Below are 56,174 nucleotides of genomic sequence, written 5' to 3' on the forward strand. Positions count from 1 at the left end.
TCCGCCGCACGCTGTTCGGCTCCGCAGGCTGAGGCCCTCCGACCAGAAAGGCGGCGACCCATGCCGGCAGATCCCCGTGTGAGGGACGTCGACGGGATCCGGACCGAGTTCCTCTTCGACATCGTCGTCGACCTGGACCCGCCCCTGGACTTCGGCCGGGGGCCGGTCGGGCGGCGCGTCCTGTTCGGCTCCGCCGGCGGGACGTTCGAGGGACCGGCGCTGCGCGGCGAGGTCCTGCCGGGCGGCGGCGACTGGGCGCTGTTCCGGCCCGACGGGACCATGCTCCTGGACGTCCGGCTCACCCTGCGCACCGACGACGGCGCCCTGCTGCACATGACCTACGGCGGCCGCTACACCACCCCGCCGGGCCTGCGCGCCGAGATGGCCGACCCCGCCGCCAGGCACCGGGTCGACCCGTCCCGGTACTACTTCCGGACCAACCCGCTGTTCGAGACGGGAGCCGAGCAGTACACCTGGCTCAACGACGTCGTCTGCGTGGGATCGGGCTACCTCGTCCAGGACGGGATCGCCTACAAGGTCTTCCAGGTGCGGTGAAGGTCCTCCGGGCGCCGAGCGGTCAGAGGACGTCCACCGCGAGGTCGCGGACGGTTCGCTCGTCCACCTCGACGCCGAGGCCGGGGGCGTCGGGGACGCGGGCGGTGCCGTCGCGGATCTCGACCGTCGGCCCCGCGTACGGGGAGTCGATGAACTGGCGGCCGTTGAGGTCGACCGGGGTGTCGATGCCGAAGGCCGAGAAGAGGTGCAGGGACGCGGCGAGGCCGAGGTCGGAATCGGTGAGGCCGGAGCCCATCAGCGCGACGCCGCAGTCCTCGGCGAGGGCGCACAGGCGGCGGGACAGGGTCAGGCCGCCGGTGCGCTGGACCTTCGCGATGGCGACGTCGACCGCGTCGAGGCGGACGAAGGTCGCCAGGTCGGACGGGTGGCGCAGGCTCTCGTCGAGGGCGACCGGGATCGGGCATGCGTCGCGGAGGCGGCGCAGGCCCACGATGTCGTTGGCGGGGAGGGGCTGCTCGAACGCGGTCACGCCGAGGTCCTCCAGGCGGCGCGCCAGCGCGAGGGCCGAGCGGACGGTGTAGCCCTGGTTCGCGTCCACCCAGAGCGCCGCGGCGTCACCCGCGTGGAGCCGGACGGCCTCCACGACGTCGGCGTCCTCGGGACCCAGGCCGACCTTGACCTTGAAGGCGCGGTACCCCAGGCCGCGGCCCTCGGCGACGCTGTCGGCCACCTCGGCGGAGGATCGGCCGGAGACGATCCACCCGAGATCGATCGTCTCCCGTCGGCGCCGGCCCCACATGACGCCCAGCGGGACGCCGGCGGCGCGGCCGAGGAGGTCGTGGAGGGCGACGTCCACGGCGGACTTGGCCAGCGGCGCGCCGATGCTGAAGCCCCGGTTGACGGCCCGGTCGAAGGCGGTCGTCACGCCGTCGAGGTCCCAGGCGGGACGGCCGGTGATCGCCGGCGCGAGGTACCGGTCGATGGTGGTGACGATGGACTCGGCGGTCTCGTACGTCCAGGCGGGGATGGGGGTCGCCTCGCCCCAGCCGTGCGCGCCCTCGGCGCTGACCTTGACCAGGACGCGCAGGCTGGGCCGTCCGGCGACGGCGACCGCGCCGCCGGACACCCCGAACGAGCGCCGGGTGGGCAGCGCGACGCAGAACGTCTCGATTTTTTCGATCTTCATTCACGCCTCCGGGAAGCGGGCGCCCGCGGCTCAGCCGGGCGGTGCGGTGCTGGCGCGCAGCACCACCTCGCCCGCGACGCGCTCGATGCGGCTGCGGCGGGTGGCGGGCTCGCGCAGGGCCAGTCCCATGACGCGCTCCCCCATCGCGTTCAGCGGCAGCGCGACGGTGGTGAGCGCCGGGGTCAGGTCGCGGACGATCGAGATGTCGTCGAATCCGGCGAGCGACATCTCCCCCGGCACTAACACGCCGTGGTCGCGCAGCGCGGCGAGCGCGCCGACCGCCATCACGTCCGTGACGGCGAACACGCAGGTCGGACGGTTTTCGCGGCGGAGCAGCTCGGCCGCCGCCCGGTAGCCGCCGTCGCGGGTGAAGGGGGCTTCGACGATGTGCTCGGGCGCGACGCGGACGCCCGCGTCGGCGAGCGCCTCGGTGAACCCGCCGAGGCGGTCGTGGACGGTCGTCAGGGCGCGGGGGCCGGTCAGCACGCCGAAGCGGCGGTGGCCGAGGTCGAGCAGGGCGCGGGCGAGGGCGGCGGCGCCCTCCCGGTTCTGCGGCAGGATGGCGTCGACCTTGAGGCTGCGGTGCCGGCTGAGGACGGCGACGCGGCCGCCGGTGCGCTGGTAGGGGTCGAGCTCGGCGGCCATCGCCCGCTCCCACTCGCGGTCCTCGAAGCCGGAGCCGATGAGCAGGATCGCGCGGGCACGCTGGGCGCGCAGCATCGCCACGTACTCGACCTCGCGCGCCGGGTCGCGGAACGTGCTGGCGAGCATCACCAGCATCCCGTACTCGGCGGCGGTGCGCATGACGCCGCGGGCCACGGCGGCGAAGTAGGGGTCGCTGACGTCGTGGCAGACCACCCCGACGGACTTGCTGGAGGAGCTGGCGAGCGCCTGGGCGTGCGCGTTCGGGGTGTAGCTCAGCTCGGCCGCCGCGGCCAGGACGCGTTCCCGCAGGTCGGCGCGGACCTGCGAGGTCCCGTTCAGGACGCGGGACGCGGTGGCGAGCGAGACGCCGGCCTCCCGCGCGACGTCCTGCAGGGTCACGTACGCTCGGTCGCCGGTGCGCTCCCCCTCGGCCGCTTCCGTCATCCCCGCCCCCTCGGCCGGCACGGGCCCTCGCGGCGGGTTCCTGACGAAGACCCTCTTGACCGCGGTGCGTGCCGGTTCTTACGGTACATCAGAAAGCGCTTTCTGAACGCGCTTTCCGAACCACCCCGTCCGGAGGAACCCATGGTGAGTCAGGGTACGACGGCCGCACCGCCCTCGGCGGACGCGGCGGGCGTCGTGGAACGCGCCAGGCCCGGCGCGGGCGAACGGATCCGCGACGGCCTGGAACGGTCGTGGCGGCCGGTCGCCCTGCTGGTGGCCTGCTTCGCCGCGTGGTGGGCGATCAGCGCCTTCAAGCTGGTCGAGGCCTACCTCGTCCCATCGCCCGGCGCGACGCTGCGGCTGATGGGCGACAAGTGGGGCTACATCTGGCACCACACGTGGGTCACCACGTACGAGACCCTGATCGGCTTCGCGCTCGCGGTGCTCATCGGCGTCGCGTCCGCGGTGCTCATGGTGTACTCGTCCACGGTCGAGCGCACCCTCTACCCGATCCTGCTGTTCGCGCAGGTCGTCCCGAAGATCGCGATCGCCCCGCTGTTCGTGGTGTGGCTCGGCTTCGGCATCGGTCCCAAGATCGTCGTGGCGGTGCTGATCGCCTTCTTCCCGGTGGTGATCTCGATGGTCGCCGGGCTGAAGGCGGTGGATCCGGAGATGCTGCAACTGTCGGCCACGATGGGCGCGAGCCCGATGGCCACGTTCAGCAAGATCCGGCTGCCGGCGTCGCTCCCGCACCTGTTCTCCGGCCTGAAGGTCGCGGTCACCCTGGCCGTCACCGGCGCCGTGGTCGGCGAGTTCGTCGGCGCGAACGAGGGACTCGGCTACGTGATCCTGCAGGCCAACGGCAATCTCGACACCCCGATGCTGTTCGCCGGGCTGCTGGTCATGTCGGCCATCGGCGTCGTGCTGTTCGTCGTCGTCGAGGTCGCGGAGAAGCTGCTGCTGCCGTGGCACGCCAGCCGCCGAGGCGACGCCGTCACCACGACCTACTGACGGCGCCCCACGCGCCCCCCGCCACCCGAACCGCCCGCCCGGAATCCGCCGGACGGGACGTCCCGACAGACCAACGGCCGAGAACAACCCACCCCCTTACGGAGGGCCGCCTCATGAAACTCCGCACCCTCGCCATCGCCGTCATGGCTCCGGCCCTGGCACTCGCCGGCACCGCCTGCGGCGGTGACTCGGGCGAGACCACGAGCGCCTCGGGCAAGAAGCTGACCAAGGTCACGCTGACCCTGAACTGGTACCCCTACGGCGAGCACGCGCCGTTCTACTACGGCAAGAAGAAGGGGATCTTCGAGAAGCACGGCATCGACCTGGAGATCAAGGCGGGCCAGGGCTCGCAGAAGACCGTCCAGGCCACCGGCGCCGGGCAGACCGACTTCGGCTGGGCCGACACGCCCGCGCTGCTCGCCGCCGTCGACAAGGGGATGCCGGTCAAGAGCATCGGCGTGTTCCTGCAGACGACGCCCGCGTCCGTGCAGTCGTTCACCTCGGCCGGGATCAAGAAGCCCGCCGACCTGAAGGGCAAGAAGATCGCGGGGACGGCCGGGGACGCGCTGGCGCGCACCTTCCCGGTGTTCCTGCAGAAGAACGGGATGAGCGCGAGCGACGTCCCCGTCCAGAACACCGACCCGGCCGGGAAGATGGCCGCGGTGCTGGCCGGGAAGACCGCCGGGCTCATGGGCTTCGCGAACGACCAGGGCCCGACGATGGCCGCCAAGTCCGGCAAGCCGGTCTCGTACCTGCGGTACTCCGACTTCGGGCTGAACTTCTTCTCCAACGGCCTGCTGGCCGGCGAGCGGAAGCTGAAGAGCGACGCCAAGCTGGTCAAGGAGATGGTCGCGGCCACGAGCGAGTCGTGGACGGCCGCGGAGTCCGACCAGGCCGGCGCCGTCGCGAGCATGGCGGGCGCGTCCGAGCAGCTGCCGCCCGAGAAGGTGCTCACCGAGCAGTTCAAGACCACGCTGACGCTGCTGCACACCCCCGCGACGCAGGGCAAGGCGCCCGGCGTCAACGCCGAGGACGACTGGAAGCAGACGATCGCCACCTTCCAGCAGGCGGGGGTCATCGGAAAGGCGCAGGCGCCCTCGGAGTACTGGCAGGCGTCGGCCGCGCCGCAGACGTGACGGGACGAGCGATGAGGATCATGAGCGAGAAATCCACCGCGAAGCCGGACACCGGCCGGGAGACGGCCGTCAGCCTCGACGAGGTCGCGGTCCGGTTCCGCACCCGCAAGCGCGACGTCACCGCCCTGCGCGAGGTGTCGCTGGACGTCCCGATGGGCGAGTTCGTCGCGATCGTCGGACCGTCCGGCTGCGGCAAGTCCACGTTGCTGAAGCTGGTCGCGGGGCTGCTGAAGCCCTCGACCGGGGACGTGCGGCTGCGCGGGGACGAGGTCAAGGGACCCCGCCACGACATCGGCTACGTGTTCCAGCGGGCCGCGCTGCTGGAGTGGCGCAGCGCCCGCAAGAACATCCTGCTCCAGGCGGAGATGCGCAAGATGCCGTCCGAGCAGGCGCGCAGGCGGACCGCCGAGCTGATCGAGATGACCGGCCTGAAGGGCTTCGAGGACGCGCTGCCGCACGAGCTGTCCGGCGGCATGCAGCAGCGGGTCGCGCTGTGCCGGGCGCTGCTGCACGAGCCGCGCGTCCTGCTCATGGACGAGCCGTTCGGCGCCCTCGACGCCCTCACCCGCGAGCAGCTCAACATCGAGATGAACCGGATCTGGCGGGAGACGGGCACGACCGTCCTGCTGGTCACGCACTCCATCGCGGAGGCCGCCTACCTGGCGAACCGCGTCGTGGTGATGACCGACAGGCCCGGATCGATCGCCGAGATCATCGACGTCGACCTGCCCGCGGAGCGCGACTACGCGGCCACGATGGCCCGCCCGGAGTTCGCCCGCGTCACCAACCGCGTCCGGGGACTTCTCGGCGCGGGCGGCTCGGCCGACTGACCGGCGCGCCGCAGAGGGCGCGCCGCACAGGACATTCGACAGGCTAGGAAGGAACGGGATGGCACGCAGGTCCATCGGGATCGTCATGAACGGCGTCACCGGCCGCATGGGGTACCGCCAGCATCTACTGCGCTCGATCCTCGCGATCAGGGAGCAGGGCGGGGTCCGCACCGCCGAGGGCACCGTGCTGTGGCCGGAGCCGGTGCTGGTGGGACGCAGCGAGACCAAGCTGCGCGAACTGGCCGAACGGCACGGGCTGACGGCGTGGACGACCGACCTGGCCGAGGCGCTGGCGCGTCCGGGCACCGACATCTACTTCGACGCCCAGGTCACCGGCGCGCGGGTCGACGCGATCCGCGCGGCGGTGGCCGCCGGCAAGCACATCTACACCGAGAAGCCCCTCGCCGAAGACCTCGACGAGGCGCTGGCCCTGGCCCGGCTGGCCGACGAGGCGGGGGTCAAGCACGGCGTGGTGCAGGACAAGCTGTTCCTGCCGGGGCTGCTCAAGCTCAAGCGGCTGGTGGACGGCGGGTTCTTCGGCCGGATCCTGTCGGTGCGCGGCGAGTTCGGGTACTGGGTGTTCGAGGGCGACTGGCAGGAGGCCCAGCGGCCCAGCTGGAACTACCGCGCCGAGGACGGCGGCGGCATCATCCTCGACATGTTCTGCCACTGGCGGTACGTGCTGGACGGGGTGATCGCGCCGGTGCGGTCGGTGCAGGCACTCGGCGCGACGCACATCGGCGAGCGGGTGGACGAGCACGGCAAGCCCTACGAGGCCACCGCCGACGACGCCGCCTACGGGATCTTCGAGCTGGAGGGCGGGATCGTCGCCCAGATCAACTCCTCGTGGGCCACCCGGGTCTTCCGCGACGAGCTGGTGGAGTTCCAGGTCGACGGCACCGAGGGCTCGGCGGTCGCGGGACTGCGGCGGTGCCGCGTCCAGCACCGCACGATGACGCCGAAGCCGGTGTGGAACCCCGACCTGCCCGCCACCGAGGACTTCCGCTCCCAGTGGCAGGAGATCCCCGACAACACCGAGTTCGACAACGGCTTCAAGACCCAGTGGGAGATGTTCCTGCGCCACGTCGCCGACGACGGCCCCTTCCCCTGGGACTTCTACGCCGGAGCGCGCGGCGTCCAGCTCGCCGAGCTGGGCCTCCGCGCGTGGCGGGAGGGCCGCCGCCTCGACGTCCCGGAGCTGACGCCATGAAGATCGATCTGCCCGGGGCGCCCGGCTACGCGATGAGCGAGCCGCGCACCTACAAGCCGCCCGCCGGGCCCGCCACGTCACGCGTCGCGTACGCGGCCGCGCACGTGGTGGCGGGGGACGAGTCACTGGACTGGGACACGACGCTGGCGTTCCGCCGCCACCTGTGGTCCCACGGGCTGGGCGTCGCCGAGGCGATGGACACCGCCCAGCGCGGCATGGGCCTGGACTGGGCGACGACCCGCGAGCTCATCGTGCGGAGCGGTGAGGAAGCGCTTTCAGCAGGGGGCCGGATCGTCTGCGGAGCGGGCACCGACCAGCTCCCCGCCGGACCGGCGTCGCTGGAGGAGATCGCCGCCGCCTACGAGGAGCAGCTCGCCGTCATCGAGTCCGTCGGCGCGGTGCCGGTGCTGATGGCGAGCCGGCACCTGGCCGCCGCGGCGAGCGGCCCGGAGGACTACGCCGCCGTGTACGGGCGGCTGCTGGCCCAGGCCGGGCGTCCGGTCGTGCTGCACTGGCTGGGCCCGATGTTCGACCCGGCGCTGGAGGGCTACTGGGGCTCGTCCGATCTGGACGTGGCGTCCGGCGCGCTGCTCGCCCTGATCGGCGAGCACGCGTCCCGGATCGACGGAGTGAAGATCTCGCTGCTGGACGCGGGGCGGGAGATCGACCTGCGCCGCCGGCTGCCGTCCGGGGTCCGGCTCTACACCGGGGACGACTTCAACTATCCGGAGCTGATCCGGGGCGACTCCGAGGGGCACAGCGACGCGCTGCTCGGGATCTTCGACCCCATCGCGCCCGCCGCCGCGGCCGCCCTGCACGCGCTGGACGACGGCGACACCGCGTCCTACGAGGAGATCTTCGGCCCCACGGTGCCGCTGGCCCGGCACCTCTTCGAGACCCCCACCTACTACTACAAGACGGGTGTGGTGTTCCTGGCCTGGCTGACCGGCCACCAGCGGCACTTCCGGATGGTCGGCGGGCTGGAGACCGCGCGCTCGGTGCCGCACATGACCGGCCTCTTCCGGCTGGCCGACGCCGCCGGCCTCTTCCCCGACCCCGACCTCGCGGCGCACCGGATGCGCGCCTGGCTGACCGTCCAGGGAGCCGCGTGATGAGGTTCAGCCTCAACCAGTGGACGACCAGGCACTGGCCCCTGGCCGAGCTGGCCGCCGGCTGCGCGTCCGCCGGGGTGACGGGCGTCGGGCTGTGGCGCGAGCCCGTCGCCGAGTACGGCCTGGCCCGCACCGGCAAGCTCATGCGCGACCACGGGCTGGCGGTCACGTCCCTGTGCCGGGGCGGCTTCTTCCAGGAGCCGGACGCGCTGGAGAACAACCGCCGCGCCGTCGAGGAGGCGGCCGAGCTGGGCGCGCCCGCCCTGTGCCTGGTCAGCGGCGGCCTGCCGGACGGGTCCCGCGACCTGGACGGGGCGCGCTCGCGCGTCGCCGACGTCCTGGCCGAACTCGCTCCCTACGCGGGCGAGCACGGCGTCCAGCTCGCGATCGAGCCGCTGCACCCGATGTTCTGCTCGGACCGCTGCGTCGTCTCCACCCTCGGGCAGGCGCTCGACCTGGCGGCGCCCTTCCCGTCCTCCCAGGTGGGCGTCATGGTCGACACCTACCACCTGTGGTGGGACCCGGCGGTCTGGGACGGCATCGCCCGCGCCGGCGCCGAGGGGCGGATCTCGCTGTTCCAGGTCGCCGACTGGATCACGCCGCTGCCCGAGGGCGTCCTCACCGGGCGCGGCATGCTCGGCGACGGGTGCGTCGAGCTGCGCCGGTTCCGCGAGGCGGTGGACGCCACCGGCTACACCGGCCCGATCGAGGTGGAGATCTTCAACGACGCGCTGTGGGCCATGCCGGGCCCCGAGGCCCTCGCTCTGACGATGGCCCGCTACGAGGAGCACGTCTTCGAGGGACACGTCTTCGAGGGACACGGGGCGTGACGTCCGCTCCGGCGCGCCCGCGCACGTCCGGATCCGGCGGCGGCCGGACGTGGCGGGCGGCGTCCGGGGCGTGGCTCGGGATCGGGACGGCGCCGGGCGCGCTCGTCCTCGGGGCGCAGATCGGCGGGCGGCACGGCGGCGCGCTGCCCGTCCCGGTCCTGCTGGTCGGCGGCGCCGTCATGGCCGCGCTGCTCGCCGCGCAGGGACGGCTCGGCCTGCGGGAGCCCGCAGGGGAGAACGCCGGCATGGCCGACCTCGCGCCCCGCTACCTGGCCCCGGTCGCCGAGCGCGCCTTCACCGCGCTGCTCGCGGTCGCGATGGTCGGCTGGTTCGGGTTCAATGTCGGCCTCGGCGGAGCGGCCGCCGCGGCGCTCGGCGGCGTCCCGGACGCGGTCGGCGTCGCGGTGCTGGCCGTCCCCACGGTCGCGGTGCTGGTCGCGGGCGGCGGGCGGTGGAACGCGGTCGCGGTAGCCACCACCCTCACCGCGGTCGCGCTGATCGGCATCGTCGCGGTGAAGCTCGCGCCGCCCGCCTCGCCCGTCTCGCTCGCGCGGGACGGGCCGCCCGGCGTCCTCGCCGCGGACCTCGCCGGGTACATCGGGTACGTGTCGGTGTTCGCCGTGCGGGCCCCCGACTTCACCGTCGGCCTGCGCGGCCGCCGCGACCTCGCGGCCTGCGTCGCGCTGCTCGTCGTCCCCGCCCTGGCGGCCTCCGTCGTCGGCGCCGGGGTCGCGGCGGCCAGCGGCTCCACCGACGTGGTCGCCGTCCTCGCCGGCCCGGACGGGCTTCCGGCCGCCAACCTGTTCGTCGCCGCCTCGGTCATAGCCCCGACCCTCGCCGCCGTCCACTCCGGCGCCCTGGCCGCCAACCGCTTCCTCCCCCACCCCCCGCCCGGCACCGCCCCGGCGGACGGCGCCGCCGGGGGGCCGTCCGGAGGGTGTCGGGGGCGGGTGGAGGGGCGGCGGGTCGTGGCGGTGCTGGCGATCGCGGTGCCCGGCGCGGTGCTCGCGGCGCTGCGGGTCGACCGGATGCTGCTCGAATGGCTGACGGTGCTGGCGGCGGCGCTGCCGGCGCTGGTTCCGCCGATGGCGGCCGAGTTCGGGCGGAGGCGGCGCGGGCGCGCGGGACGGCCCGTGGCGACGTGGATCTGGGCGCCCGGTGCCGCGGTGGCCGTGGCCCTGACCCTGGCCGGGCATGCCGCCGCCGCCCCCGTGGGTCTCGTCGTGTCCACAGGCGCGACGCTGGTCCACGCGTGGTTCCGTCGCGAGCGGTCGTGACGGGATGTCCACATCCGGCTGGCCCGAAATTGATCCTTGACGTCGGGCGAGGCCGGTCGTACCTTCTGGAAAGCGCTTCCAGAAAGCGCTTTCCTGCCACCGATCCCCACCCTAGGACGGCTGGAATGCGAAGAAAGCTCAGCTGGTGTCTCCTCACGATCGCGGCGCTGCTGCTGCCGCTGCTCAGCGTCCCCCCCGCGGCGCAGGCCCGGGACGACGCCCCGATCCTCGACCCGATCCCCGACGACCCCGCCCCGTCCGGCCTCGGCCTCGTCCTCCAGGAGGTCGCGCAGCTGCCGAAGTCGACGCCGACCGGCACCCCCACCGACCCGCGGCTGCTGCGGTGGAACCGCATCAACCACGTCGGTGAGGTCCCCGACCACTCGGGCCGCCTGTACGTGCCCGACCTGAACGGCAATCTGTACCTGCTCGACAAGAAGACCCGCACCCCGCACGTCTACCTGGACGTCGCCGCCACGTTCGCGCCCGACTTCTTCTCCCAGGCCGGACTCGGGCAGGGCTTCGGATTCGTCGCGTTCCACCCTGACTTCCGCAAGAACGGGAAGTTCTACACCACGCACGTCGAGGCGGGCGAGGCGCTGAAGACCAAGACGCCCGACCTCACCCCGCAGCCGAAGACCGGCTACCACGGCGTCATCGACGAGTGGACGGCCACGAACCCCGAGGCCGGCACCTTCTCCGGGACGCATCGCGAGATCCTGCGCGTCGGCTTCGCCGGGCGCATCCACAACCTCCAGCAGATCGACTTCAACCCGAACGCCCGTCCGGGCGACGCCGACTACGGCAAGCTCTACGTGTCGGTCGGCGACGGCGGCAACGGCAACGTCGGCGACAACGGCGGCGACCCGCAGAACCTCGGCGTCCCGCAGGGCAAGATCCTGCGGATCGACCCCGCCGGGAACGACAGCGCCAACGGCAGGTACGGCGTCCCCGCCGACAACCCGTTCGCCGGGCAGGCCGGCAAGCTCGGCGAGATCTACGCCTACGGCATGCGCGACCCGCACCGGTTCAGCTGGGACACCGGCGGGAAGCACCGGCTGTTCCTCGCGCACATCGGCGAGCACGAGATCGAGTCGATCCACGAGCTCTACCCGGGCGCGAACATCGGGTGGAGCGAGCGGGAGGGCGCGTTCACGTTCCGCAAGGACGACCGCTGCCACCTGTACCCGCTGCCGGCCGACGACGCCAAGTACGACTACGAGTACCCGCTCGCGGCCTACGACCACGACCCGCCCGCCGACTGGAACTGCAGCAGCGACGTCGGCCACGCCATCTCCGGCGGCTACGTCTACCGGGGCGCGAAGCTGCCCGCGCTGCGCGGCAAGTACCTGTTCACCGACATCGTGGACGGCCGGCTCATGTACACCGAAGAGTCGGAGATGAAGCACGACGCGACCGGCACGAACCGCGCCCAGATCTACGAGATGGCGGCCTACGACACCTCCGGCAAGCCCGTCACGATGCGGGAGCTGGCCGGTGACCAGCGCGTCGACCTGCGGTACGGGTCGGACGGCAAGGGCGAGCCCTACCTGCTCGCCAAGGCCAACGGCAAGATCTGGAAGGTCGTCGGGACCAAGCGGGTCGCGTCCGGAGCGGCGGGCCCCGTCCGCGTCGGGAACGCGATGAACGCCGCGAACTGGACGCCCGTCACGCCGTCCAAGTGGCAGTTCCCGGGCGACCAGGTGATCCTGGCCGAGGCCGGCGAGCAGCGTCCGGGCCCGCGCCGCCCGTTCGAGTACGCGGTGCTGAACAAGGGCCCCGCACTCACCTCGACGCAGATCGACGCGCAGGTGCGGCTGGACACGCCGGTGTCGATCAGCAACCGGGACGTGATCGTCATCTTCGGCTACCAGGACGACACGCACTACTACTACACCCACCTCTCCAGCGACAACACCATCTACCCGCACAACGGGATCTTCCTGGTGAACGGCGCCGACCGGCTGCGCATCGACCAGCAGTGGAACGCCAACCGGTCGCACGGCGCCCCGCCGGCCATCACCGACGAGGCGTGGCACCGCGTCCGGGTCGACCGCCGAGCGGACACCGGCGAGACCGCCGTGTACGTGGACGGGTCCTCCCGGCCGGTCTTCACGGCCCTCGACAAGACCCTCGGCTCCGGCCGGGTGGGCTTCGGCTCGTTCGACAACATCGGCCGGCTCCGCGACCTGACGGTCCGCGGAACCCCGGCGAAGTAACGGCCTCCTCCGGGCGGGCGCCGCGACCCGGCGCCCGCCCGGAGGGCCTCAAGGAGTCGACATGATGATTCGCCGCGGCACCGCCGCACTCACCACCGCGCTGCTGGGCGCCTCCCTCTGCGTCGCCGCAGCCCCGGCCCACGCCTCGACCGGCGGCGTCTTCCCGCCCCTGAAGAAGAACCTCATCTCCTACTACGACTTCGAGCACCCCGTCCCGGGCGACCCGTCCCGCGAGGCCGACCGCGGACGCTCCGGAACCACGATCAACCTGATCAACGGCGGCGCGGCCATGCGGGTCCGGGACGGCGCGCGGCGGCACGCCATCCAGCTCGGGCAGGTCGCCCCGTCCGCGAAGGGCAACGACGACTGGAAGGCGGGGGTCTACTCCGCGCCCGGCGTCCCGTCCCTGCACGCGTTCAGCTCCGCCAAGGGCGCGACCCTCGCGGGCTGGATCAAGATGACCGGCACGAACCCGAGCCCCAACACCGAGACGTCCAACCCGAGCGACGTCTACAACGCGATCGGCCTGTCGGGCCTGCTCACCGGGGACTCCGACGGCCACGCCGTGCGCGCCCTGCTGGAGATCATCGAGGTCTCCGGCACCCTGCACGTCGTCGCGCTGGGCCGCCGGGTGGACGGTTCGAAGTCCCAGACGTTCGCGGCGAGCGAGGACTGGCAGAGCATCCTCCCCCAGAACACCTGGGTGCACCTCGCCGCGACGTTCGACTACGACACCGGTGCGATGGCGCTCTACAAGGACGGCAGGCCGCTGGACGGCTTCTACACCACGGCCGGGGACCCGTGGGCCATCGAAGGCGCCCCCGAGCCCGACGTCACGTCCGCCACGGACCCCCGCGGCATCAAGATCGGCGGCAGCTACCCGCAGAACACCGCGGAGAAGAACCCCTGCAACTGCCGCATGGACGGCCTGATGTTCCTCGACCGCCCCCTCACCCCGAAGGAAGCGGCCATCCAGTACAAGTTCGCGAACCGCTGACCCCCGCCGCCGGCGCCCCTGGGCGCCGGCGGTGCTTCTCTTCACTCGACGTCAGGGCCGGGTTACCACCCGGCCCTTTCACGTGCGCAGGCGGGCGGTGTAGAGGGCGGTGTCCGTGGCGGCCAGGAGGGTGCCGTCGGGGGCCAGGGCCAGGTCGTTGGCCGGGGTCGGCAGCTTGATGCGGTGGGACGGGGTCGGGACGGCGGCGTTCCAGGCGACGAGGGTGTCGGGGGCGTCCCGGAGGGCGGCGGCCACCAGGAGGTGACCGTCGACCAGGCCGCCGGCCACCTGGTCGCAGGGGGCCGGTGTGGACAGGGTCGCGAGGCGGTCGCCGTCCAGGCCCTGCACGCCCAGGCCCTCCGGGGTCGGAGAGAGGAGGACGAGGCCGTCCGGGGACGGGGTGAGGGTCGCGGCGCCGGAGGGGGCTGCGGCGATCTCCTCGCCGCGTTCGAGATCCAGGAGCCTGACCGTGGAGTCGCCGGTCAGGCCGGTGAGGGCGGTGAGGGCGCCCGTCGCGGGCGTCGCGTGCAGGAGCCTGCGGCCGAGGGCGCTGTGGTGGCCGAGCCAGAGGCGGAAGTCGGCGAGGCGGTCGCCCGTGAGGGCGTCCCACACGGCGACCTCGGCGTCGTTCGCGGGGCCGAAGACGGCGACGACCGCGCCGCGGCCGTGGTGGACGGTGAGGCCGAGCAGGTCCGGGTGGGCGTCCAGGGCGAGTTCGTGTCCGGTGCCGAGATCGTGTATGTGGAGGCGGTCGCGGTGCGTCCAGGCGACGGTCGGCGACCCGGCGAGGAGGCCGAACGCCCAGTCGGCACGATCGGCGGGGAAGTCGGGGATCGGCGGGCCCAGCGGCGCGCCGGCCGCCAGGTCCCACGCCTGGCCGGTGTTCACGCCCTGCCCGACCCGGGAGGTGAACGCCAGCGACGGACGCTCGGCGGTGGCGGCGACGCCGTCGAAGGACCCTCGCGCCAACGGGTCCGCCAGCACGCTTTCCGGCATGCGTCGGAGCGTAGGCCACGCGGCGGAGATCGTTCTGGACAGTCGCGAAATCGGTCGGGTCAAGCCCGAGTCAACCGCGGGCGCCGCGCAGGCGCGCGGCGACGTCCTCCGGCGGGACGTCGTTGATCCAGGCGGCCATGCCCGACTCCGAGCCGGCCAGGTACTTGATCTTGTCGGCGGCGCGCCGGACCGAGAAGAGCTCCAGGTGCAGGCGGAGCAGGTCGCGGCCCTCGCCGACCGGCGCCTGGTGCCAGCCCGCGACGTAGGGCAGCGGGGCGCCGTAGAGGGCGTCGCAGCGGCGCAGGAGGTCACGGTAGAGGACGGCGAGCTCGTCGCGCTCCCCAGCGTCGAGAGCGGCCATGTCGGGGACGTGGCGATGCGGCATCAGGTGCACCTCCACCGGCCAGCGGGCTGCCGCGGGGACGTAGGCCGTCCAGTGCTCGCCGGACAGCACGACGCGGCTGCCGGCGCGCTCGGCCTTCAGGACGTCGCCGAACAGGTCCGGGTTCGCGGCGGCCGACGCCAGCATCCGCTCGGTGCGGGGGGTGAGGAACGGGTAGGCGTAGATCTGGCCGTGCGGGTGGTGCAGGGTCACGCCGATCTCGACGCCGCGGTTCTCGAACGCGAAGACCTGCGCGACGCCGGGGACGGCCGACAGTTCGGCGGTGCGGTCGGCCCACGCGTCGACGACCGTCCGGACGCGGGAGACGGGCAGCAGCGCCATCGAGGTGGAGTGGTCGTCGGTGAAGCAGACGACCTCGCAGCGCCCGGCGCCGCGGGACCGTTCCACACCGTCGATCGAGGGCGGTACCGGCGGGGTGCGGACGTCGAAGGAGGGGAAGCGGTTCTCGAACACGGCGACGTCGTAGGACGGGTCCGGGATCTCCGAGGCCGGGCCGCCGGGGCACAGCGGGCACTGGTCGGCGGGCGGCAGGAACGTCCGCGTGTTGCGGTGCCCGGTGATCGTGACGTGGTCGCCGGTCAGCGGGTCGCGGCGGACCTCGCAGACCGGCTCGACCGGCGGCAGGCCGCGCGGGTCGGCGACGGGCGCCCGGCCGGGGGCCTCGTCGTAGTAGACGATCTCGCGGCCGTCCGAGAGCCGCGCGCGTGTCCGGTTCATCTCGACTTCATCTCGACCGGCAGCCTACAGCGCGGAGGCGTCCGCCCGCGTCGCCTCCTCGTGCACCGACAGCAGATACCTGACCAGCGTCGTCAGCACGTCCTTGCCGGACGTGCGCTCCCGGACGTCGCACATCACGACCGGGGTCCCCTCGCTGAGGTCGAGCGCCTCCCGGATCTCCGAGGGCGTGTAGTCGTAGCCGTCGTCGAAGCGGTTCACCGCGATGACGAACGGCAGGCCCCGGTTCTCGAAGTAGTCGACGGCGGGGAAGCTGTCCGAGAGGCGGCGGGTGTCGGCGAGCACGACGGCACCGAGCGCCCCGAAGGACAGCTCGTCCCACATGAACCAGAACCGGTCCTGGCCGGGCGTGCCGAACAGGTAGAGCACGAGGCCTTCGCGGATCGTGATGCGGCCGAAGTCCATCGCGACCGTGGTGGTGGTCTTCTGCTCGACGCCCTCGGTGTCGTCGACGCCGACGCCCCGGTCGGTGAGCAGTTCCTCGGTCTGCAGGGGGCGGATCTCGCTGACGGAGCCGACGAGCGTGGTCTTGCCGACGCCGAAGCCCCCGGCGACGAGGATCTTCACCGCCACCGGCGTCGCCGGGCCGACCCCCTCCCGGGGGGACGGCCCCGCGCTCCCTCCGGCGGCCGCACCGGCGTTCTCAGAGGGCTTGGAGACCATGGAGCACTTCCCTCAGCAGACGTTCCTTGGAGAGCGCGCTCTCCTGTTGGGGACGGGTGGCGGTGATGAGCCGGTGGTGGAGCAGGTCGCCGAGCAGCACCCGCACGACGACGAGCGGCAGCCGCATCCGCGCCGCGACCTCGGCCACCGGCTGCGGTTGCAGGCACATCTCCAGGATGTCGAGGTGCTCGGGACCGATGCCGGGCGAGCCCGACCGCGGCCGCGCCGCGGTCGAGACTATCGTGATCATGTCGAAGGCCTCGCCGGTCGCGGGCCTGGCGCGCCCGCGGGTGAGCGCGTACGACCGCACGATCGGGCCGGCCTCGTCATCGAGCCATTCGCTGCCAGGACCGGTCATGGTCCGTCACGATTCCTCGGTATCGAGGGACTCGGCGCGTCCGCGCCGAGTGCCCCTCTGGATGGACGACATCATCGACCGCAGCTGCTCGGGCGACCGGTCGGCACGGGCGGCGGGCGCGGGACCGGCCGGGGCGGCGTGCTCCTCCCGCAGCTGGGAGGCCATGTTCTCCTGCCGGACCCGCTTCGGCAGCGAGGGACGGTCGCCGCCGGACGACTTGCCCGGGGGACGGCGCCGCACCTCGCGGGGCGAGCGCGGCACGCCCGGCGGGGGCGGCGGCGAGGACGCCGGCTCGGGCTCGGGCGGCGGGTCGCCCCACGGGGACGCGGCCGGCCGGTGTGCCGGCGACTGGCCCTGGATCGGCTCCTCGAACACCGGGATGGGCCCGGTCAGCGCGTCCGGCTCCCCGGACGGAGGCATGGCGGCGGCCGGGGGGATGAACGGGCGGACGGGCTGCGCGGGCGGGGCGAGCGGCTCCTGCTGCGGGGAGGGCGGCGCCGGAGTCTGCGCCGCGTGCCGTCCGGACGGCAGGTGCAGCACGGACCCGCCCTCGTCCAGCACCGGCTGCGGGCCGCTGCGGACGCTGGCGCCGTTCACGACGGTGCCGACGGGGACGAGCGCGTCCTCGGCGCGGCGGGTGGTGAGGGCGGGCGCGTTCCGCACCGGTTCACCCTCGTCGGGGACGACGAGCTCCTCGGGCAGCAGCACGATCGCGGTCATGCCGCCGTAGGGGGACGTCCGCAGGGTGACCTTGATGCCGTGCCGGCGGGCCAGCCGGCCGACGACGAACAGTCCGAGCTGCGCGCTGTCGGACAGGTCGAACTCGGCGGCGGTGGCGAGCCGCTCGTTGGCGGCGGCGAGGCTGGGCTCGTCCATGCTGAGGCCGCGGTCCTCGACCTCCAGCGTGAAGCCGTGCGAGACGGCCTGCCCCTGCACCTGGACGGTCGTGTGCGGCGGCGAGAACGTCGCGGCGTTCTCGATCAGCTCGGCGAGCAGGTGGATGACGTCGGCGACGGCCGGGCCGACGATCGCGGCGCGGGTCATCGGGGCGACGTTGACGCGGGTGTAGTCCTCGACCTCGGACGCGGCGGCGCGGGCGACGTCCACGATCGCGACGGGGCTGCGCCAGCCGCGGCCGGGCGCCTGCCCGGACAGGATGATCAGGCCCTCGGCGTGCCGGCGCATGCGGGTGGCGAGGTGGTCGACCCGGAACAGGTCCTCCAGGTCGTCGGGGGTCTCGATGCGCCGCTCCATCGAGTCCAGCAGCTTGAGCTGGCGGTGCAGCAGCGTCTGGCTGCGGCGGGCGAGGTTGACGAACACGTCGCTGACGTTGTGGCGCAGCGTCGCCTCCTCGACGGCGCTCTGGATCGCGGTGCGGCGGGCGGCGTTGAACGCCTCGCCGACCTGGTCGATCTCGCGCGTCCCGAACGACAGCGGCGGCGCCTCGGCGGCCACGTCGACCTCCTCGCCGCGGCGCAGCCGGCGGATCACGCCGGGCAGCCGGACGTCGGCCAGGTCGATCGCCTCGCGGCGCAGCCGGCGCAACTCGCGGATGACGGACCGGGCGACCCAGATCGCCAGGACGAGGGTGGCGACGACCGCGACCAGCCCGAGCGCGCCCGCGAGGACGACGCGGGTGATGATGCCCTCGGAGATCGGCTGGGCGCGCTTCTCGGCGCCCGCCGACACCGACAGTTCGAGGCCGCGGAGCCGGGTGAGGTTGGAGTCGGCGGTGGTCTTCCACAGCGCGCCGGCGGCGCCGGTGGCGTTGACCAGCCGCGGCGAGGCGACGAAGCGGTCTTCCAGCGTGCGGAGCCGGCCGTACTCGGGCATGCCGACGATGCGCTCGTAGTAGGACTGGTCGGGCGAGCGCAGCTCGGCCGCCGTGTAGGTGTACAGGGTGCGCTGCGTGCCGACGAGCTTGACGTACTGGGCGTGCTCGCCGGGCGTGATCCTGCCGGCGGCGAGCGCGCCCGCCAGCAGCGCGTCCTCCTGCGCGAGGACCTCGCGGGCCCGGGTCAGCGACGCCTCGTTGCGGGCGTCCTTGGCGACCTCGGAGTTGTCCAGCGTGGCGAGCGAGCCCTGCAGCGCGCCGACGTCGCCGAGCAGGGCCGTGTAGTCGGCGAACACGCGGGCCCGGTTCAGGCGGCCGGCGTCGATGGCGCGGCGCCGGTCCGCCAGACCGTCCAGCTCGGTGAGGATCTTGCCGGCGATGCCCCGGGCGTCCTTGGGGGCGGCGTTCTGGACGGACTCGGACCCGGCGAGCCGGCGGAACAGGTCGGCCTGCCGGTCGGTGACCAGGCGGCCGGACTCCATGGCGGCGCGGTCGCCCTCCGCGCGGCCGCCGAGGTACACCATCGACAGCCGCCGCTCGGCCTGCAGCGCGCTGCCGAGCGCGCCCGACGGGTAGCCGTAGTGGTCCTGGACGGTCTTGACATGGCGGAGGTTGAGCCCTTCGCCGAGCGCGATGCTCGCGGCGAACGCCCACAGCACGCCCAGGGAGACCACCGAGACGGTGACCATCAGGACGACCTTGAAGCGGATGGACCGGAAACGGGCGGCCTTGGGAGCCCGCCGGTGTCCGGCGGACGAGTCCGTTGTGCGGCCTCGATTTGGCACTGCGGCTGAACCTTCAACTCGGTCGGACGGCTGACATCGACTGGTCGGACGGCTGGCATCGATTGCGTGCGGAGCGGCTCACGCGGAACGCAGGAGAGCCTAGGACGGTCTGCCACCATGTGTCGACAGTTTCCAGATCATCACGTTTTGTGGCGGCGGTCAGCCCAAAATACCCCTACGATGCCTCAGCGTGATGGCTCGTACCCCAGAAGCGACGACGACCGTGCGCCCACCGGCCCGCGCCCGCCGGACCCTGCTCGCCACGGGGGCGCTGGTCGCGGCGGCGCTGACCGGCGCCTGCAGTGGCGACTCCGGCGGGACCGCGGCGCCGCCCGAAGTCCCGGTGCTGCAGGAACTCGGCACCCCGGAAGGCCGGCTCGACCTCGTCGCCTGGGCCGGATACGCCGAGAACGGCACGAACGACCCGAAGGTCGACTGGGTCACGCCGTTCACGAAGGCGACCGGCTGCAAGGTGTACACGAAGGTCGCCGACACCTCCGACTCGATGGTCGCGCTCATGAAGACCGGGCGGTACGACGGCGTGTCGGCGTCCGGCGACGCGAGCCTGCGGCTCATCTACGGCGGGACGGTCGCGCCCGTCAACACCGGCCTGATCAGCAGTTGGGAGGACATCGCCAAGTACCTGAAGAACCAGCCGTACAACTCCGCCGCCGGGCGGATGTACGGCGTCCCGCACGGCTACGGCGCCAACATGCTGATGTACCGGACGGACAAGATCACCCAGCGTCCGACGTCGTGGAGCGTGGTGTGGGACAAGGAGTCCCCCGCCGCCGGGCACGTCGTCGCCTACGACTCCCCCATCTACATCGCGGACGCGGCGCTCTACCTCAAGACGCACCGCCCCGACCTGAAGATCAACGACGTCTACGAGCTGGACGACGAGCAGTTCGACGCCGCGGTGAACCTGCTCAAGCAGCAGCGACCGAACGTCAACCAGTACTGGGCGAACTACCTGGACGAGCTCCAGTCGTTCAAGAGCGGCTACAACTACGCCGGCACCGCCTGGCAGGTGACCGCGAACCTGGCCATGACGGACAAGGCGCCGGTCGCCACGACGATCCCGGACGAGGGCGCGACCGGCTGGTCCGACACCTGGATGATCTCCTCGAAGGCCCAGCATCCGACCTGCATGTACAAGTGGATGAACTGGATCACCATGCCGAAGGTGCAGGCGGAGGTCGCGCAGTGGTTCGGTGAGGCGCCCGCCAACCCCAAGGCGTGCAGGTACACCGCCAAGGGCTTCTGCTCGACCTATCACGTCGGCGACCCGGAGTTCTACAAGCGCCTGGCGTTCTGGAAAACCCCGGTGAAGGACTGCGGGGACGACCGCGGCAACAAATGCGTGGATTACTCCCGCTGGGCCCAGGCCTGGACGCAGATCAAGGGCTGACGCCGTCTGACCTGCGCCTCAGGCGGTGGACACGGCCACCTCCCCCGGCCAATGCACCGAGCCGTCACCCGCGGGCGACGGTGAAGTCGAACGAATGTGGGCAGATCTCCCGTACCACGGCGTGTAAAGCCGGGGGAAGGAGAACGCCATGAAGGGTCAAGTCCGCGTCAGAATTGGCAAACGCACCGCCGACGACCGGGCCGAACGCCCGGCCCTGGACCTGCGTACCCCGTCCGGTCGTACCCTCCCGTACTGACCACTGGCGGCGTCCCCGGTTCAGGGCCGGCAGCACCACGTTCAGGGCCAGCGGTACTCGGCGCCCTCGGGCGGGACGTGGTGGGGCAGGTAGCACTTCGTCGTGACGTGCTCGTCCTTGCAGTCGAGGCACAGGTAGGTGCGGTGGCCGCGCAGCCCGCGGCCCCGTCTGTCGCAGGGCGGGCAGACGCACGGCGACCAGCCGACGATGACCCGGCCCGGGCCGAGCCGGTGCCCGGCGGGGCACAGGAACGGGACGTGTTCGGGAGCCTGCACGGCTCGACCCTACTCGAACATGTGATCGATCAGGAAGTGGACCTCCCTCGCACGGTGGGGCCGGGTACGGGTGGACGGTCAGTGGTCGCGGTCGGTCATCAGGTGGGCGAGCGCCCGCAGTTCGGCGTCGGCGCACGGGGCGGCGCCGGCGGCGTCGAGGTCGGCGAGCGCGTCGGTGAGGAGTTCGTCGGCGTGGGCGGCGGCCCAGGCGCGGCCGCCCGCCGCGTCGACGAGGCCGGCGGCGAGGATCGCCTCCTCGTCGGTGAGCGGCGCGTCGCGCAGGTAGAGGGCGGCGAGGTCGCCGCCGGCGGCGCTGCCGGAGGTGAGGGCCGCGACGACGGGCAGCGACTTCTTGCGGCGGCGCAGGTCGGCGTGGACGGGCTTGCCGGTGACCGCCGGTTCGCCCCAGATGCCGAGCAGGTCGTCGACGAGCTGGAAGGCCAGGCCGAGGCGCTCGCCGAAGACGCGCAGGCGGGAGACCTGCCCGGCGGTGCCGCCGCCGTACACGGCACCGAGCGCGCACGAGGCGCCGAGCAGCGCGCCGGTCTTGCCCGCTGCCATGGCCAGGCACTCGTCGAGCGTGACGTCGCCGCGCTCCTCGAAGGCCAGGTCGGCGCGCTGGCCCTCGACCAGTTCCAGGACGGCCCGGGCGAGGATGCGCACGCCGCGGGCGACCACCGCGGAGGGCTCCTCGGCGAGGATCTCGTAGGCGGCGGCGAGGAGGGCGTCACCGGACAGGATCGCCGCGTTGGCGCCGAAGACCGCCCACGCGGTGGGGCGGTGCCGGCGGGTGAGGTCGCCGTCCATCACGTCGTCGTGCATGAGGGAGAAGTTGTGCGCGAGCTCGACCGCCACGGCGGCCGGCAGGGCGGCCTGGACCGTCCCGCCGACCGCCTCCGCGGCCAGCAGCGTGAGCGCGGGCCGGATCGCCTTGCCGCCCGCCCCGGCGGCAGGACGGCCGCGCTCGTCGCGCCAGCCGAAGTGGAAGCCCGCGGTGGAGCGCGACGCGTCCGGCATGGCCTCGACCACGTGACGCAGCGCGGGGTCGAGCAGGCGGCGGCTCCAGGTGAGCACCTCCGCCGCCGTCCGGGGGCGGTGCTGCGGCCCCGTCCGGTGGTCGCAGCCGATCACGGCCGGGTCGTCTCTCCAGGCGGGCATGGGGGGTCCCCTCTCGTCAGCGGGCGATCTCGACGTTCTCCAGGACACCGAGGGCGTCGGGGACCAGCACGGCGGCCGAGTGGTAGGCGCTGACCAGGTAGGTCAGCAGGCCCTTGTCGTCGATGCCGGTGAACCGGGCCGTGAGGCCCGGCCGGACCTCGTTCTCCAGCCCGGTGCGGTGCAGGCCGACGACGCCCTGCTCGTCCTCGCCGGTGCGCAGCGCGAGGATCGAGCTGGTCCCGGTCGGGGAGATGGGGATCTTGTCGGACGGGAGGATCGGGACGCCGCGCCAGGCGTGCACGCGGCGTCCCTCGATCTCGACGGGCGCCGGGTACACGCCGCGCCGGGTGCACTCCCGGCCGATCGCCGCGATCGTCTTGGGGTGGGCGAGGAAGAACCGGGTCTTGCGGCGCCGCGCCAGCAGCTCGTCCATGTCGGCGGGGGTCGGGGGGCCGCCGAGGGTCTGGATGCGCTGGCGCAGGTCCGCGTTGTGCAGCAGGCCGAAGTCGGGGTTGTTGACCAGTTCGTGCTCCTGGCGCTCCCTGACCTCCTCGATCGTCAGCCTGAGCTGCTGCTCGACCTGGTCCATCGGCTCGCTGTAGAGGTCGGCGACCCGGGAGTGGACGCGCAGGATCGTCTGGGTGACGGCAAGCTCGTACTCGCGGGGCGAGGCCTCGTAGTCGACGAACGTGCCGGGCAGGACGGGCTCGCCGTCGTGCCCGGACGCCACCTCGATCGCCGCCTCGCCGTGCCTGGTCCGCGGCGGGGCGGGTGCGGCCCGGTACTCCTCCAGGTGCGCGCGCAGCCCCGCGGACCGCTCGGTCAGCTCCTCGATCGCCTCCCGCGGCAGCGACAGGACGATCACGGGGGTGAGCGCGCGGAACGTGTGCGCCCACTCCCCCGGCTCGCCGAGCAGGGCGTCGGCGCCGAAGAACCCGCCCCCGTCGCGGACGCCGACCCGCCCGGCGGTGTCGTAGACGCCGGGGGCGCTCTCCTCGACCTTGCCGTGCGCGATCAGGTGGACCGCGTCGAGGGGCCCGCCCGACTCCGCGATCACCTCGCCGGGCCGGTACTCGCGCTGCTCGAACCGCGAGGCGAGACCGTCCAGGATCGCGGTGTCGGACAGGCCGCGCAGCGGGGGCAGCTCGGCCAGTTCGGGCGGAACGACCCGGATCGCCGCGCCGTCGTTGACGAACGTCACGAGCCCGTCGCCGAGCCGGTAGGTGAGCCTGCGGTTCACCCGGTAGGAGCCGCCGCCGGCCTCCACCCACGGAAGCTGCGACAGCAGCCACCGCGGGGTGGTGCCCTGCGTCTGCGGGACGGTCTTGGTCGTCGAGGCGAGGTTGCTCGCCGCGCGGGTGGAGAGGGCCAGCCGTTCCTCCGTCACGCGCCGGCACCGCCGTGCGCGACCTCGACCGACTCCAGCATGCCGAGCGCGTCGGGCACCAGGACGGCCGCCGAGTAGTACGCGCTGACCAGGTAGTTCAGGAGCGCCTTGTCGTCGATGCCCATGTACCGGACCGACAGCCCCGGCTGGTACTCGTCCGGCAGGCCGACCTGGTGCAGCCCGACGACGCCCTGCGCCGCCTCGCCGGTCCGCATCAGCAGGATCGAGCTGGTCAGCGTCGACGAGACCGGGATCTTGTTGCACGGGAAGAGGGGCACGCCGCGCCAGCCGGGCACCTTGTGGCCGCCGACGTCGACGCTGTCGGGGTAGATGCCGCGGGCGCTGCACTCGCGGCCAAACGCGGCGATCGCCTTCGGGTGCGCGAGGAAGAACGCCGGGTCCTTCCAGACGAGGCTCAGCAGCTCGTCCATGTCGTCGGGCGTGGGCGGGCCCGAGCGGGTGTGGACGCGCTGCGACAGGTCGGTGTTGTGCAGCAGGCCGAAGTCGCGGTTGTTGACGATCTCGTGCTCCTGCCGCTCGCGCAGCGCCTCGATCGTCAGCCTGAGCTGCTGCTCGATCTGGTCCATCGGCTGGTTGTAGAGGTCGGCGACGCGGGTGTGGACGCGCAGCACGGTCTGCGCGACGCTCAGCTCGTACTCCCGGGGAGACGCCTCGTAGTCGACGAACGTGCTCGGCAGGACGGGTTCGCCGTCGTGCCCCGACGCCACATCGATCTCCGCCTCACCGTGCGCGTTGTGCGCGCGCCGCGGGCTCGCCCGGTACTCGTCCAGATGCTGCTGGAGAGAGGAGGACTGGCCGAGCGTCGCCTGGAAGTCGGCCTGGGTCATGCTGAGGATCGTGCAGGTGGTCACCGCCTTGACGGTGTGCTCCCACGTCGGCGGCTCCTCGCCCTCCTCCGTCCGGAGGAGGGACTGCTCGCCGAAGAAGTCACCGTTGGCGAGCGTTCCGAGGACGGCGTCGGAGCCGAACTCGCCGGCGCCGATCTTGCTGAGCTTGCCGTGCGCGACGAGGACGACGCGGTCGACGGGGCGTCCCCGCTCGACGACGACCTCACCGGGCGCGTACTCCTGCTGGGTGAAGCGTCCCGCGATGGCGTCCAGGGTCAGGTCGTCGTCGTAGCCGCGCAGCGGGGCCAGCTCGCCGAGCTCGCGCGGGATCACGCGGATGTCGGCGCCGGTGGTCACGAACGTGACGCGCCCGTCGCCCAGCGTGTAGGTGAGCCGCCGGTTGACCCGGTAGGTGCCGCCGGACGCCTGCACCCAGGGCAGCAGCTTCAGCAACCACCGCGACGTGATGCCCTGCATCTGCGGGACGGACTTGGTCGTGGTCGCCAGGTTCCGCGCGGCGGCGGTACCGAGGCTCAGCTGGTGGTCCTGTTGCTGCTGCTCCTGATGCTGCTGTTCCGTCACGTCCACACCACCGATTCGTCGTGGTCCTGCGGGGAAGAGGCGGCCTTTGGCCACCCGTGACGCTACAGACGGTAATGAGACGGTCGCAAGGAGCCATTCACAGCACCTATGATTTGCCCTCACGCCACACAACTCGCACCCAGGCGCAACATCACCCGTAACATGCCTGCTCATCGACGCGACCGTGGGGCAGATCACCTCGCCGGACGGCGCCGCCGCGGAAAGATCCACTGCATTTCGATGTTGTACCCGGCGTGCACCGGATCGGGCCCGGTTCAGGAAGGGCCCGGCGGAACCCGAGAGGAGGCCCCCAGTGACCGGAGTGTGGACCGCACTGGCGATCGAGACCGGAGCCGCGCTGGTGGTCGCGGGTTCGCTGGCGGGCTGGGCCCGCCGGCACTTCGCCCGCTCCCGCTGACCGCCCGCTCCCGCGCTGTGCCCGGCCCCCCGGGCCTCAGCTCCGCCGCGCCCCGGAACCCACCGGTTCCGGGGCCTTCTCGTCCCCGGCCTGGTCGATCGGCACCCCGGCCGTCTCCGGGATCCTGATGATCGGCAGCAGCGCGACCAGGGCGACGATCATCAGGTAGTAGGCCGGGACGGAGTTGGAACCCGTGGCGTCGATCAGCGAGCCCACGAGCACGGCCGCCGTCCCGCCGAACAGCGACGTCGAGATGTTGTAGCCGATCGCGAAGGCCCCGTACCGCACCTGGGTCGGGAACATCGCCGGGAACGTCGCGCCGATCACCGCCAGCATCAGCACCAGCAGCCCGCCGATGATCGCGTAGCCGACCACGACCCCGACCGCGTCGTGCGTCTGCATCAGCGCGAACGCCGGCCAGGACAGTACGAGGAAGCCGACCGCGGCGGCGATCAGCAGCGGCTTGCGGCCGATCCGGTCCGACAGCGCGCCGAGCGGCAGGATCACCACCATCATCGCCGCCTCCACGCCGATCGTGGTGAGCTGCGATGAGGTGTCGTTCATGTCCAGGAAGTCGACGAGGTAGGACGGCATGAACGTCAGCAGCGTGTAGACGGCGACGTTCAGCAGGATCACGATCCCGATGAGCCTCAGGATGGTGCGCCAGTGGTGCTCCACGGTCTCCTTGAGCGGCGACCGGGCCTTCCTCCCCTCCGCCTCCATGTGCTGGAAGGCCGGGGTGTCCTCGATCCGCGTCCGGACGTAGAGCCCGACGGCGCCGAGCGGCAGCGCGATCAGGAACGGGATGCGCCAGCCCCATCCGTGCATCGCGCTCTCGCTGAGCGAGAGGTCGATCAGCAGGACGAGCCCGGCGCCCATGATGTAGCCGCCGAGGGTGCCGAACTCCAGGAACGCGCCGTAGAACCCGCGCCGGTTCGTGGGCGCGTACTCGGCGATCATCGTGGCGGCGCCGCCGTACTCGCCGCCCGTCGAGAAGCCCTGGACGAGCCGGACGCCGAGCAGCAGCAGCGGCGCGGCGATCCCGATCGTGGCATAGCCGGGCAGGACGCCGATCACGAACGTCGAGCCCGACATCAGGATGATGGTGGCGGCCAGCACCCGCTTGCGGCCGAGCCTGTCCCCCATCGGACCGAAGAACATGCCGCCGAACGGGCGGGCGAGGAACGCGGCCGCGACCAGCGCGAACGAGCGCAGCGTGGCGCTGCCGCCCGCGTCCTCGGGGAAGAACACCGTGCCGATGATCGAGGTCATCACCCCGGCGCTGAACACGCCGAAGTCGAACCACTCGATGCAGTTGCCCATCGCCGAGGCGATCACCGCCTTGCGGACGGTGCCCTCGCCGGGCTCCGCGTCCTTCGGCGGTCCGGCGCCCTCGCCTCCGCGTCCCGGATCCGCTCCCTGCCGCGCGTTCGTCGAGTCGTTCACGGCTTGCCTCTGCCCGATGATCAGCAAAAGTAACGCCGGGTTGGGGCTCCGGTGACCCTGCGGTAGAAGGCCCTGGTCGGGCTCGGTCAGGCCCTGCGGGACCGGCGCGGAGTCCGCGCGGTGTCCTCCTCCTCGCCGGCGTCCGCGCCGCCGAGGAGGTCGTCCGGCAGCGCGGGCAGGACGGTGGTGCGCTGCGGGTCACCGTCCAGGGGGTCGGCGGTGCGCCGCGGGGCCTTGTCCCGTCCGGGAAGCTCATCGGTGGTCTGGGGGTCGCCGGTGATCTGCGGGTCACCGGTGGTCCGGGGCTCGTCCGGCAGCTCGTTGGTGGTCTGCGGGTCGCCGTCCAGCAGCTCGTCGAGGGACGCGGTGGTCTGCGGGTCGTCCGGCGCGCCCCGCAGGTCGTCCTCGGGGATGGCGACGAGCGCCTGCGTCTCCTGCGCCTCCCGCGTGATCACGCCGCTGGCGAGGACGGTGTTGCGGTGCCGCAGCGCGCCGTTCTCGCGGAGCAGGTTGTCGATGTCGGAGCGGGCGCGGGCGACGCGGCGGCTCATCCGGACGTGCACGAGGAGGCCTCCGGCGGCGGCGCCGAGGACGAACCCGGCGACCGGGAGGCCGACGGCCGGCGGTGCGAGCGTGGCGACCAGTGCGACCACGACCAGCGCGAAGACGACCGCGAGCGCGAGCAGGTGCTGTTCCACCCAGTCCAGGACGGTGTTGACGCGCTTGGGGATCCTCACTCGTCTTCTCCTCCAGTCGGCTCGGAACGGGGACAACGACCGGGCCGGGGCGCGATGTTCCAGCGCCGTGGCACCGCCGTTCCAGGGGACGCCGCCGGGCTCCGCGGCCGGGACGGCACCGGGCTCGCGCCCTTGCGCGCCGCCCTGTCAGTCGACGGGCTCCCACGGATCGTGACCAGAGGGAGACCTTGCCGAAACCCTAACAGGATGTGACCGCCGCATCCGACCCGGCGCCCCGCGCGTCGCCCGCGGACCGTCCCGGGCGCCCCCCGCACACGTCCCGCACACGTTCCGCACACCGCCACAAACTCCCCCGGAACGCCGCGCCGTACACGCGCTCCGGGGGCCCTGTCATCTTTCGAGGCCGGCGCGGAGCGGGACGGCTGCGAGGGCGGCGCCGGCCAGGAGGACGGCGGCGGGCCAGAAGGCGTGCTGGACGGCGGCGGCGGGTGCGGCGTGGCGGGCGACGTTCTGGTAGACGCTGCCGATGACGGCGACGCCGAGGGTGCCGCCGAACTGCTGGACGGCATTGAGAAGGCCGGCGGCGGAGCCGGTCTCGTGGGCCTTCACCGGCTTCAGCGCGGTCGTGAAGAAGGGCGTGGTGAACAGGCCCACGCCGAGCCCGGCCAGGGCGAGGGCGGCCGGCAGCGGCGGGGGGTAGCCGTCGTGGGCGTGGAACGCCCAGATCGCGGCGAGGACTCCGGCCAGCATGACCGCGAGCCCGGCGTGCATGACCCGTGCGCCGAACCGTGGCACCAGGTGGGCGCCGGTGATCCACGATGCCGCCCCCATCGCCGCCGACCAGGGCAGCAGGGTGAGCGCCGAGGTGATCGTGTCCCGGCCCAGGCCGAGTTGGACGTACAGCACCACGGCCAGCATCAGCCCGTTCATGGCCGCGAAGAACAGGACGGAGGTGGCCAGCGCGGCCGGGAACCCGCGCCCGGTGAACAGGCTCGGCTCGACCAGCGGCCGCCGTCCGGCCCGGGCGCTGCGGCGCTGGTGCAGGCCGAACAGCGCCAGCACGACGAGGCCCGCCGCGATCAGGGAGGCGTCCCAGGTGCCCTGGACCAGGGGGTAGACGACGAGCCCGCTCCCCGTCAGCGCCAGCGCGGTCCCGAGGGGGTCGAGCCGGGGGCGGGACGGAGCGCGGTCCTCCGGCAGGAGCGGCGCGACGGCCAGCACGGCCAGCGTGAGCGGGACGTTCACCAGGAACACCCACCGCCACGAGGCCGCCTGGGTGAGCACCCCGCCGAGCACCGGGCCGCACACCGCGGCCAGGCCCATCACCGGCCCGATGCAGCCCAGCGCCTTCGGCAGCTCGGAGCCGGAGAACATCGCGCGGATCAGGCCGAACGTCTGCGGGATGACGGCGGCGGCGAAGGCCCCCTGCACCGCGCGCAGGCCGATCAGCACGCCCGCGGACGGCGCCAGCGCGCAGGCCAGCGAGGCCAGCCCGAACCCGGCCACCCCGAGGCGGAAGATCCGCCGTCGTCCGTGGCGGTCCCCCAGCCGCCCCCCGCCGATCAGCAGGAGCGCGAACACCAGCGTGTACGCGGCGGTGAACCACTGGATGGCGGCCACCCGCCCGCCCAGGTCGGTGTGGACAGCCGGACCCGCGACCTGAACGATCGTGGTGTCCAGCAGGTTCATCGCCTCGGCGGTGAGCAGCGCCGCCAGCCCGGCCCACCGCCACCGGTGGACGGCGGCGCCCGTGGTCTGCAACGTGTCCTCTGACATGGCACGAGCATGGAAGGGCCTGGAGGCCGGATTCCATGATTGCCCGGAAGATCGCCGATATCTGCCACTTATCGGGGCTATATTCGCAATCATGTCCACACTGGACCATCTCGACCGGGCTATCGTCCATGCGCTCCAGCTCGACGGCCGGGCCCCGTTCACCCTGATCGCCGAGGTGGTCGGCAGCTCGACGCAGACCGTCGTCCGCCGGTACCGGCGGCTGTCCGCCGAGGCGGGGCTGCGCGTGGTCGGGCTGGCCGACCCGCGGGCCGCGGGCCACAGGCAGTGGCTCGTCCGGCTGACCGCGACCGCCCATGCCGCGCAGGACACCGCCCAGGCCCTGGCGCGACGCCCCGACACCTCCTGGGTGAGGCTCACCTCCGGCGGGACCGAGATCGTCGCGATCATCCACACCGGCGTCGGCGACCGCGACTCGCACGCGCTGCTGCTCCGCGACATCCCCCGGACCGCCAGCATCACCGCGGTCTCCGCGCACTACATGCTCCACACCTACGTCGGCGGCCCCGCGGCCTGGCCCGGCAGAGTGAACAGCCTCACCGGCGACCAGCAGCGCCGGCTGCGCAGGGAGGTCGACGACAGCGATCCTCCCAGGCTGACCCCGGAGGACGAGAGGCTGGTCGCCGCACTGCGCAAGGACGGCAGGGCGAGCTACGCCGACCTCGCCGGGGCCACCGGGCAGACGGCGGCGACCGTCACCAGGCGGCTGCACGACCTGCGCGCCCGGGGCGCGATCTTCTTCGACGTCGACCTGGACCCCGGTGTGGTCGACATCACGGCCTCGGCCGTCCTGTGGATGGCCGTCGCCCCGGCGCACCTGGAACGCGTCGCCACCGAGCTGGCCACCCACCGCGAGCTCGCGGTCGTCGCCGCCACCACCGGCCGCACCAACCTCATGGCCCACGCGCTGTGCACCGACACCGAGGACCTGCACCACTACCTGACCCGGCGCCTGGCGATCGACGCGATCACCGCCCTCGAGACCGCCCCCGTACTGCGCACCCTGAAGACCGCGGCGACTCTCCGACCGTGAGCGGCCCCGGACGGCGTGCCGAGGACCACGAGGATCCGTGCCGGCGACTTCGCATCCCGGCGGTGCCCGCCGGGATGCGAGCACATGGTCGCGGCGAATATCGTCCTTGGATATGAGCGAACACTTTGACGTCGTGGTCCTGGGCTCGGGCCCGGGTGGATATGTCGCCGCGATCCGGTCGGCACAGCTCGGGCTGAAGACGGCGATCATCGAGGAGAGGTACTGGGGCGGGGTGTGCCTCAACGTCGGCTGCATCCCCTCGAAGGCGCTGCTGCGCAACGCCGAGCTGGCGCACATCTTCACCCAGGAGCAGAAGACGTTCGGGATCAACGTCGAGGGCAGCGTGTCCTTCGACTACGGCGTCGCCTACCAGCGCAGCCGCCAGGTGTCGGACAAGCTCGTCAAGGGCGTCCAGTTCCTGATGAAGAAGAACAAGATCACGTCCTACGACGGGCGCGGCACGTTCACCGACCCGAACACCCTCCAGGTGGCCGGGCGGGACGGGTCCAGCGAGACGGTCACCTTCGACAACTGCATCATCGCGGCCGGCGCGCACACCAAGCTGCTGCCGGGCACGTCGCTGTCGGAGCGCGTCGTCACCTACGAGGAGCAGATCCTCAGCTCCGAGCTTCCGGGCAGCATCGTCATCGCGGGCGCCGGCGCGATCGGCGTCGAGTTCGCCTACGTGCTGCACAACTACGGGGTGAAGGTCACGATCGTCGAGTTCCTCGACCGGATGGTCCCGAACGAGGACGCCGACGTGTCCAAGGAGCTGGCGAAGCGGTACCGCAAGCTCGGCGTGGACGTCCTCACCTCGACCCGGGTGGACGCGATCGACGACTCGGGCGAGAAGGTCAAGGTCACCGTCACCGGCAAGGACGGCGCGCAGCAGGTGCTGGAGGCCGACAAGGTGCTCCAGGCGATCGGCTTCCAGCCGAACGTCGAGGGCTACGGGCTGGAGAAGACCGGCGTCGCGCTGACCGAGCGCGGCGCGATCGACGTGGACGGCCGCTGCCGCACCTCCGTCCCCCACATCTACGCCATCGGCGACGTCACCGCGAAGCTGATGCTCGCGCACGCCGCCGAGGCCATGGGCATCGTCGCGGCCGAGACCATCGGCGACGCCGAGACGATGGAGCTCGACTACGTGATGATCCCGCGCGCCACCTACTGCCAGCCGCAGGTCGCCTCGTTCGGCTGGACGGAGGCGCAGGCGAAGGAGCAGGGCTTCGACGTCAAGACCGCCAAGTTCCCGTTCAGCGCCAACGGCAAGGCGCTCGGCCTCGGCGAGGGCGACGGCTTCGTGAAGGTGATCAGCGACGCCAAGTACGGGGAGATCCTCGGCGCGCACATGATCGGCCCCGAGGTGACCGAGCTGCTGCCCGAGCTGACCCTGGCCCAGCAGTGGGACCTCACCGTCAACGAGGTCGCGCGCAACGTGCACGCCCACCCGTCCCTGGGCGAGGCCATGAAGGAGGCCGTGCACGGCCTGGCCGGGCACATGATCAACCTCTGACGAGCGGAACGGCGCGAGGCCGCCGCCACGGTTCGCCCGTGGCGGCGGCCTCGCCGTTTCTCCGCTGGTCAGGACGTCGGCCAGCGCTCCAATGCCGTGTAGGCGGGCTGCCACTGCGTGGCGAACGCGGTCCGGGCCGGCTCGGGCAGGACGGACAGCGTGGAGGTCGCCGTCGCGTCGTCCACCCCGTCGAGGAGCCAGGGCAGCACGCGCGGCGCGTTGGGGCCGACGTGGCGTCCGTGGGCCTGGCCGAAGTTCTGGAACTGCTCCAGCGTCAGGGTGGCGTCGATCAGGGGCAGCGCCTCCTTCTCCTCGTGCGCGAGGTGCGCGGTCAGAGCGGTGGCGAGGGCGTCGACGAGCTCGCCCACGGGTTCGGCGCCCGTGTCGATGGCCTCGATGAGGGGGTCGACCGCGGCGTGCTCGGCCTCCATCGCGTCCAGAAGGGCCAGGTCGTCGGAGCGGCCGTCGAGGGTCTCCCGCACCACCGGCCAGAGGGCCTCGTCCTCGGCGGTGTGGTGGGCGTGCAGGGACAGTTTGAACAACTCCCAGCCCGCGGCCGCGGCCAGGAGGCGCCGGGGGTCGTCGTCCTCGCGCGCCGTCACCTTGGCGAGATGCTCCAGCTCCCTCCTCAGCGCGTCGTGCATGACGTACATCAGTGTCCAGTCGTATTCGCTCATCGCTCCTCCTTCTTCACCGCATTGACGGAGCGAGCGGAGGAAAGGTGACGGCTCAGGACGTGTGCGTCGGCGCGGGCCGGTTGAGGCGGCTGAGGAGGCGCTGGCCCTGGCGGGAGCTGACGTCCAGGCGGCGGGCCAGCTCGGCGCCGGTGATGCCGGGCTCGGCGTCGAGGATGGCGAGGGCGCGGGCCTCGTTGTCGGTGGCGACTCCGCGCGGGGCCTTCTCGGACGGGGCCTTCGGGGACGAGGTCTTCTGGGACGGGGCCTTCTGGAGCGGAGCCGGCGCGGCCGGTCTCCTCGACGCGGGCTTCTTCGCGGGCGGAGTCTCGTCCACGGGGTCCGGCGTCGGCGCGGTCAGCTCGGTGACGCGGGCGAGGGCCTGGTCGAGCATGACGCCGTCGGTGAGCATCCAGACGACGTCGGCGGGGGCCCTGGTCCTCCACCTGCGGCCGTAGTGGGCGTCCAGGAGGGCCAGGGCGTGGCGGCGGCGCTGCTCGGCGGTCAGGGCGTGCGGGTAGGAGGTGATCTGCCACAGCACCATGCGGCGCCACAGCCGGAACGTCGAGAACGGGGCCAGCAGCCAGCGGGCGAGGGGGATGCCTTCGCGGACGGTCCCGGCGGCGATCCCGGCACGGCGGCGGATGGCGTGCCGGACGGCCTCGATGAACGTGATGAACAGCACCGGCATGGCAGCGTGCATCACCATGCCGGTCGCGTCGCCGTGCGCGGCCGAGACGTTCAGCCAGACGGTCGCGGCGGTGAACGCGAACGCCATCCAGCGCAGCGCCGGCATCGGCATCGCCAGCCACTCCAGCAGCAGCGCGACCGACACCAGCGCGAGGATGCCGAGGTCGACGCCCGCCGGGACGATCCACGCCTGGCCGCCGAACCAGGGCTCGGCCACGTCCCGGACGGAGGCGAACGACCCGTAGCCGCCGAGCCCGGCGAGGCCGGCGAAGAACACCCCACCGACTCCGGCCAGGACCCGCTGGGCCCGGGTCAGCGGCACGACGGCCGCGCGCTGCTCGTCCATCGGCGTTCCTCCGTCACGGGGTCCGGATCACCCGGAGACGGTAGCGTGCCGGCGCCGCCCGTCCGGACGAAAGCGCCATAACCACCCAGAAGCCGCAGGTCGTCAGCGAAGCGGGTCGAACGGGTCCAGCTCACCGGGACGGCGCCCGGTGGCGATCATCTCGGCGAGGAGGCTCCCGGTGGCCGGACCGAGGGTGATGCCCCACATGCCGTGGCCGCCCGCGGCGAAGACCCGCGGCGACCGGGTGGCGCCGATCAGCGGGAGGCCGTCGCGGGTGCAGGGGCGCGACCCGACCCACTCGTCCTGCCGGGCGCCGAGGTCGGCGCCGCGCAGCAGCGGGCGGGCGGCCTCGACGATCGCCCTGATCCGGCGCGGGTCGAGCGGCGCCTCGGGACGGCGGAACTCCATCATCCCGGCGACGCGGAGCCGGTCTCCGAGCGGCGTGCACGCGACCCGCTGCGCGGGGAAGTACACCGGCCCGTCCGGGACGCGCTCCATCGGCACGCTGAAGCTGTACCCGCGGCCCGCCTGGACGAGCGCGCCGACGCCGAACCGCCGGGCGAGGTCGCCGAGCCACGCGCCGCTCGCGAGGACCACCGCGTCGAACGTCTCGAACTCGCTGCCGCCCGTGCGGACGGCCACGCCGCCCGGCTCGTCCCGCACGTCCGCCACGTCCGCACCCGCGCGGATCTTGCCGCCGCGGTCGCGGACGGAGTCGGCGAGGGCGTGCACGAACACGCCGGGGTCGATGAAGCGCTGGCCGCGCAGCAGGATCGCCGCGCCGATCTCCTCGGACAGGGCGGGCTCCACCCGGCGCGCCTCGTCGCCGGTCAGGACCTCGTACTCCAGCTCCTGGCCGGCCGCGCGGATGTGCTCGATCTCCTCCAGCAGGACGCGCCGCTCCTCCTCCGTCCGGTACGCGGCGAGGAAGGAGCCGGCCTCGTTCGTCTGCGCGCGGACGCCGCCGTCCAGCAGTGCGTCGAAGCTCGGCAGCGCACGGCCGTTGATCGGGACCAGCGCCTCCATCGCGCGCCGCCACCTGGCCGCGGTGCTGTTGCGGGCGAACCCCGCGAGGAACCGCAGCAGGCGCGGGTTCGCGCTCGGCGGGACGTAGACCGGCGACGACGGGCTGAGCACCGCGCGCACGCCGTAGGAGAGGACGGCCGGTTCGGGCAGCGGGGTCGCCAGGCCGGGGGTGAGCCACCCGGCGTTGCCCCAGGAGGCGCCGGCCGCGACGTCGCGCCGGTCGAACACGGTGACGTCGTCGCCGTGCTCCTGCAGGAACCATGCGGTGGACAGACCGACCATCCCGGCCCCCACAACGGCGACTCGGCGCGCCATGTCCTCTCCTCTCCTCGTGAAATGGGTCACTTCCATGGTGATACGTCCGCGAGCGGACACCCCTGTCGTGTCCGGCCAATCCGGACGGCCATCATGATGCGAAGCGCACAATGAAGGAGGGAGGGGGAGCCAATGATCAGCGTGACCGGCCTGGTCGACGCGCTGGGCCCGGGGCTGCTGCGGCTGGTCGCGCCCGGCCGGGACGCGCAGGTGCACGACGTGGTCCTGGCCGAACCCGGCGAGGCGGCCGGGCAGCCGGGAGAGATCGTCCTCGGCGCCGGCGTGACGAACCCGGCGGGCGCCGTCGCGCTCCTGGAACGCGCCGACGCGGCGGGGGCGAGCGGCGTGGTGTTCAAGGCGCCCCTCGCCGGGGCCGCCGAGGTGACCACCGCCGCGCGCGGCCTGGAGCCGGCGCTCGTCGAACTCCAGCGGGACGCGTCCTGGACGCACGTCATCTGGCTGGTGCGCGGCGCCGTCGACCGCGCCCACGCACCGCTCCCCGGACCGTCCGGCCCGCAGGACGACCTGTTCGCCCTGGCCGACACGGCCGCGGAGATCGCCGACGCCCCGGTGACGCTGGAGGACGCGCGCTCCCGCGTTCTCGCCTACTCGGGCCGCCAGGACAGCACCGACCCGGCCCGTGTCTCCACGATCGTCGGCCGCCGCGTCCCGCCGCAGGTCATCGCCCATCTGCGGGCCTCCGGGGTGTTCCGCAAGCTGGCCCGGTCGAGCGACCCGGTCCTCGTCCCCGCCGGCCCGGACGGCATGCTGCCCCGCCTCGTCATCCCGGTCCGCGCCGGCGGCGAGTGGCTCGGCTCGATCTGGGTGGTGGCGCGCACGGCGATCTCCCCCGACCGCGTCCGGCGCCTGGCCGACCTGGCGTCCGTCCTGGCCCTGCACCTGCTCCGCCTCCGGGCCGAGGCCGGCGTCGCACGCCGCGTCACGGCGGACCAGGTGCGCGCCGCACTCCAGGACGGCTCGCAGCCCGTCCCGACACCACCGCCCTGGCGCGTGGTCGCGCTCGGCGACCAGGCCGGGACCGAGGACCTCCGCGGGCGCCTCGACCTCTGGGACGCGATCACCCGCCGCTACGGCTGGCACCGCCCCCTCCTCACCGACCTCGCCGGCACGATCTTCGCGGTCCTGGCAGAGCCTGGACGCGACACCGCCGAGTCCGGAACGATGCCCTGGCTGCGCCACGTGCTCACCCGCGTCCGCGCCCACGACCGCACCCTGTACGCGGCGGCGGGCGGCCTCGCCCACTCCCCCGCCGACCTCCCCCGCTCCCGCGCCGAAGCCGCCGAACTCCACGCCCTCCCGGCCGACCTCAAGCCGCCCTCCGGAACGGTCCTGCTGGAGGACGCCTGGGACGCCGTCACCATCGACCGCGCCAGAAGGGCGGTCGGCACCGACCCACCGGGCGGCCCCCTCCCCGCCCTCCGCGCCCACGACGAGAAGCACGGAACGTCCTACCTCCCGACCCTCGCCGCCTGGCTGGACCACTACGGCGACCCCAAGGGAACGGCCCAGGCCCTGGCCGTCCACCCCAACACCCTCCGCCACCGCCTCCGCCGCATGACCGAGGTGACCCCGGTCGACCTGTCGACATCCCGGACACGCCTGGCCCTCCGCCTCCAACTGGCCGCCCTGGAGCCCCGGCCATGACCCGCGCGCCGGCCCCGTGTCCCCGTCGCCCCCTCGCCGGCGGCGTGACGGCTCGTCTTCGATGAGTCAGGACGGTCGCCACGGAAGGAGTCGGAGTGTGCAGGGCAGCTGTCGAAGATCACCCCGGCCGGCGCGGGTGCCGCAACGAACGGTTTCGAGGATCCGCACGAGTTTCGCCCGGCTCGCCGAAGGTCAGCGGGCGAGGTGTTCTCTCAGGCCGGGCGGCCATGCCTCGATGTCCCGGTTCACCAGCAGTTCGGCGTGCTCGGCGGACCCTTCGACCCGGAACAGCACGATCCGCCCCTCCGGCTCCGGAGCGACCACGGTTCGGTGCGCGATCTTCGCTGCGTCGAACGGGAAGTCCCAGTGGACCAGCCGGCCGTACACCCGGCCGTCGGCCACCAGTTCGGATCGCCGCACCCACCGGCTCCGCGGGCTGCGCACCACCGCACGGAGCAGGAAGCTCCCCTCGTGCGGCCAGCCCGGATCGGACTCGTCCACGACCACGGCCGATCCCGTCCGCAGCCGCAGCGGCTGCGTGGTGGCCTCGCTCAGGGCCTCCAGCAGATCCTCGTCCGCGACCGTGATCCGATCGACCAGCGCTGACGCGGCCACGGCGTCCACCTGGCCGTACAGGTCGTAGAACGAACCCGTGAGCCCCCTGGCGAGCGCGGGATGCAGCGCCGGGACCGCGGCCGCCTCCTGGAACACGTGGTGCTTGGCCTCCCAGGGCACCGGGCCGGCACCGCTGATCAGACGGCCCCGGTGGGACCGCGGCATCTGGAGGGCCAGCGCGGTGAAGACCTGCGATGCCTCGGGCGATTCGAAGTAGTCGACCCAGAGCCCGTACTCGGCCGACTCGGCCACCGGGTCCGGACCGTGCGTCAGCATCGCGGCGAACTGGCGCACGATCCAGTCCTGAAGTACGTGGTCACCGCTCGACCAGCACATCCGCAGGTACATCAAGACCCCATAGGACGGGAACCTCTGGTGCAGCAGGACCCAGACTGCGGCGCTCTCGGCATCTGACCCAAGATCCAGCGCGTGCGGGTCGAAGGCGTCGTGACCGACCGCGGCCTCCACCACGTGATCCACACTGGCGTCGACGCTGGGCCGGTCGAGCCCGATGCCCGCGAGTTCCCGATCCCACCCGGGAGTCCCGATTCGCGGAGGGGGCGATGTCGGTTCTGACATCCGGCAAACCCTAGTGCGCCGCCATCGGACGTTCCTGGTCGTCATCGTGTGCCCCGACCGCCGCCCGGGCCAGGCCGGGAGTGGGGCCGGCACCCGGGGGCGGGCGGCGGCAAGACGGTGGGGTGGGCGCAGGTCCTGGCGGGCCGGGGATCGGTGGTCCCAGCCGGGGGCAGGCCCGCGGAAGCACGCAACGAATAGGGCGCGAAGGCCAGAAAGACGCAACGAATGACCAGGTCAGAGCAAGATTGGCGCATTGGATTGCGCGTCGTTCGTTCTTAGGCTTTCGCTGAGTCGTTCGCCCTTCGGATGTTCCTGGAGCCACCTATGACCGTCATACCGGCGATGGAGCCGACCGCCGTCCGGACCGCGCTGCGGAAGCACTACCTGATGTGCCGTCCGGACCACTTCGCCGTCACCTACGCGATCAACCCGTGGATGGACCCGGTGGCGGGCGCCGAGGCCGCGAAGGCCGTGGCGCAGTGGGAGGAGTTGCGGGCGGCGTACCTCGCGCTCGGGCACGAGGTGAGCCTCATCGACCCCATCGAGGGACTGCCCGACATGGTGTTCGCGGCCAACGGGGCGCTGGTGGTCGGCGGACGGGTGTACGGGGCGAAGTTCACGCATCCGGAGCGGTACGCCGAAGGGCCCGCGTACGCCAAGTGGATGCTGGAGAACGGGTTCTCCGAGCTGCTGGAGGCCGAGCACACCAACGAGGGCGAGGGCGACTTCCTCACGCTCGACCACGTCATCCTGGCCGGGACGGGCTTCCGGACGGAGATCGCCGCGCACCAGGAGGCGCAGGAGTTCCTCGGACGCCCGGTGGTGACGCTGCGGCTCGTCGACCCGCGCTTCTACCACCTGGACACGGCGCTGTTCCCCCTCGGCGGCGACAACGTGGCCTACTTCCCCGGCGCGTTCTCCCCCGGCAGCCGGGCGGTGCTGGAGCGGCTGTTCCCGGACGCGGTACTCGCGAACGAGGCGGACGCGGCGGTGCTCGGGCTGAACGCCGTGTGCGACGGGCGCAACGTCGTCATCAACGCCGAGGCGGTCGGGCTGATCGACACGCTGCGGGGGCACGGGTACGAGCCGCTGCCGGTCGACCTGTCCGAGCTGCGCAAGGCGGGCGGCGGGCCGAAGTGCTGCACCCTGGAACTGCGTTCCTGACGGGTGGGGCGCTCCGCTCCTAGTCGGCGAGGGCGAGGTGGCGGCGGGCCAGGGTGCGAGTGCGCAGGACGCCCGCCACACCGATCACCCAGATGCCGATCTGGACGGTCCAGGCCGCCCGGAACGCTCCAGGCGTGAACTCGCCCCCGGGTGACAGGGCGTCCAGGACGATCCCGATCAGCAGGATCGTGACGAGGGAGGCGACGAAGCCTCCGACGTTGACGATGCCGGTCGCGGTGCCCTGCCGTCCGGGCGGGTTGAACGTCCGGGCGTAGTCGAAGCCGATCATCGAGCCGGGGCCGCCGGGCGCGACGCACAGCACGAGCAGGACCAGCAGCCAGGACGGCGCGGGCGGCGGCACGGCGAGGACGGCCGCCCACGCCGTCGCGTTGAGGGCGACGATGCCGAGGACGAGCCAGGAGCGGCGCAGCGGGTAGCGGGCGACGAGACGTCCGATGAACGGTCCCGACACGACGTTGACCAGCACGAACAGCGTCAGCAGCGTCGAGGCGGTCGCGGGCCGCATGCCCTGTCCGGACACCAGGTACGGGTAGCCCCACATCAGCGCGAAGGTGTTGGACGAGAACTGCGTGACGAAGTGCGACCAGAGGCCGAGGCGCGTGCCGGGGTGGCGGAACGCCTCGGCCAGGTTGGTGCCCGTCTCGCGCAGCGACGGGACGCTCGCGCGGCCAGGGCCGTTGCGCAGGACGGCGACCGCGAGCACGGCCATGAGCGCGCCGAGCGCGGCGGCGGAGCCGAACGCGGTGCCCCAGCCGGGGCCGTGCAGGAGGGCGACCAGAGGGATCGCGCTGAGCACCTGGCCGAGCTGCCCGAGCTGCCCGGTGAGCTGCGTCACGACCGGGACGTAGCGTCCGGGGAACCAGGTCGCGACGATGCCGAGGACGCTGATGAACGTCATGGCGTCGCCGGCGCCGACCATGACGCGGGCGGCGACGGCCGTCCCGACGCCGGTGGAGACGGCCATGAGCGCCTGGCCGCCGGCCATGAGCAGCGCGCCGCCGGCGACCATCCAGCGCGGGCCGACGCGGTCGAGCAGGAGTCCGACGGGGATCTGCAGGCCCGCGTACACGAGCAGTTGCAGGACGGTGAAGGACGCGAGGATCCCGGCGGACGCGTCGAACCGGTGCACCGCGTCCAGGCCGACGACGCCGAAGGACGTCCGGTGCAGTACCGCCACGGCGTAGGCGAGGACGCCGACGCTCCACAGCACCCACGCCATGGGGGCGGGCTTCTTACGGGCAGGGGCTTTCTGGGGAATTTGGGCGGTCTGCACGTTTACCCAATTTATGTCACCCCTGCCGGGGCTTCGCGCGCAGGTGCATCCGCTCCCCCTGCGGACCGAACAGGCTGAGCACCTCGACCGGCCCGCCGTCGCCGCCGAACCAGTGCGGGAGCCGGGTGTCGAACTCGGCCGCCTCCCCCGGTTCCAGCACCATCTCGCGGCCGGCGAGGTGCAGGCGCAGGCGCCCGTTCAGCACGTACAGCCAGTCGTAGCCCTCGTGGGTCCGCGGCTCGGGCGCCGGGATCCGTTCGGGCACGACCATCTTGAACGCCTGGACCCCGCCGGGACGCCTGGTCAGCGGCAGCACGACCATGTCGTGCATCCGCAGCGGCCGCGGCCTGATCCGCGGGTCCCCGACGGCCGGGGCGCCGACCAGCTCGTCCAGCGGGACCTGGTGGGCCTGGGCGAGCGGGAGCAGCAGTTCCAGGCTCGGCCGCCGCTTGCCCGACTCCAGCCGCGACAGCGTGCTCACCGAGATGCCGGTGGCCTCCGCGAGCGCCGACAGCGTGACGCTCCGCTCCTGCCGCAGCCGCCTGAGCCTCGGCCCGACCCCGGCCAGGACCTCCTCGGTCGTCTCCATGGCCTTATTGCAGGATCGGCAAAGGAGTTTGTCAAATCCGGAAGGCGTCGCGCACGCTCGGGTCATGACCGAACGAGACGTACTGATCATCGGAGGCGGGCCCGCCGGGCTGAGCGGCGCCCTCGTCCTCGCCCGCGCCCGCCGCTCCGTCACCGTCGTCGACGCGGGCGAGCCGCGCAACGCCGGGGTCGACCACATGCACGGCTTCCTCACCCGGGACGGGACGCCGCCCGGCCGCCTGCTGGAGACCGGCCGCACCGAGGTGCGCGGCTACGGCGGCGAGATCGTCGAGGGGACGGTCGCCCGCGCCGAGGAGGGCTTCGTCCTCACCCTCGGCGACGGCACCCGGTTGCGGGGCCGCCGCCTGCTGGTCACCACGGGCGTGACCGACGTCCTGCCGGACGTTCCCGGCCTGCGGGAGCGGTGGGGCCGCGAGGCGCAGATGTGCCCCTACTGCCATGGCTGGGAGGTCCGCGACCAGAGGATCGCCGTGCTGGGGACGTCCCCGAACTCCGTCCATCAGGCGCTGCTGCTGCGCCAGTGGTCGCCGGACGTGACGTTCGTCGCGGACACGCCCCCGGTGGGCGAGGACGCGGCGCGCCTGGCCGCGCGCGGCATCCGCGTCGCGTCGGCCGGGGTGCGGCGCGTCGTCGTCGAGGACGACCAACTGACCGGGCTGGAACTGTCGGACGGCTCGGCGCTCGGCTGCGACGCCGTGTTCCTCGCGCCGACATGGGTCCCCAAGGCCGGGCCGCTGACCGACCTCGGCTGCGAGACCGGCGAGGACGGCTTCGTGAAGACCGATCCGACCGGGCGGACCAGCGTGCCCGGCGTGTGGGCGGCGGGCAACGTCGTCGTCCCCGCGGGCCAGGTCGTCATGGCGGCCGCGGCCGGGGCGATGGCGGCCGCGATGATCAACGCCGATCTGGTCGAGGAGGAGGTCGCGCGGGGGCTCTCCGCGCTGCCGAGCACGCCCTAGGCTCGGCGTGTGGCGGACGCGGGGACGTGGCGGCGGGAGCGGGCGGCGCTGAACGCCGCCCGCGGCCGGTGGGGCGAGGTCGCGGACGGGCTGTACCCGGGCGTGCCGCGCGTCGCGGGAACGCCGCTGCTCTGCCGGGACGCCTGGATCCCCGAAGCGCCGGTCCCGCTGGAGGAGATCCGGCTGGAGTGGGAGGCCCGCCCCGTCCCGCCCGCGATCGCCGACCCTGCCGACGGGCTCCCGGACGGGTACCGGACGTACGCGGAGGCGGTCGCGGCCCTCGCCCCGCCGAAGCTGTTCGAGGACCGTCCGAGCCACCGGCTGCTCGCGGCCGATCCGCCGGTGCTCCGGCTCGGCCCCGCCCGCTACTTCGACGCCGTCAACGTGGGCGAGTCCGCGGCGCACGAACTGGCCGCCGGGGTGGACGGGCTGCCGCTGCGCGACCGGATCGGCGACCCGTGCGACCTGTCACGCAGGCCCGCGCTGCCCGCCGTCACCACGGTCACCGTGACGACGTCCGGGCGGTACGTCCTGCATCGGCGCGACGCCGCGAAGGTGGCGCACGCCGGCGGGCTCTACCAGGTGATGCCGGTCGGGGTGTTCCAGCCGCTCGGCGACGAGCCGCCTGATCTGTGGCATTGCATGGTCCGCGAGTACGCCGAGGAGTTTCTCGGCGCGGGCGAGGACTACGGCGACGACTTCGTCCAGGATGACTGGCCTTTTCACCAGGCGATGACCGCCGCCCGCGACGAGGGACGCATCCGGGCGCACTTCCTGGGGCTCGGCGTGGACCCGCTGACGCTGGCGCTCGACCTGCTGACCGTCGTCATCATCGACGACGCGCTGTTCGGCCGGCTCTTCGGCGGCCTCGTCGCGGTCAACGACGAGGGCGAGGTGTCGATGGCGCCGTTCGGCGGGCCCCTCCCCCGGCCGATGCAGCCGGCGGGGGCCGCCGCGCTGGGCCTGGCGCGGCGGCACCGGGCGGCCCTCGGGCTGTAGCGGCCTCACGCGCGGCTGAGCGAACGCAGCTCGTCCAGCGCGTCCACGAGGTGGTCGATGATCTCCGACGGGTCGGGGATGAGCTCGCGGCAGGCGACGATGCCGACGTCCACCTTCCCGTCGTAGGAGAACACGGTGATGTTCAGGCCGCCGCTGACGTCGGTGATGACGGAGATCGGGTAGTAGCCGAGCACCTTCGCGCCGCACAGGTACAGCGGGAACTGCGGGCCCGGCACGTTGGAGATGACCAGGTTGACCGGGCGCAGCGACACCGCCGGCGCCGCCTGCAGCGCGAGCCGCGTGACCGCCGCGGCGAAGGGCGGCGGGAGCAGCCCGCTCATCTCCCGCACCCAGCTGCCCGACGACCCCGTGAACCGCCGCTTCGCCACGTCCATGTCGCGCTGGACGGCGGCGTACCGGTCGGCGGGGTCGGGGAGGTGCGTGGCCAGCGGGGTGGTCATGATCGAGACCTGGTTGCCCGGCTCCGCGGCCGCGCCCGCACCGCGCCGCAGCGACACCGGTACGGCCGCAACCAGCGGGCGCTCGGGCAGCTCGCCGCGCTTGTCGAGCCACTGCCGCAGCGCCGTCGCGCACAGCGCCATGACCACGTCGTTGACGCTGCCGCCGAGGGCCCGCCGGATCTCCTTGATGTCGGCCAGCGGCAGCTCCCCGCACGCGACCGCGCGGCGTCGCCCGATCGGATGGTTGAACGGCGTCGGGGGCGCGCTGATCCGCGGCGCCTTCGGAAGCTCCGGGCGGCGCAGCGCACCCTGCATCCAGGACGACATGAGCCCGACGCCCGGAACGGCCGACAGGCCCGGGACCTCGTCGAGGTAGGGGGCGGCGCGCACCGCCGACATCGCCGACCGCACCGGGTGCAGCGCGGTCCGCAGCAGTCCGGTGCCGAGCATGCTCGCCGTGCCGGGGGCGCGGGCCGGGACGGACTCGTCGGCGGGCAGGTCGCGGGGCTCGGGCGTCAGGTCGAGCAGGGCGGCGAGCGTCTCGGCGGCCATCACGCCGTCGATGGCGGCGTGGTGCACCTTCACGTAGACGGCCGTCCGGCCCCCGGCGAGGCCCTGGATGAGGACCATCTCCCACAGCGGACGGGACCGGTCGAGCGGTTGCTCGTGCAGCATCGCGACCAGGTTGGCGAGCTGCCGGTCGCTGCCGGGCTCCGGCAGCCCGAACTCGGAGATGTGCCGCTCGGGCTCGAAGTCGGGGTCGTCCTCCCAGTACGGGTGGTCCAGGCCGAGCGGCACCTGGACGAGCCGCTGCCGCAGCGGCCGGGCCGCGAGGTGCGCGCGGGCGCGGATCAGTTCGGCGACGTGCGGGACGGTGAGCCGGCCGCCGGGGCACGTCCCGGGGTCGACGATGCCGAGCCCGGCGATGTGGGCATGGGTCTTCGCGTTCTCGGCATGGAGGAAGGTGGCGTCCACGGTGGTCAGCTGGGTCATGCTCTCGTCCGTCCGCTCGTCCTGCGCCGTCCTTACTCTCTAGGAGTTATGCGCTGGAAGTCCGCAGGTCAATGACGACCGCCAGGAAGTAACAGCGACTTAACGGGGCGTTTCACCCAGTTCATCCGGCACTTTCCGAAGCACTGGAGAACATTTGCCCGCGCCCCGACCTGATGCGGTCGGGAAACGTCGCAACGCCGATAAGGCAGGCAATCCTCCGCCGACGCCAAGATCATCACACTAGGCTGGTGCGCCATGACGGCACGACCACTCTCGGAGATCGTCGAAGCGGGATGGGCGACCGCGCTGGCCCCCGTCGCCGGGACGATCGCCGCCGCGGGCGACTGGCTGCGCGCCGAGGTCGCGGCCGGGCGCCGCTACCTGCCCGCCGGGAACCACGTCCTGCGCGCCTTCACCCAGCCGTTCGACGACGTGCGCGTCCTCATCATGGGGCAGGACCCCTATCCGACGCCCGGCCACCCGGTCGGCCTCAGCTTCTCGGTCGCCCCGGACGTCCGGCCGCTGCCCGGCAGCCTCGTCAACATCTTCCGCGAGTACTGCGACGACCTCGGCCACCCGCAGCCGTCCAACGGCGACCTCTTCCCCTGGACGCAGCAGGGCGTCTGCCTGCTCAACAGGTCGCTGACCGTCATGCCGGGCAAGCCGGGCTCGCACCGCAACAAGGGCTGGGAAGAGGTCACCGAGCAGGCCATCCGCGCCCTCGCCTCCCGGGACCGCCCCCTCGTCGCCATCCTCTGGGGCCGCGACGCCCGCAACCTCAAGCCGCTGCTCGGCGACGTCCCCTGCATCGAGTCCCCCCACCCGAGCCCCATGTCGGCCGACCGCGGCTTCTTCGGCTCCCGCCCCTTCTCCCGCGCCAACCACCTCCTGGAACAGCAAGGCGCCCCACCGGTCGACTGGAAGCTGCCTTAACCCCAGGGGGCGACCCCCTGGGGTTGACTCACTCCTGGGGGAGTTTGCGGAGGAAGAGGGCGAATTCGCCGGCGCCTTCGGCTGCCGCGTCCGGGGAGAGGGGGGTGAGGCGGCGCTCGCCGTGGCTCCAGTAGACGCCGGGGGCGCAGGGGTCCTCGGCGTTGGCGTGCATCTCCCGGACGACGTCGGCGAAGACGGGCAGGACCTCGCGGACGGCCGTGGAGGTGATCGGGTACAGCAGCAGCGTGCTGTGGCAGGGGACCCCGACCAGGGCGCCGTGCTCGTTCGGCCACGGCACGAACTGGTGGACCTCGCTGAGCAGCGCCGACACGTAGCGGCTGCCCGGCTTGCCGACGACGCGGACGTTGCGGCCCGGCAGGAGCGGCTGGTCGTGCACGGACACGTCGGCCAGCTCGCGGTCGTGGGTGTTCGTCATCACGTAGCCGAGCTTGTGGAGGCCGAGCAGGCCCGCGCGGGCCTTGGTGAGGGGGCCGCCGTAGCGGGGGTGCTCGATCATCACCATGGCGTCGAAGTGGTCGCCGGCGGGGACGACGACGAGGCCCTCGCGGTCGCGGGGGTCGAGCTTCGGCACGATGCGCAGGCGGAGCAGCTCCCGGACGTCGCCGAACAGCTCCATCTCACCGACGGCCAGGAACGCGCGGTCGCCGACCTCGCGGACCCACTCGTCCACCACCTTCGGCCACGCCGAGCGCGGCTCGCGGGCGCAGCGCTCCAGTACCGTCCAACTGGAGGCGCGGGCCTCTGACCGGCCCACGGGCAGCACCACCTCGGAGGTACCGTGGTCGAACCAGGCGCTGGGCGCCAGGGCGGGCAGCACGTCGCGGATGAGCGCGTGCACGTCCGCCGCCGCGTCCAACGGTTCCATGGGGCTCATCCTCCCTCAGCCTTCGGCGGATCAGTTGCACACACCACCTTCTCAGAGTTGGGCCCGGTTGTGCGATGCATCGCGATCCCCGCCTCGCACTCGCTGATCAGGAGTTGCTCAAGTACGGTGCCTACATGCGCGAACTCGTGTACCCACCGGTGATCAAGACGGCTCTCGGCGTGTTCAAGGCCCTGAACATCAGAATCCGTCTGGAGGGGACCGACCAGATCCCCAGCACCGGGGGTGCGGTGCTCGTCAGCAACCACGTCAGCTACCTCGACTTCATCTTCGCGGGCCTCGCCGCGCACCCGGCGGGCCGGCTGGTGCGGTTCATGGCGAAGAAGGAGATCTTCGACAGCCGGATCGGCGGGCCGCTGATGCGCGGCATGCACCACATCCCGGTGGACCGCGACGCGGGCGCCTCCTCCTACGCGGCGGCGCTCAAGGCGCTGAAGAGCGGGGAGATCGTCGGGGTGTTCGCCGAGGCGACGATCAGCCGCTCGTTCACGGTGAAGGAGATCAAGAGCGGCGCGGTGCGGATGGCGGTGGCGTCCAAGACGCCGCTCATCCCGGTCGCGCTCTGGGGCCCCCAGCGGATGTGGACCAAGGGCCGCAAGCGCCGGCTCCTCCAGCGCAACGTGCCGGTGACGATCATCGTCGGCGAGCCCATGTACCCCAAGCGCGGCGACGACTACGAGCAGGTCACCCGGGATCTGCACGCCCGGATGGCGGAACTGCTGGAGAAGGCGCAGCGCGAGTACTCCGACGTCCCGCGCTCGGACGAGACGTGGTGGCAGCCCGCCTACCTCGGTGGCACGGCGCCGACGCCGGAGGAGGCCGAGAAGCTCGACCTGGAGGAGGCCGAGGCGCGCAAGGCCGCCCACGCGGAGCGCGAGGCCGGGGAGGGCGGCGGCTCCTGACACGGCCCCGGCCCGCGGCGCGTCCGGCTAATTCGGTGGACGCGGCGCGCCGCCGGGCGTGATCATCAGTGTCATGACCATGTCGCAGGAGAGGCCGCAGGAGGTCCTGCATCTGATCGAGCCCCGGCAAGGCGCCGACGCGCCGGAGCCCGCGCTCCCCGTGGTCTTCAACCTGTCCGACAACAACTCCCCCGCCGACGTGATGGACGTGCTGTCGCTGCGACCGTTCGCGTCCGGGGAGCAGCCCTGGTCGCGGTCGACGCGGCTGGAGAACGTCCGGACGGAGGCGCCGCTGCGCCCGGGCGACGCCAGGCTCGTGCGGGTCGCGCACGAGAAGGGCAAGGAGTCGGTGCTGGCCGAGGGCGACGGCTGGACGCTGCTGAGCAACCGGTGGAAGAGCGGCATCGCCTACGTCGCGGTGTCCGCCGTGACCGACGAGCTGGCCGAGACCGTCCTCGCCGCGTCGGTGAAGGACGCGACCGAGCCGCCGAAGGTGGACGAGGCCAGCGTCGAGATGGGCTTCTGGCACATGGGGGCGCACGGCCCCGTCCGCAGCGAGCGCGCCATCACGGCCGACTCGTGGGAGGACATCCGGCGCAACTACACCGCGCCGGTCGCCGAGGCGCTCGACGCGGTGATGAAGCTCACCCGCGACGAGGTCTCCGGACGGCTGCTGCTCCTGCACGGTCCGCCCGGCACCGGCAAGACCACCGCGCTGCGCGCCCTCGCCCGCTCCTGGAACGACTGGTGCCAGTCCGACTGCGTCCTGGACCCCGAGGCGCTGTTCGGCACGCCCAGCTACCTGATGGAGGTCGCGGTCGGCGACGACGAGGACGAGAACCGCCGCTGGCGGCTGCTCATCCTGGAGGACTGCGACGAGCTGATCCGCGGCGAGGCCAAGCAGTCGACGGGCCAGGGCCTGTCGCGGCTGCTGAACCTCACCGACGGGATGCTCGGCCAGGGCCGGGACGTGCTGGTGGCCATCACCACCAACGAGGACCTCGCCATGCTGCACCCGGCGGTGGTCCGCCCCGGCCGCTGCCTCGCCCAGATCGAGGTGGGCCGGCTCACCCGCGCGGAGTCGCTCTCGTGGCTGGACGGCACGGACGTCCCCGGCGCGGAGATCGGCGCCGACGGCGCGACGCTCGCCGAGCTGGCCGCGCTGCGCAAGGGCGAGAAGCGTCCCGAGGGTCAGGACGCTCCCAGCACCGCCACCGGCTTCTACCTCTAGGACGCCTTCCGCAGGGCCTGCTCGATGTCGGCCCAGAGGTCGTCCGGGTGTTCGAGGCCGACGGCGAGGCGCACCGTTCCCTCGCCGATGCCGGCGGCGGCGAGGGACGCGGCGTCCAACTGCCGGTGGGACGTGCTGGCCGGGTGCATGACCAGGGTCGCGATGTCGCCGAGCGACGGGCCCAGCGAGACCAGCTCGACGGCCTCGGAGAAGGTCCGGCCCGCGTCCCGGCCGCCGGCCAGCTCGAACGCGAGGACCCCGCCGGCGCCGTCCGGCAGCAGCCGCCGGGCGAGCTCGTGCTGCGGGTGGTCCTCCAGCCCCGGGTAGTGGACGCGGGTGACCGACGGGTGGCCGGCCAGGCGGCGGGCGATGTCGAGGGCGGACTCGCTCTGCCTGGCCACGCGCAGCGGCATCGTGGCGAGACCCCGGACGGTCAGCCACGAGGCGAACGGGTCGGGGGTGGAGCCCAGCTCGACGGCGTGCTCCCAGACGCGCCGGTGGACGGACGCGTCGGCGAAGACGGCGGCCCCGCCGATGGTGTCGCCGTGCCCGCCGAGGTACTTCGTCGTGGAGTGGACGACGATGTCGGCCCCGTGCTCGATGGGCCTGCACAGGAGCGGGACGAAGGTGTTGTCGACGACGGTCAGCACGCCCGTCCCGCGGACGGCCCCGGTGAACGCGGGCAGGTCCGTCACGTGGGTGGTGGGGTTGGCGACCGTCTCCAGGTAGAGGATCTTCGTCGTGTCGCGGAGCGCGTCCCGTACCTCGGCGGGGTCGTCGCCGGAGACGAACGTGACCTCGACGCCCCACCGTGCGGCGAGGTCCTGGAGCAGCGCGTGGGTTCCGCCGTAGAGGGCGGCCTGCGCGATGACGTGGTCGCCGCTGCGGAGCAGACCCATCAGCACCGCGTTGACCGCGCCCATGCCGGATCCCGTGGCGAGCGTGCCGGAGCCGCCTTCGAGATCGGTGAGCGACTGCTCCAGGGCGCGGACGGTCGGGTTGGCCATCCGGGCGTAGAAGAACGCCTCGTCGGGGCCCTGGAACGCGGCGGCCAGCGCGTCGGAGGCGTCGAAGGAGAAAAGGTGGCCCTGGTAGATCGGGACGCCGAGCGGACGGCTGCCCTCGGGGACGATCACGGGCGGGTGGACGGCTCGCGTCTGCGGGTGATGTGCGGTCATGCTCCCAGCGTGCGGCGGGAACGGCGCGGCGGGAACGGCCAATCGCGACCAGTGGCCCGGTGCGCCCCCGGCTCGTGCTCGTGCTCGCACCGCGCCGGACCACCGGCCCGGCCGAAGGCGCCGCGTCCCTGGCCGGCCGGTACCGTCTCGCCGCCGGCCCGCCCACCCCGCAGGGGCGAACCGGCGGTCGAGGCCGTCCGGTCGGGGAGTGAGAACGGCGTCCTCGACCGGAGACACGATCATCGCCCGCGGAGGGGCCCGCCCACCATCCGGGGGATCACTGGCATCCGGGGAGGGCTTGTACGTGTCCCCGCCCTCCGTACTACGGGGTCGCCCGGGCGAACAGCCTCCGGTACACGTGCCGCAGACCGTGGAGATCACTGACGGGCTCGGCGAACGGGATCCGCACGTCGAACGACGACGGCGCGTCCGGCGGCGGCGCGAAGCAGCGCAGCCACATGCCGTACCGGTCGAGCCCGAGCGGCCGGACCGGTCCGGGCGGGACCGACTCCGGCAGCAGGTGCGTCAGCTCGGCGCGGTGGGCGGAGTCCAGGTGCGTCAGTATGCCCGCCTCGACGGCGACGAACGGGTCGGGTGCGGCGTCCGCGTACTCCTCGGGCTCCAGGATGGCACTCCCCCAGGCGTCGTCGACCTCGACCTGGGCGGCTTCGAGGGCGAGGATCGTCCATTCGCGCCGGCCGTCCCGCTCGGCGCCGAGGTCGAGCAGTTCGGGACGCGGGTGCGCGTGCGAGAGGCGCAGCGCGGCGGCGCGCAGTTCGCCCTCGGGAATCTCGCTCAGCCAGCCGTGCAGCCAGGCCCGGCCCCGGACGCGGTCCGGCAGCGGCACCGGCGCGACGTCGAAGATCCGCAGCGTGGCGGGCACGTCGTCCTCGCCGGCCAGGGCCGCCGCGACCGGCGCGTCCGCCCGGACGAGCAGCAGCGGCCTGCCGTCCCGGTCGGTCGTGTGCGCCGGGACGGGGGCGTAGGGGACGCCCGGCGCGACGAGCACGCCGTCCGCGACACCATAGGTGAGAGTTCGCGCGCGTTCCGCCGCCGTGGGGCCCTGCTTGACCGGCGGGGTCTGCGCGCTCTGCGTGGTCTCCGCTCGCGGCACCGTGCCTCCTTGACGTTTCAGGTTAGGCTTACCTAACTTAGGATTACCTAACCATCAAGGAGCGTGATGAACAACCCCCGTCCCAAGGTGCGGCTCTCGCGAGCCCTGGGCATCCCCCTGACGCCGAAGAGCGTGAAGTACTTCGAGGCCCGCCCCTACCCGCCCGGCGTCCACGGCCGTGCCCGCAAGCAGGAGAGCGACTACAAGGTCCGGCTCCGCGAGAAGCAGCGGCTCCGGGCGCAGTACAACATCCGCGAGGCGCAGCTCCGCAACGCCTTCGACAAGGCCGCCCGGACGGGAGGCAAGACCGGCGAGGCCCTGCTCGTCGACCTCGAACGCCGGCTGGACGCCCTCGTCCTGCGCGCCGGGTTCGCCCGGACGATCTACCAGGCCCGCCAGTTCGTCGTGCACCGCCACGTGCTGGTGAACGGCGGCCGCGTGGACCGCCCGTCCTACCGGCTGCGGCCCGGAGACGTCATCACGGTCGCCGAGCGGAGCCGCGCGATGGTCCCGTTCCAGGTCGCGGCCGCCGGCGGGCACGCCGCCGAGGTCCCGCCCTACCTGGAGGTCCGGCACGACGCACTCGCCGCCCGGCTCGCGCGACTGCCCGAGCGCGCCGAGATCCCCATCGTCTGCGACGAGCAGCTCGTCGTCGAGCACTACTCCCGCTAGGCGCCCGCGTGCGGCTAGCGCAGGTCGCCGAGTTCCTCGCGGGCGGTGGTGCGCAGGGTGCGCAGGGCGTCCACGAGGACGCGGCGCTGCTCCTCGGTGAGGGGGCCCGCGAAGTGCGCGCGGAGCGTCTCGGCGTGCACGCGCAGGGCCTCGTCCAGCTTCGCCCGCCCGGCCGGGGTCAGCGCCACGTTCTGGCGGCGCCGGTCGCCCGGGGCGGGTTCGCGGCGGACGAGCCCGGCCTCCTGCATCCGGTCGATGATGCGGGTCATGCCGCCGCTGGTCAGGATCAGGTCGCCGGCCAGCCCGCCCATCGACACCGCGCACTCGCCGCCCGCGCCGGACAGCCTCAGCAGCACCTCGAAGACCGCGTGCCGGATGCCGCAGCGGCGCTCCAGCTCGCGGCCCGCGATCCGCTCCAGGCCCGAAGCCGCGCCCAGCAGCGCGCCGAACTCGTGCACCAGCGCGTCCGGGACGGCCGTGCCCTGCCCGTCCGGCTCCGCCACGATCGACATGATGCCCCCGCCTCCGTCCCTCGGCCCCCGTCATCGGCATAACGCGCGAGCGCCCCGCACGGCTTCCGTGCGGGGCGCCTGCGCCGTGCTGCGCGGGCTCAGTTCTTGGGCTTGCCGCTGTTCTCCGCCGCGGGCGACTTCGACGCGCCGCCGCTCGGAACGGTCGGCAGCTGGTTCTGCTGGTTCTGGTTCTGGTCGTTGGTGCCCGACGCGTACTGCTTGGTGACCTTCCACTTCCCGTCGACCTTGGCGAGGGCGAGGCGGAGCAGCGTCGCGGGGGCCGAGGTCGCGCCGTCCTTGGTCCGGACGTCGATGTCGACCATGACGACGGCGGTGGCGAACCTGCCGTCCACGCTGCCCACGAAGACCTGGTTCGTCTTGGACGTCAGCGACAGCTCGGGGTTGCTCTTGAACGTCTCGCCGAGGCTGGGGAGCGTGGTGCTCTTGAAGCTCTCCAGCAGGTCGCCGCCCATGAGCTTCTGGGCCTTGTCCATCTGCGTCTGGTAGTTCTGCGCGTTGTAGTTGAGCGCGACGTCGCCGTAGGCGGACGCGACCTTGCTCACGGCGTCCCGGTCGTCCTGCTCGGACGACAGGGAGCTCGCGCTCGTCCACTGCCAGATCGCCAGGCTCGCCAGCAGCGCGACCAGGACGACCACCACGACCGCCTGCACCATGCCGAGACCGAAGATCCCCGGCCGGGCCTCCGCGGACGCCGCGGGGCTCGGCCGGGCCGGGGCCTTCTTCGGCGCCTCGGCCTCGTCCTCCTCGGCCTCGTCCTCCGGCGGTTCGAGACGGGTCGGGCGCGGCCTCGGCTTGGCGGCCGGCTTGGCGGGCGCCTTGGCGGCGGGCTTCGCCGCCGGCTTGGCCGGCCGGGCCGGAGCCTCGTCCGGGGCCTCCTCGTCCTCGGCGTCGAGCGCCTCCAGGACCTCGTCGAGGTCCTCGTCGTCGATGACCTCGATGACCCGCACCCGGCGCTTGCGCTTGGCGGCGGGCCTGGCGGGCCGCTCCACGGCCTCCTCGGCGGACTCGGTCTCGATCGCCTCGGTCTGCTCGGGCGCCTCCTCGGCCGGGACCGCCTCGACCTGGTCGGACCCGCCCTTGGTGGTCTTGGCTGTCACTTCGGATACTCCTCGGGGTTGGGGTCAGTCCTTGCCCCGACGCAGTCGGGAAAGGCGGGACACCACGGGCACCGAGCCCATCATGACCCTGATCAGCACCAGAAGGGCGATGATCGGGGGAACGTACACCAGCCAGATCGGCGGCCCGCCGGAAGAGTCGCTCTCGTTCGCGGCCTTCCTGGCCTGCACGTTCCGCTGGAGGGCGGGATCGTGGGTGGGGATCGTCTCGCCCGGGTTCTTCGCCTTGTAGGGCTTCTGCTTGGTCACCGCCGGGGTGCGGCCGCCGGGGCAGGTCGGGACCCGGTTCACCGCGGGCTGCGCGCGCGGGTACTTGTACTCCAGCGTCGCGAGCCTCTTCAGCGTGACCTGGAAGACGACGTTCAGCACTGGCTGGCCCTGGTCCCGTCCGATCACGTTGTCCAGGACGACCTTGAGCTGCGGCGCCACCGCGAGCGTCTTGCGGAGGTCGTTGAGGTAGTTGGGGTCGTAGCTCCCGATGCCCAGGTTGCCGAGCATGTCCACGGTGCAGCCGAAGTCGGGACCGGTCTTGTCGAGCAGGTCGTTCACCGTGGCGAGCAGGCCGGGGCCGCGGTCGCGCAGTTCGGCGATCTGCCCGCGGACCTGGCTGAGCGCGGCGGTGAGGGCGGCGAGGTTGTCGATCCCCGCGCCGAGGGAGCCGCGGTTCTGGTTCAGCACGTGGGTGATGCGGCCGAGGTCGTTGGTCAGCCCGTCCAGCAGCTCGGTGTTCTGCGCGAACGTCTGGGTGAGGTCGTCGCCGCCGTTGACGATCTGGCGGAGGGAGTCCTCGCGTCCGGCCCATCCGGCGGCCAGCTCCTGGGTGAGCACCTTGGCGTCGTCCGGGTCGATCGCCTTCAGGGTGTCGATGACGGCGCCGAAGAGGTCGCCGTACTTCGGCGGGACCTTCGTCTGCGACACCGGGATCACGGTGCCGGGCTTCATCGGCGGGGCGCCGGACCTGCCGGGCCCCGGCGTCAGCTCGACCACCGGCTCGCCCACCGCGGACTTGCGGGCCGCGGCGGCGGTGACCCCCTGCGGGATCTTGACGCCGCGCTGCATGTCCAGCCGGACGACGACCTTGTCCTTCTCCAGCCGCACCGAGTCGATCTTGCCGACCCGCAGGCCGAGGTAGTCGACCTCGAAGTTCGGGTGCAGGCCCGGCGAGGACTCGAACTCCACGGTGATGTGGTAGGGCCGGTCGATGAAGTCGAAGCGGACGACGTTGTTGAACGCCCACACGACCATCAACGCGGCGAGCACGCCGAACGCCGCCAGGTTGATCGTCAGCCGTCTGTTCATCCGCGCGGCTCCAGGATCTTGTCGAGGTCCGGCAGGGCGCCCTGGAGCTGCTTGGGGATCTCCGGCGATCCGGCCTTCTTCTTCTTGGGGCTCTGGCTGAGGCCCGGGAAGATCGGCGTTCCGTCCGGCCAGACGATCCGCAGGAGCGGGTACAGCAGCAGCTGGCCGTCATAGGTGGCCCGCGGCAGCTTGTCGGTGAACTCGACCAGGCCGTCCACCAGCGCCGTGAGCCGCTTGCGGTTGTCGCCGAGCTGCTGCAGGACGGGGTCGAGGTCGCGCAGCAGCGCGCGGAAGCGCTGGATGCGTCCCTCCAGCACCTTGTCGTTCAGCTCGCGCGCCGTCGTGGTGAGCTTGTCGACCATCTTGATGATCTTGTACTTGTCCTGGTCGAGCAGCCGGGTGGTGCGTTCGAGCTGCTCGGGCGTCTCGTTCAGGGCGTCGCTGCCCTTGGCGAGGGACCGGCCGAGCCGGGCGAACCGGTCGACCGACTCGCCCAGCTCGCGGCGCTGCTCGGCGAACAGCTTCAGCAGCGCGCCCGCCTGCGCGATCGTCTTGTTGAGCTTCTGCCCGTTGCCGTCCAGGGCGGTGGCGCCCGCGTTGACGACCGTCGCGACGTCGTCCCCGGCCAGGGCCTGGATCAGCGGCCCGGCCTGCCCGACGACCTGCTCGAACGCCGGCTGGACGCTGGTGTCGGTGATCGCCGTGCCGGTGGCCAGGTACGGGCCGCGGTTCATGCTCGCGCCGGGCGGCATCTGCAGGTCCACGTAGTTCTCGCCGAGCAGCGAGGTCACCTTGATCTCGGCCCGGGTGCCCTGCGGGATCTTGATGCCGTCCTTGATGGCCAGCGTCGCCTTCGACCGGTAGCCGGCGAGCTCGACCTTCGTGACGGTGCCGATCGTGATGTCGGACATCTTCACGCTGTGCCCCGCGACGAGACCCTGCGCGTCGTCGAACGTGGCGGTCAGCTTCAGGCCGCCCTTCGGCGCGCCCGCCGTCTTGTAGGAGCAGCCGGAGACGGCGAGGGCCGCGGCCGCGACGAGCACCAGCAGCAGCCGGCCGCCGGCCGCCGCGCGGCGCCGTCCCGTGATGACGAGCCTGCCCATCAGTTGCCTCCGTTCTGCCAGGGACAGTTGGAGTTGGGTGCGGGCAGCGGGCAGTCGACGTCGTCGGAGTTCATCAGGCCCTTGAGCCAGGTCCGCAGGAACGCGTCCGTGGCGAAGCGGATCTGCAGCGACTTGTTCTTCGGGTTGTAGCCGCCGATGAGCGCGTCGCTGATGCCGGGCAGCACCCGGATGAGCTGCGCCAGCTCCCTGGCGTTGCCCTTGAGGATCAGGGCCGTCCGGGTGAGGACCGCCAGGTCGTAGGGCAGGTTCCCCTTGTACTTCTGCAGCAGCTTGTCGCCGTTCTTCGCCAGCTCCAGGATGCCGCTGATCAGCTGCTGCAGCTCGCCGCGCTCGGAGCTCAGCACCTGGCTCGCGGTGCCGAAGTCGCGGATCATCGTGCCGAGGATCTGCTCGCGCCCGCGCACCACCCCCGCCAGCCGGCTGAGGTTCTGCGCGACCTCGATGAGCTCCTTGTCCTGCCCGGCGACGTTCTCGACGAGGCGGGCGCTCTGCTCCAGGGTCGCGTTGAACTCCCTGCCGTTGCCCTTCACCGTGTCGGCGGCCGTGCCGAGCGCGTTCTGCATCTTGGTCGGGTCGAGCGCGTTGGCCAGGTTGGTGAACGAGCTGAGCGCGTCGTCCACCTCGACGGGCACGTGGGTGCGCTCGATCGGGATGACGTCCGCGGTCTCCTTGGCCTCCCCCGGCCTCCACGCCGGGTGCAGGACGAGGTTGCGCTCGCCGATCAGGTTCAGCGGGACGATCGAGGCCTGCACGCCCTTCGGCAGCGGGACG

At 72.7% G+C, this 56,174-nt stretch carries 51 protein-coding genes (2 of these 51 cut by a window edge); 22 read left to right on the plus strand and 29 right to left on the minus strand.

Features of this window, described 5'->3' with window-relative positions; genetic code table 11:
* Together AB0H37_RS03125 and AB0H37_RS03130 are read left to right on the plus strand one after the other, a co-directional pair.
* On the plus strand, positions 1–32 hold the 3' end of the coding sequence (locus tag AB0H37_RS03125) for a nuclear transport factor 2 family protein (RefSeq protein ID WP_329086503.1). Its footprint begins 418 nt before the window's first position; only the last 32 of its 450 coding nucleotides appear in the window; its start codon lies beyond the left edge, outside the window; it ends in the stop codon at positions 30–32.
* 28 nt (positions 33–60) lie between these two features.
* Positions 61–555 (plus strand): DUF3237 domain-containing protein, encoded by a 495-nt coding sequence (locus AB0H37_RS03130; RefSeq protein WP_360611015.1) that lies wholly within the window; start codon positions 61–63, stop codon positions 553–555.
* Positions 556–577: 22 nt separating this feature from the next.
* Here the strand turns inward: AB0H37_RS03130 and AB0H37_RS03135 are convergent, their stop codons facing one another.
* Both AB0H37_RS03135 and AB0H37_RS03140 read right to left on the minus strand, forming a co-directional pair.
* The gene (locus AB0H37_RS03135; protein ID WP_179837097.1) at positions 578–1,702 is read right to left on the minus strand and encodes an enolase C-terminal domain-like protein; all 1,125 of its coding nucleotides are present in this window, start codon (positions 1,700–1,702) and stop codon (positions 578–580) included.
* A gap of 30 nt (positions 1,703–1,732) precedes the next feature.
* A complete protein-coding gene (locus tag AB0H37_RS03140) occupies positions 1,733–2,791 on the minus strand; it encodes a LacI family DNA-binding transcriptional regulator (RefSeq protein ID WP_329086497.1) in 1,059 nt (352 codons plus the stop codon).
* A 141-nt stretch (positions 2,792–2,932) separates the two neighbouring features.
* Here AB0H37_RS03140 and AB0H37_RS03145 point away from each other — a divergent pair, with 141 nt between their 5' ends.
* The 9 genes from AB0H37_RS03145 (at position 2,933) to AB0H37_RS03185 (ending at position 13,413) form a co-directional block, all read left to right on the plus strand.
* Positions 2,933–3,802 (plus strand): ABC transporter permease, encoded by an 870-nt coding sequence (locus AB0H37_RS03145; RefSeq protein ID WP_179837099.1) that lies wholly within the window; start codon positions 2,933–2,935, stop codon positions 3,800–3,802.
* 113 nt (positions 3,803–3,915) lie between these two features.
* A complete protein-coding gene (locus tag AB0H37_RS03150) occupies positions 3,916–4,938 on the plus strand; it encodes an ABC transporter substrate-binding protein (protein WP_329086494.1) in 1,023 nt (340 codons plus the stop codon).
* 20 nt (positions 4,939–4,958) lie between these two features.
* Entirely contained in the window at positions 4,959–5,768 is an 810-nt protein-coding gene (locus AB0H37_RS03155) for an ABC transporter ATP-binding protein (protein WP_329086492.1), read from the plus strand.
* Positions 5,769–5,826: 58 nt separating this feature from the next.
* On the plus strand, positions 5,827–6,978 hold the full coding sequence (locus AB0H37_RS03160) for a Gfo/Idh/MocA family oxidoreductase (RefSeq protein ID WP_360611018.1): 1,152 nt from the start codon (positions 5,827–5,829) through the stop codon (positions 6,976–6,978).
* Positions 6,979–7,010: 32 nt separating this feature from the next.
* Positions 7,011–8,090, plus strand: a complete 1,080-nt coding sequence (locus AB0H37_RS03165) for a dihydrodipicolinate synthase family protein (protein WP_229810009.1) — start codon at positions 7,011–7,013, stop codon at positions 8,088–8,090.
* Positions 8,090–8,920 (plus strand): sugar phosphate isomerase/epimerase family protein, encoded by an 831-nt coding sequence (locus AB0H37_RS03170; protein WP_360611020.1) that lies wholly within the window; start codon positions 8,090–8,092, stop codon positions 8,918–8,920. Before AB0H37_RS03165 ends, AB0H37_RS03170 begins: the two co-directional genes overlap by 1 nt.
* Positions 8,917–10,197, plus strand: a complete 1,281-nt coding sequence (locus AB0H37_RS03175) for a hypothetical protein (RefSeq protein ID WP_360611022.1) — start codon at positions 8,917–8,919, stop codon at positions 10,195–10,197. Before AB0H37_RS03170 ends, AB0H37_RS03175 begins: the two co-directional genes overlap by 4 nt.
* Before the next feature lie 125 nt (positions 10,198–10,322).
* Positions 10,323–12,416 (plus strand): PQQ-dependent sugar dehydrogenase, encoded by a 2,094-nt coding sequence (locus AB0H37_RS03180; RefSeq protein ID WP_360611024.1) that lies wholly within the window; start codon positions 10,323–10,325, stop codon positions 12,414–12,416.
* Between the two features lie 61 nt (positions 12,417–12,477).
* A complete protein-coding gene (locus tag AB0H37_RS03185) occupies positions 12,478–13,413 on the plus strand; it encodes a LamG-like jellyroll fold domain-containing protein (RefSeq protein ID WP_360611026.1) in 936 nt (311 codons plus the stop codon).
* 78 nt (positions 13,414–13,491) lie between these two features.
* Here AB0H37_RS03185 and AB0H37_RS03190 read toward each other — a convergent pair whose 3' ends face one another.
* From AB0H37_RS03190 to AB0H37_RS03210, 5 genes are all read right to left on the minus strand, one after another.
* Positions 13,492–14,409: a hypothetical protein gene (locus AB0H37_RS03190; RefSeq protein ID WP_360611028.1), complete on the minus strand. Its 918-nt coding sequence runs from the start codon at positions 14,407–14,409 to the stop codon at positions 13,492–13,494.
* 70 nt (positions 14,410–14,479) lie between these two features.
* The gene (gene galT / locus AB0H37_RS03195) at positions 14,480–15,529 is read right to left on the minus strand and encodes a galactose-1-phosphate uridylyltransferase (protein ID WP_360611030.1); all 1,050 of its coding nucleotides are present in this window, start codon (positions 15,527–15,529) and stop codon (positions 14,480–14,482) included.
* A gap of 24 nt (positions 15,530–15,553) precedes the next feature.
* Positions 15,554–16,210, minus strand: a complete 657-nt coding sequence (locus AB0H37_RS03200) for an ATP/GTP-binding protein (protein ID WP_179837110.1) — start codon at positions 16,208–16,210, stop codon at positions 15,554–15,556.
* Entirely contained in the window at positions 16,191–16,568 is a 378-nt protein-coding gene (locus AB0H37_RS03205; protein WP_179837111.1) for a DUF742 domain-containing protein, read from the minus strand. The genes AB0H37_RS03200 and AB0H37_RS03205 overlap by 20 nt, the downstream gene beginning before the upstream one ends.
* A gap of 6 nt (positions 16,569–16,574) precedes the next feature.
* A complete protein-coding gene (locus AB0H37_RS03210) occupies positions 16,575–19,091 on the minus strand; it encodes a nitrate- and nitrite sensing domain-containing protein (protein ID WP_360611033.1) in 2,517 nt (838 codons plus the stop codon).
* A gap of 289 nt (positions 19,092–19,380) precedes the next feature.
* On the opposite strand from AB0H37_RS03210, the gene AB0H37_RS03215 reads away from it, so the two are divergent.
* The gene (locus AB0H37_RS03215; protein WP_179839004.1) at positions 19,381–20,598 is read left to right on the plus strand and encodes an ABC transporter substrate-binding protein; all 1,218 of its coding nucleotides are present in this window, start codon (positions 19,381–19,383) and stop codon (positions 20,596–20,598) included.
* 297 nt (positions 20,599–20,895) lie between these two features.
* Here AB0H37_RS03215 and AB0H37_RS03220 read toward each other — a convergent pair whose 3' ends face one another.
* From AB0H37_RS03220 to AB0H37_RS03250, 7 genes are all read right to left on the minus strand, one after another.
* On the minus strand, positions 20,896–21,129 hold the full coding sequence (locus AB0H37_RS03220) for a hypothetical protein (protein ID WP_179837113.1): 234 nt from the start codon (positions 21,127–21,129) through the stop codon (positions 20,896–20,898).
* A gap of 78 nt (positions 21,130–21,207) precedes the next feature.
* A complete protein-coding gene (locus AB0H37_RS03225) occupies positions 21,208–22,287 on the minus strand; it encodes a family 2 encapsulin nanocompartment cargo protein polyprenyl transferase (RefSeq protein WP_179837114.1) in 1,080 nt (359 codons plus the stop codon).
* 16 nt (positions 22,288–22,303) lie between these two features.
* Positions 22,304–23,674, minus strand: coding sequence for a family 2B encapsulin nanocompartment shell protein (locus AB0H37_RS03230; protein WP_360611036.1), 1,371 nt, complete (start codon positions 23,672–23,674; stop codon positions 22,304–22,306).
* Positions 23,671–25,104 carry a family 2B encapsulin nanocompartment shell protein gene (locus AB0H37_RS03235; protein WP_360611038.1) on the minus strand — a complete coding sequence of 478 codons (1,434 nt, stop codon included), beginning with the start codon at positions 25,102–25,104 and terminating at the stop codon, positions 23,671–23,673. The genes AB0H37_RS03230 and AB0H37_RS03235 overlap by 4 nt, the downstream gene beginning before the upstream one ends.
* Before the next feature lie 454 nt (positions 25,105–25,558).
* Positions 25,559–26,968: an MFS transporter gene (locus AB0H37_RS03240; protein WP_360611040.1), complete on the minus strand. Its 1,410-nt coding sequence runs from the start codon at positions 26,966–26,968 to the stop codon at positions 25,559–25,561.
* Between the two features lie 86 nt (positions 26,969–27,054).
* The gene (locus tag AB0H37_RS03245) at positions 27,055–27,705 is read right to left on the minus strand and encodes a hypothetical protein (RefSeq protein WP_360611042.1); all 651 of its coding nucleotides are present in this window, start codon (positions 27,703–27,705) and stop codon (positions 27,055–27,057) included.
* A 351-nt stretch (positions 27,706–28,056) separates the two neighbouring features.
* Positions 28,057–29,442, minus strand: coding sequence for an MFS transporter (locus AB0H37_RS03250; RefSeq protein ID WP_360611044.1), 1,386 nt, complete (start codon positions 29,440–29,442; stop codon positions 28,057–28,059).
* 91 nt (positions 29,443–29,533) lie between these two features.
* On the opposite strand from AB0H37_RS03250, the gene AB0H37_RS03255 reads away from it, so the two are divergent.
* Positions 29,534–30,493, plus strand: a complete 960-nt coding sequence (locus AB0H37_RS03255) for an Lrp/AsnC family transcriptional regulator (protein ID WP_329086461.1) — start codon at positions 29,534–29,536, stop codon at positions 30,491–30,493.
* A gap of 112 nt (positions 30,494–30,605) precedes the next feature.
* Positions 30,606–32,009 carry a dihydrolipoyl dehydrogenase gene (gene lpdA / locus AB0H37_RS03260; protein WP_329086459.1) on the plus strand — a complete coding sequence of 468 codons (1,404 nt, stop codon included), beginning with the start codon at positions 30,606–30,608 and terminating at the stop codon, positions 32,007–32,009.
* A gap of 68 nt (positions 32,010–32,077) precedes the next feature.
* On the opposite strand, the gene AB0H37_RS03265 is transcribed toward lpdA, so the two are convergent.
* From AB0H37_RS03265 to AB0H37_RS03275, 3 genes are all read right to left on the minus strand, one after another.
* The gene (locus AB0H37_RS03265; protein ID WP_329086456.1) at positions 32,078–32,686 is read right to left on the minus strand and encodes a hemerythrin domain-containing protein; all 609 of its coding nucleotides are present in this window, start codon (positions 32,684–32,686) and stop codon (positions 32,078–32,080) included.
* Between the two features lie 52 nt (positions 32,687–32,738).
* Positions 32,739–33,719: a DUF2637 domain-containing protein gene (locus AB0H37_RS03270; RefSeq protein ID WP_360611047.1), complete on the minus strand. Its 981-nt coding sequence runs from the start codon at positions 33,717–33,719 to the stop codon at positions 32,739–32,741.
* A gap of 102 nt (positions 33,720–33,821) precedes the next feature.
* On the minus strand, positions 33,822–35,060 hold the full coding sequence (locus AB0H37_RS03275) for an FAD-dependent oxidoreductase (protein ID WP_360611049.1): 1,239 nt from the start codon (positions 35,058–35,060) through the stop codon (positions 33,822–33,824).
* 132 nt (positions 35,061–35,192) lie between these two features.
* Here AB0H37_RS03275 and AB0H37_RS03280 point away from each other — a divergent pair, with 132 nt between their 5' ends.
* Positions 35,193–36,725, plus strand: a complete 1,533-nt coding sequence (locus tag AB0H37_RS03280) for a helix-turn-helix domain-containing protein (protein ID WP_360611051.1) — start codon at positions 35,193–35,195, stop codon at positions 36,723–36,725.
* A 192-nt stretch (positions 36,726–36,917) separates the two neighbouring features.
* On the opposite strand, the gene AB0H37_RS03285 is transcribed toward AB0H37_RS03280, so the two are convergent.
* On the minus strand, positions 36,918–37,919 hold the full coding sequence (locus AB0H37_RS03285) for a hypothetical protein (RefSeq protein ID WP_360611053.1): 1,002 nt from the start codon (positions 37,917–37,919) through the stop codon (positions 36,918–36,920).
* A gap of 324 nt (positions 37,920–38,243) precedes the next feature.
* On the opposite strand from AB0H37_RS03285, the gene ddaH reads away from it, so the two are divergent.
* A complete protein-coding gene (gene ddaH, locus AB0H37_RS03290) occupies positions 38,244–39,083 on the plus strand; it encodes a dimethylargininase (protein WP_329086446.1) in 840 nt (279 codons plus the stop codon).
* Between the two features lie 19 nt (positions 39,084–39,102).
* Here ddaH and AB0H37_RS03295 read toward each other — a convergent pair whose 3' ends face one another.
* Together AB0H37_RS03295 and AB0H37_RS03300 are read right to left on the minus strand one after the other, a co-directional pair.
* Positions 39,103–40,323, minus strand: coding sequence for an MFS transporter (locus AB0H37_RS03295; protein WP_179837126.1), 1,221 nt, complete (start codon positions 40,321–40,323; stop codon positions 39,103–39,105).
* 70 nt (positions 40,324–40,393) lie between these two features.
* Complete coding sequence (locus tag AB0H37_RS03300; RefSeq protein ID WP_329086441.1) at positions 40,394–40,966, minus strand: XRE family transcriptional regulator; 573 nt, start codon at positions 40,964–40,966, stop codon at positions 40,394–40,396.
* Positions 40,967–41,030: 64 nt separating this feature from the next.
* Here AB0H37_RS03300 and AB0H37_RS03305 point away from each other — a divergent pair, with 64 nt between their 5' ends.
* Complete coding sequence (locus AB0H37_RS03305; protein WP_329086439.1) at positions 41,031–41,945, plus strand: NAD(P)/FAD-dependent oxidoreductase; 915 nt, start codon at positions 41,031–41,033, stop codon at positions 41,943–41,945.
* Positions 41,946–41,954: 9 nt separating this feature from the next.
* Positions 41,955–42,944: a hypothetical protein gene (locus AB0H37_RS03310; protein WP_329086437.1), complete on the plus strand. Its 990-nt coding sequence runs from the start codon at positions 41,955–41,957 to the stop codon at positions 42,942–42,944.
* Positions 42,945–42,949: 5 nt separating this feature from the next.
* Here the strand turns inward: AB0H37_RS03310 and AB0H37_RS03315 are convergent, their stop codons facing one another.
* Complete coding sequence (locus tag AB0H37_RS03315) at positions 42,950–44,398, minus strand: wax ester/triacylglycerol synthase family O-acyltransferase (protein ID WP_329086435.1); 1,449 nt, start codon at positions 44,396–44,398, stop codon at positions 42,950–42,952.
* A gap of 255 nt (positions 44,399–44,653) precedes the next feature.
* On the opposite strand from AB0H37_RS03315, the gene AB0H37_RS03320 reads away from it, so the two are divergent.
* The gene (locus tag AB0H37_RS03320) at positions 44,654–45,331 is read left to right on the plus strand and encodes a uracil-DNA glycosylase (protein ID WP_360611057.1); all 678 of its coding nucleotides are present in this window, start codon (positions 44,654–44,656) and stop codon (positions 45,329–45,331) included.
* Positions 45,332–45,359: 28 nt separating this feature from the next.
* Here AB0H37_RS03320 and AB0H37_RS03325 read toward each other — a convergent pair whose 3' ends face one another.
* Positions 45,360–46,217: a hypothetical protein gene (locus tag AB0H37_RS03325; RefSeq protein WP_179837132.1), complete on the minus strand. Its 858-nt coding sequence runs from the start codon at positions 46,215–46,217 to the stop codon at positions 45,360–45,362.
* A gap of 134 nt (positions 46,218–46,351) precedes the next feature.
* Between AB0H37_RS03325 and AB0H37_RS03330 the strand changes: the two genes are divergently transcribed.
* Together AB0H37_RS03330 and AB0H37_RS03335 are read left to right on the plus strand one after the other, a co-directional pair.
* Entirely contained in the window at positions 46,352–47,137 is a 786-nt protein-coding gene (locus AB0H37_RS03330) for a lysophospholipid acyltransferase family protein (protein WP_329086431.1), read from the plus strand.
* A 73-nt stretch (positions 47,138–47,210) separates the two neighbouring features.
* Entirely contained in the window at positions 47,211–48,368 is a 1,158-nt protein-coding gene (locus AB0H37_RS03335; RefSeq protein ID WP_308427168.1) for a DUF5925 domain-containing protein, read from the plus strand.
* Here AB0H37_RS03335 and AB0H37_RS03340 read toward each other — a convergent pair.
* Together AB0H37_RS03340 and AB0H37_RS03345 are read right to left on the minus strand one after the other, a co-directional pair.
* Positions 48,365–49,546, minus strand: coding sequence for an aminotransferase class I/II-fold pyridoxal phosphate-dependent enzyme (locus AB0H37_RS03340; protein ID WP_360611060.1), 1,182 nt, complete (start codon positions 49,544–49,546; stop codon positions 48,365–48,367). The genes AB0H37_RS03335 and AB0H37_RS03340 overlap by 4 nt on opposite strands.
* 322 nt (positions 49,547–49,868) lie before the next feature.
* Positions 49,869–50,660, minus strand: coding sequence for a DUF2470 domain-containing protein (locus AB0H37_RS03345; RefSeq protein WP_360611062.1), 792 nt, complete (start codon positions 50,658–50,660; stop codon positions 49,869–49,871).
* 66 nt (positions 50,661–50,726) lie between these two features.
* On the opposite strand from AB0H37_RS03345, the gene rpsD reads away from it, so the two are divergent.
* On the plus strand, positions 50,727–51,332 hold the full coding sequence (rpsD, locus tag AB0H37_RS03350) for a 30S ribosomal protein S4 (protein WP_179837136.1): 606 nt from the start codon (positions 50,727–50,729) through the stop codon (positions 51,330–51,332).
* Positions 51,333–51,346: 14 nt separating this feature from the next.
* On the opposite strand, the gene AB0H37_RS03355 is transcribed toward rpsD, so the two are convergent.
* The 5 genes from AB0H37_RS03355 to AB0H37_RS03375 form a co-directional block, all read right to left on the minus strand.
* On the minus strand, positions 51,347–51,844 hold the full coding sequence (locus AB0H37_RS03355) for a MarR family winged helix-turn-helix transcriptional regulator (protein WP_179837137.1): 498 nt from the start codon (positions 51,842–51,844) through the stop codon (positions 51,347–51,349).
* Positions 51,845–51,942: 98 nt separating this feature from the next.
* Positions 51,943–52,962, minus strand: coding sequence for a hypothetical protein (locus AB0H37_RS03360; protein WP_360611064.1), 1,020 nt, complete (start codon positions 52,960–52,962; stop codon positions 51,943–51,945).
* A 24-nt stretch (positions 52,963–52,986) separates the two neighbouring features.
* Positions 52,987–54,279 carry an MCE family protein gene (locus AB0H37_RS03365; RefSeq protein WP_329086419.1) on the minus strand — a complete coding sequence of 431 codons (1,293 nt, stop codon included), beginning with the start codon at positions 54,277–54,279 and terminating at the stop codon, positions 52,987–52,989.
* On the minus strand, positions 54,276–55,382 hold the full coding sequence (locus AB0H37_RS03370; RefSeq protein WP_360611066.1) for an MlaD family protein: 1,107 nt from the start codon (positions 55,380–55,382) through the stop codon (positions 54,276–54,278). The genes AB0H37_RS03365 and AB0H37_RS03370 overlap by 4 nt, the downstream gene beginning before the upstream one ends.
* Positions 55,382–56,174 carry the 3' portion of an MCE family protein gene (locus AB0H37_RS03375; protein WP_329086414.1) on the minus strand. It continues 281 nt past the right edge of the window, so only the last 793 of its 1,074 coding nucleotides appear in the window; its start codon lies beyond the right edge, outside the window; its stop codon occupies positions 55,382–55,384. The genes AB0H37_RS03370 and AB0H37_RS03375 overlap by 1 nt, the downstream gene beginning before the upstream one ends.

Origin of the sequence: Actinomadura sp. NPDC023710, assembly GCF_040639875.1 — a bacterium.
In the GTDB taxonomy this organism is placed as follows: domain Bacteria; phylum Actinomycetota; class Actinomycetes; order Streptosporangiales; family Streptosporangiaceae; genus Spirillospora; species Spirillospora citrea.

Bases quoted from the DNA above. Each gene is read 5' to 3' on its own strand.
- AB0H37_RS03130 (WP_360611015.1), top strand. From the start codon at position 61: ATGCCGGCAGATCCCCGTGTGAGGGACGTCGACGGGATCCGGACCGAG.
- AB0H37_RS03135 (WP_179837097.1), bottom strand. From the start codon at position 1,702: ATGAAGATCGAAAAAATCGAGACGTTCTGCGTCGCGCTGCCCACCCGG.
- AB0H37_RS03140 (WP_329086497.1), bottom strand. From the start codon at position 2,791: ATGACGGAAGCGGCCGAGGGGGAGCGCACCGGCGACCGAGCGTACGTG.
- AB0H37_RS03145 (WP_179837099.1), top strand. From the start codon at position 2,933: ATGGTGAGTCAGGGTACGACGGCCGCACCGCCCTCGGCGGACGCGGCG.
- AB0H37_RS03150 (WP_329086494.1), top strand. From the start codon at position 3,916: ATGAAACTCCGCACCCTCGCCATCGCCGTCATGGCTCCGGCCCTGGCA.
- AB0H37_RS03155 (WP_329086492.1), top strand. From the start codon at position 4,959: ATGAGCGAGAAATCCACCGCGAAGCCGGACACCGGCCGGGAGACGGCC.
- AB0H37_RS03160 (WP_360611018.1), top strand. From the start codon at position 5,827: ATGGCACGCAGGTCCATCGGGATCGTCATGAACGGCGTCACCGGCCGC.
- AB0H37_RS03165 (WP_229810009.1), top strand. From the start codon at position 7,011: ATGAGCGAGCCGCGCACCTACAAGCCGCCCGCCGGGCCCGCCACGTCA.
- AB0H37_RS03170 (WP_360611020.1), top strand. From the start codon at position 8,090: ATGAGGTTCAGCCTCAACCAGTGGACGACCAGGCACTGGCCCCTGGCC.
- AB0H37_RS03180 (WP_360611024.1), top strand. From the start codon at position 10,323: ATGCGAAGAAAGCTCAGCTGGTGTCTCCTCACGATCGCGGCGCTGCTG.
- AB0H37_RS03185 (WP_360611026.1), top strand. From the start codon at position 12,478: ATGATGATTCGCCGCGGCACCGCCGCACTCACCACCGCGCTGCTGGGC.
- AB0H37_RS03190 (WP_360611028.1), bottom strand. From the start codon at position 14,409: ATGCCGGAAAGCGTGCTGGCGGACCCGTTGGCGCGAGGGTCCTTCGAC.
- galT (WP_360611030.1), bottom strand. From the start codon at position 15,529: ATGAACCGGACACGCGCGCGGCTCTCGGACGGCCGCGAGATCGTCTAC.
- AB0H37_RS03200 (WP_179837110.1), bottom strand. From the start codon at position 16,210: ATGGTCTCCAAGCCCTCTGAGAACGCCGGTGCGGCCGCCGGAGGGAGC.
- AB0H37_RS03205 (WP_179837111.1), bottom strand. From the start codon at position 16,568: ATGACCGGTCCTGGCAGCGAATGGCTCGATGACGAGGCCGGCCCGATC.
- AB0H37_RS03210 (WP_360611033.1), bottom strand. From the start codon at position 19,091: ATGGTCACCGTCTCGGTGGTCTCCCTGGGCGTGCTGTGGGCGTTCGCC.
- AB0H37_RS03215 (WP_179839004.1), top strand. From the start codon at position 19,381: ATGGCTCGTACCCCAGAAGCGACGACGACCGTGCGCCCACCGGCCCGC.
- AB0H37_RS03225 (WP_179837114.1), bottom strand. From the start codon at position 22,287: ATGCCCGCCTGGAGAGACGACCCGGCCGTGATCGGCTGCGACCACCGG.
- AB0H37_RS03250 (WP_360611044.1), bottom strand. From the start codon at position 29,442: ATGTCAGAGGACACGTTGCAGACCACGGGCGCCGCCGTCCACCGGTGG.
- AB0H37_RS03255 (WP_329086461.1), top strand. From the start codon at position 29,534: ATGTCCACACTGGACCATCTCGACCGGGCTATCGTCCATGCGCTCCAG.
- lpdA (WP_329086459.1), top strand. From the start codon at position 30,606: ATGAGCGAACACTTTGACGTCGTGGTCCTGGGCTCGGGCCCGGGTGGA.
- AB0H37_RS03265 (WP_329086456.1), bottom strand. From the start codon at position 32,686: ATGAGCGAATACGACTGGACACTGATGTACGTCATGCACGACGCGCTG.
- AB0H37_RS03270 (WP_360611047.1), bottom strand. From the start codon at position 33,719: ATGGACGAGCAGCGCGCGGCCGTCGTGCCGCTGACCCGGGCCCAGCGG.
- AB0H37_RS03275 (WP_360611049.1), bottom strand. From the start codon at position 35,060: ATGGCGCGCCGAGTCGCCGTTGTGGGGGCCGGGATGGTCGGTCTGTCC.
- AB0H37_RS03280 (WP_360611051.1), top strand. From the start codon at position 35,193: ATGATCAGCGTGACCGGCCTGGTCGACGCGCTGGGCCCGGGGCTGCTG.
- AB0H37_RS03285 (WP_360611053.1), bottom strand. From the start codon at position 37,919: ATGTCAGAACCGACATCGCCCCCTCCGCGAATCGGGACTCCCGGGTGG.
- ddaH (WP_329086446.1), top strand. From the start codon at position 38,244: ATGACCGTCATACCGGCGATGGAGCCGACCGCCGTCCGGACCGCGCTG.
- AB0H37_RS03295 (WP_179837126.1), bottom strand. From the start codon at position 40,323: ATGGCGTGGGTGCTGTGGAGCGTCGGCGTCCTCGCCTACGCCGTGGCG.
- AB0H37_RS03300 (WP_329086441.1), bottom strand. From the start codon at position 40,966: ATGGAGACGACCGAGGAGGTCCTGGCCGGGGTCGGGCCGAGGCTCAGG.
- AB0H37_RS03305 (WP_329086439.1), top strand. From the start codon at position 41,031: ATGACCGAACGAGACGTACTGATCATCGGAGGCGGGCCCGCCGGGCTG.
- AB0H37_RS03315 (WP_329086435.1), bottom strand. From the start codon at position 44,398: ATGACCCAGCTGACCACCGTGGACGCCACCTTCCTCCATGCCGAGAAC.
- AB0H37_RS03320 (WP_360611057.1), top strand. From the start codon at position 44,654: ATGACGGCACGACCACTCTCGGAGATCGTCGAAGCGGGATGGGCGACC.
- AB0H37_RS03325 (WP_179837132.1), bottom strand. From the start codon at position 46,217: ATGGAACCGTTGGACGCGGCGGCGGACGTGCACGCGCTCATCCGCGAC.
- AB0H37_RS03330 (WP_329086431.1), top strand. From the start codon at position 46,352: ATGCGCGAACTCGTGTACCCACCGGTGATCAAGACGGCTCTCGGCGTG.
- AB0H37_RS03335 (WP_308427168.1), top strand. From the start codon at position 47,211: ATGACCATGTCGCAGGAGAGGCCGCAGGAGGTCCTGCATCTGATCGAG.
- AB0H37_RS03340 (WP_360611060.1), bottom strand. From the start codon at position 49,546: ATGACCGCACATCACCCGCAGACGCGAGCCGTCCACCCGCCCGTGATC.
- rpsD (WP_179837136.1), top strand. From the start codon at position 50,727: ATGAACAACCCCCGTCCCAAGGTGCGGCTCTCGCGAGCCCTGGGCATC.
- AB0H37_RS03355 (WP_179837137.1), bottom strand. From the start codon at position 51,844: ATGTCGATCGTGGCGGAGCCGGACGGGCAGGGCACGGCCGTCCCGGAC.
- AB0H37_RS03365 (WP_329086419.1), bottom strand. From the start codon at position 54,279: ATGAACAGACGGCTGACGATCAACCTGGCGGCGTTCGGCGTGCTCGCC.
- AB0H37_RS03370 (WP_360611066.1), bottom strand. From the start codon at position 55,382: ATGGGCAGGCTCGTCATCACGGGACGGCGCCGCGCGGCGGCCGGCGGC.